This window comes from Pseudomonas sp. A-R-19, from assembly GCF_019956575.1.
Taxonomy (GTDB): domain Bacteria; phylum Pseudomonadota; class Gammaproteobacteria; order Pseudomonadales; family Pseudomonadaceae; genus Aquipseudomonas.
This window is the reverse complement of record NZ_JAHBDR010000046.1, coordinates 1-57501: the sequence shown is the minus strand read 5'-3', so window position 1 is coordinate 57501 and position 57501 is coordinate 1. Positions and strand designations below refer to the sequence as shown.

The 57501-nt window shown below is 60.7% G+C and carries 50 protein-coding genes and 1 tRNA gene; 30 read left to right on the top strand and 21 right to left on the bottom strand.

Features of this window, described 5'->3' with window-relative positions; translation table 11 throughout:
• Nucleotides 1-98: 98 nt before the first annotated feature.
• From KGA88_RS10895 to KGA88_RS31550, 3 genes are all read left to right on the top strand, one after another.
• Nucleotides 99-1424 (top strand): alginate export family protein, encoded by a 1326-nt coding sequence (locus KGA88_RS10895; RefSeq protein WP_223590854.1) that lies wholly within the window; start codon nucleotides 99-101, stop codon nucleotides 1422-1424.
• A gap of 146 nt (nucleotides 1425-1570) precedes the next feature.
• The gene (locus KGA88_RS10890; protein WP_223590851.1) at nucleotides 1571-2905 is read left to right on the top strand and encodes an APC family permease; all 1335 of its coding nucleotides are present in this window, start codon (nucleotides 1571-1573) and stop codon (nucleotides 2903-2905) included.
• Nucleotides 2906-3137: 232 nt separating this feature from the next.
• Complete coding sequence (locus KGA88_RS31550; RefSeq protein ID WP_317851665.1) at nucleotides 3138-6950, top strand: M10 family metallopeptidase C-terminal domain-containing protein; 3813 nt, start codon at nucleotides 3138-3140, stop codon at nucleotides 6948-6950.
• A 270-nt stretch (nucleotides 6951-7220) separates the two neighbouring features.
• Here KGA88_RS31550 and KGA88_RS10870 read toward each other — a convergent pair.
• A tRNA-Ser gene (locus KGA88_RS10870) sits at nucleotides 7221-7308 on the bottom strand.
• 123 nt (nucleotides 7309-7431) lie between these two features.
• On the opposite strand from KGA88_RS10870, the gene KGA88_RS10865 reads away from it, so the two are divergent.
• Nucleotides 7432-8103 (top strand): Bax inhibitor-1/YccA family protein, encoded by a 672-nt coding sequence (locus tag KGA88_RS10865; RefSeq protein ID WP_103393095.1) that lies wholly within the window; start codon nucleotides 7432-7434, stop codon nucleotides 8101-8103.
• Between the two features lie 59 nt (nucleotides 8104-8162).
• Here KGA88_RS10865 and KGA88_RS10860 read toward each other — a convergent pair whose 3' ends face one another.
• Both KGA88_RS10860 and KGA88_RS10855 read right to left on the bottom strand, forming a co-directional pair.
• Complete coding sequence (locus KGA88_RS10860) at nucleotides 8163-8492, bottom strand: YceK/YidQ family lipoprotein (RefSeq protein WP_110657088.1); 330 nt, start codon at nucleotides 8490-8492, stop codon at nucleotides 8163-8165.
• A gap of 56 nt (nucleotides 8493-8548) precedes the next feature.
• Entirely contained in the window at nucleotides 8549-8986 is a 438-nt protein-coding gene (locus KGA88_RS10855; protein ID WP_015094848.1) for an Lrp/AsnC family transcriptional regulator, read from the bottom strand.
• Between the two features lie 136 nt (nucleotides 8987-9122).
• On the opposite strand from KGA88_RS10855, the gene KGA88_RS10850 reads away from it, so the two are divergent.
• Nucleotides 9123-10016 carry a DMT family transporter gene (locus tag KGA88_RS10850; protein WP_110657089.1) on the top strand — a complete coding sequence of 298 codons (894 nt, stop codon included), beginning with the start codon at nucleotides 9123-9125 and terminating at the stop codon, nucleotides 10014-10016.
• Between the two features lie 15 nt (nucleotides 10017-10031).
• Here the strand turns inward: KGA88_RS10850 and KGA88_RS10845 are convergent, their stop codons facing one another.
• Both KGA88_RS10845 and KGA88_RS10840 read right to left on the bottom strand, forming a co-directional pair.
• Nucleotides 10032-11081: an FUSC family protein gene (locus KGA88_RS10845; protein WP_223590935.1), complete on the bottom strand. Its 1050-nt coding sequence runs from the start codon at nucleotides 11079-11081 to the stop codon at nucleotides 10032-10034.
• A gap of 35 nt (nucleotides 11082-11116) precedes the next feature.
• Nucleotides 11117-12742 carry an NADP-dependent glyceraldehyde-3-phosphate dehydrogenase gene (locus KGA88_RS10840; protein ID WP_110657093.1) on the bottom strand — a complete coding sequence of 542 codons (1626 nt, stop codon included), beginning with the start codon at nucleotides 12740-12742 and terminating at the stop codon, nucleotides 11117-11119.
• Nucleotides 12743-13007: 265 nt separating this feature from the next.
• Here KGA88_RS10840 and KGA88_RS10835 point away from each other — a divergent pair, with 265 nt between their 5' ends.
• The 3 genes from KGA88_RS10835 (at nucleotide 13008) to KGA88_RS10825 (ending at nucleotide 16093) form a co-directional block, all read left to right on the top strand.
• Nucleotides 13008-13394 (top strand): c-type cytochrome, encoded by a 387-nt coding sequence (locus tag KGA88_RS10835; protein WP_110657095.1) that lies wholly within the window; start codon nucleotides 13008-13010, stop codon nucleotides 13392-13394.
• Nucleotides 13395-13511: 117 nt separating this feature from the next.
• Nucleotides 13512-14810 carry a D-arabinono-1,4-lactone oxidase gene (locus KGA88_RS10830; protein ID WP_411740843.1) on the top strand — a complete coding sequence of 433 codons (1299 nt, stop codon included), beginning with the start codon at nucleotides 13512-13514 and terminating at the stop codon, nucleotides 14808-14810.
• A gap of 74 nt (nucleotides 14811-14884) precedes the next feature.
• The gene (locus KGA88_RS10825; RefSeq protein WP_181431982.1) at nucleotides 14885-16093 is read left to right on the top strand and encodes a DSD1 family PLP-dependent enzyme; all 1209 of its coding nucleotides are present in this window, start codon (nucleotides 14885-14887) and stop codon (nucleotides 16091-16093) included.
• Nucleotides 16094-16198: 105 nt separating this feature from the next.
• Here KGA88_RS10825 and KGA88_RS10820 read toward each other — a convergent pair whose 3' ends face one another.
• Complete coding sequence (locus tag KGA88_RS10820; RefSeq protein ID WP_110657101.1) at nucleotides 16199-17146, bottom strand: transporter; 948 nt, start codon at nucleotides 17144-17146, stop codon at nucleotides 16199-16201.
• 208 nt (nucleotides 17147-17354) lie between these two features.
• Between KGA88_RS10820 and KGA88_RS10815 the strand changes: the two genes are divergently transcribed.
• From KGA88_RS10815 to KGA88_RS10765, 11 genes are all read left to right on the top strand, one after another.
• Complete coding sequence (locus tag KGA88_RS10815) at nucleotides 17355-18395, top strand: AraC family transcriptional regulator (RefSeq protein WP_110663158.1); 1041 nt, start codon at nucleotides 17355-17357, stop codon at nucleotides 18393-18395.
• 248 nt (nucleotides 18396-18643) lie between these two features.
• Nucleotides 18644-19531: a Dyp-type peroxidase gene (locus KGA88_RS10810; protein ID WP_110659647.1), complete on the top strand. Its 888-nt coding sequence runs from the start codon at nucleotides 18644-18646 to the stop codon at nucleotides 19529-19531.
• 16 nt (nucleotides 19532-19547) lie between these two features.
• A complete protein-coding gene (locus KGA88_RS10805; RefSeq protein WP_223590848.1) occupies nucleotides 19548-20516 on the top strand; it encodes a Gfo/Idh/MocA family protein in 969 nt (322 codons plus the stop codon).
• Between the two features lie 231 nt (nucleotides 20517-20747).
• Complete coding sequence (locus KGA88_RS10800; protein WP_223590844.1) at nucleotides 20748-21500, top strand: GntR family transcriptional regulator; 753 nt, start codon at nucleotides 20748-20750, stop codon at nucleotides 21498-21500.
• Nucleotides 21497-23227 (top strand): fumarate reductase/succinate dehydrogenase flavoprotein subunit, encoded by a 1731-nt coding sequence (locus KGA88_RS10795; protein WP_223590839.1) that lies wholly within the window; start codon nucleotides 21497-21499, stop codon nucleotides 23225-23227. The genes KGA88_RS10800 and KGA88_RS10795 overlap by 4 nt, the downstream gene beginning before the upstream one ends.
• Before the next feature lie 26 nt (nucleotides 23228-23253).
• Nucleotides 23254-23499: a ferredoxin family protein gene (locus tag KGA88_RS10790; protein ID WP_007946457.1), complete on the top strand. Its 246-nt coding sequence runs from the start codon at nucleotides 23254-23256 to the stop codon at nucleotides 23497-23499.
• 280 nt (nucleotides 23500-23779) lie between these two features.
• Nucleotides 23780-25204 (top strand): ABC transporter substrate-binding protein, encoded by a 1425-nt coding sequence (locus KGA88_RS10785; protein WP_223590836.1) that lies wholly within the window; start codon nucleotides 23780-23782, stop codon nucleotides 25202-25204.
• 116 nt (nucleotides 25205-25320) lie between these two features.
• Nucleotides 25321-26103, top strand: a complete 783-nt coding sequence (locus tag KGA88_RS10780) for an ABC transporter permease (RefSeq protein WP_110659652.1) — start codon at nucleotides 25321-25323, stop codon at nucleotides 26101-26103.
• Entirely contained in the window at nucleotides 26103-26951 is an 849-nt protein-coding gene (locus tag KGA88_RS10775) for an ABC transporter ATP-binding protein (RefSeq protein ID WP_223590834.1), read from the top strand. Before KGA88_RS10780 ends, KGA88_RS10775 begins: the two co-directional genes overlap by 1 nt.
• Nucleotides 26948-27910 (top strand): HEAT repeat domain-containing protein, encoded by a 963-nt coding sequence (locus KGA88_RS10770; protein WP_223590831.1) that lies wholly within the window; start codon nucleotides 26948-26950, stop codon nucleotides 27908-27910. The genes KGA88_RS10775 and KGA88_RS10770 overlap by 4 nt, the downstream gene beginning before the upstream one ends.
• Nucleotides 27907-28182 carry a DUF971 domain-containing protein gene (locus KGA88_RS10765; RefSeq protein WP_223590828.1) on the top strand — a complete coding sequence of 92 codons (276 nt, stop codon included), beginning with the start codon at nucleotides 27907-27909 and terminating at the stop codon, nucleotides 28180-28182. Before KGA88_RS10770 ends, KGA88_RS10765 begins: the two co-directional genes overlap by 4 nt.
• 102 nt (nucleotides 28183-28284) lie before the next feature.
• On the opposite strand, the gene KGA88_RS10760 is transcribed toward KGA88_RS10765, so the two are convergent.
• A complete protein-coding gene (locus tag KGA88_RS10760) occupies nucleotides 28285-29004 on the bottom strand; it encodes an AAA family ATPase (protein ID WP_223590810.1) in 720 nt (239 codons plus the stop codon).
• Between the two features lie 1478 nt (nucleotides 29005-30482).
• On the opposite strand from KGA88_RS10760, the gene KGA88_RS10750 reads away from it, so the two are divergent.
• The 6 genes from KGA88_RS10750 to KGA88_RS10730 are packed head-to-tail and all read left to right on the top strand — an operon-like array spanning nucleotide 30483 to nucleotide 37600.
• Nucleotides 30483-31724 carry an MFS transporter gene (locus KGA88_RS10750; RefSeq protein WP_223590807.1) on the top strand — a complete coding sequence of 414 codons (1242 nt, stop codon included), beginning with the start codon at nucleotides 30483-30485 and terminating at the stop codon, nucleotides 31722-31724.
• Nucleotides 31708-31830, top strand: coding sequence for a hypothetical protein (locus KGA88_RS31405; protein ID WP_263296078.1), 123 nt, complete (start codon nucleotides 31708-31710; stop codon nucleotides 31828-31830). Before KGA88_RS10750 ends, KGA88_RS31405 begins: the two co-directional genes overlap by 17 nt.
• Before the next feature lie 38 nt (nucleotides 31831-31868).
• Nucleotides 31869-32486, top strand: coding sequence for a transcriptional repressor LexA (lexA, locus tag KGA88_RS10745; RefSeq protein WP_007987463.1), 618 nt, complete (start codon nucleotides 31869-31871; stop codon nucleotides 32484-32486).
• Entirely contained in the window at nucleotides 32486-33103 is a 618-nt protein-coding gene (gene imuA, locus KGA88_RS10740; protein ID WP_223590804.1) for a translesion DNA synthesis-associated protein ImuA, read from the top strand. Before lexA ends, imuA begins: the two co-directional genes overlap by 1 nt.
• A 7-nt stretch (nucleotides 33104-33110) precedes the next feature.
• Nucleotides 33111-34526, top strand: coding sequence for a Y-family DNA polymerase (locus KGA88_RS10735; RefSeq protein WP_223590801.1), 1416 nt, complete (start codon nucleotides 33111-33113; stop codon nucleotides 34524-34526).
• Nucleotides 34502-37600 (top strand): error-prone DNA polymerase, encoded by a 3099-nt coding sequence (locus KGA88_RS10730; RefSeq protein WP_223590798.1) that lies wholly within the window; start codon nucleotides 34502-34504, stop codon nucleotides 37598-37600. Before KGA88_RS10735 ends, KGA88_RS10730 begins: the two co-directional genes overlap by 25 nt.
• A 1-nt stretch (nucleotide 37601) precedes the next feature.
• Here the strand turns inward: KGA88_RS10730 and KGA88_RS10725 are convergent, their stop codons facing one another.
• From KGA88_RS10725 to KGA88_RS10690, 8 genes are all read right to left on the bottom strand, one after another.
• Nucleotides 37602-38588 (bottom strand): alpha/beta fold hydrolase, encoded by a 987-nt coding sequence (locus KGA88_RS10725; RefSeq protein WP_223590795.1) that lies wholly within the window; start codon nucleotides 38586-38588, stop codon nucleotides 37602-37604.
• A gap of 316 nt (nucleotides 38589-38904) precedes the next feature.
• Nucleotides 38905-39567, bottom strand: coding sequence for a flavin reductase family protein (locus tag KGA88_RS10720; RefSeq protein WP_110659207.1), 663 nt, complete (start codon nucleotides 39565-39567; stop codon nucleotides 38905-38907).
• Nucleotides 39568-39579: 12 nt separating this feature from the next.
• Nucleotides 39580-41067, bottom strand: a complete 1488-nt coding sequence (locus KGA88_RS10715) for an amidohydrolase family protein (RefSeq protein ID WP_223590779.1) — start codon at nucleotides 41065-41067, stop codon at nucleotides 39580-39582.
• Nucleotides 41064-42260 carry an amidohydrolase family protein gene (locus KGA88_RS10710; protein WP_110659205.1) on the bottom strand — a complete coding sequence of 399 codons (1197 nt, stop codon included), beginning with the start codon at nucleotides 42258-42260 and terminating at the stop codon, nucleotides 41064-41066. Before KGA88_RS10710 ends, KGA88_RS10715 begins: the two co-directional genes overlap by 4 nt.
• A 125-nt stretch (nucleotides 42261-42385) precedes the next feature.
• Nucleotides 42386-43447, bottom strand: a complete 1062-nt coding sequence (locus tag KGA88_RS10705; protein WP_110659204.1) for an extracellular solute-binding protein — start codon at nucleotides 43445-43447, stop codon at nucleotides 42386-42388.
• A 14-nt stretch (nucleotides 43448-43461) separates the two neighbouring features.
• Nucleotides 43462-44250: an ABC transporter permease gene (locus KGA88_RS10700; protein WP_110659203.1), complete on the bottom strand. Its 789-nt coding sequence runs from the start codon at nucleotides 44248-44250 to the stop codon at nucleotides 43462-43464.
• The gene (locus KGA88_RS10695; protein WP_103393125.1) at nucleotides 44247-45164 is read right to left on the bottom strand and encodes an ABC transporter permease; all 918 of its coding nucleotides are present in this window, start codon (nucleotides 45162-45164) and stop codon (nucleotides 44247-44249) included. The genes KGA88_RS10700 and KGA88_RS10695 overlap by 4 nt, the downstream gene beginning before the upstream one ends.
• A gap of 1 nt (nucleotide 45165) precedes the next feature.
• A complete protein-coding gene (locus KGA88_RS10690) occupies nucleotides 45166-46251 on the bottom strand; it encodes an ABC transporter ATP-binding protein (RefSeq protein WP_110659202.1) in 1086 nt (361 codons plus the stop codon).
• A gap of 140 nt (nucleotides 46252-46391) precedes the next feature.
• On the opposite strand from KGA88_RS10690, the gene KGA88_RS10685 reads away from it, so the two are divergent.
• A complete protein-coding gene (locus KGA88_RS10685; RefSeq protein ID WP_007973313.1) occupies nucleotides 46392-47081 on the top strand; it encodes a GntR family transcriptional regulator in 690 nt (229 codons plus the stop codon).
• 213 nt (nucleotides 47082-47294) lie between these two features.
• Complete coding sequence (locus tag KGA88_RS10680; protein ID WP_223590776.1) at nucleotides 47295-49406, top strand: PAS domain-containing sensor histidine kinase; 2112 nt, start codon at nucleotides 47295-47297, stop codon at nucleotides 49404-49406.
• A gap of 36 nt (nucleotides 49407-49442) precedes the next feature.
• Here the strand turns inward: KGA88_RS10680 and KGA88_RS10675 are convergent, their stop codons facing one another.
• On the bottom strand, nucleotides 49443-49964 hold the full coding sequence (locus KGA88_RS10675) for a DUF4142 domain-containing protein (protein ID WP_223590772.1): 522 nt from the start codon (nucleotides 49962-49964) through the stop codon (nucleotides 49443-49445).
• Nucleotides 49965-50182: 218 nt separating this feature from the next.
• On the opposite strand from KGA88_RS10675, the gene KGA88_RS10670 reads away from it, so the two are divergent.
• Nucleotides 50183-50410 (top strand): hypothetical protein, encoded by a 228-nt coding sequence (locus KGA88_RS10670; protein ID WP_110662011.1) that lies wholly within the window; start codon nucleotides 50183-50185, stop codon nucleotides 50408-50410.
• A 115-nt stretch (nucleotides 50411-50525) separates the two neighbouring features.
• Entirely contained in the window at nucleotides 50526-50687 is a 162-nt protein-coding gene (locus KGA88_RS10665) for a hypothetical protein (RefSeq protein WP_181432128.1), read from the top strand.
• A gap of 135 nt (nucleotides 50688-50822) precedes the next feature.
• Here KGA88_RS10665 and KGA88_RS10660 read toward each other — a convergent pair whose 3' ends face one another.
• From KGA88_RS10660 to KGA88_RS10640, 5 genes are all read right to left on the bottom strand, one after another.
• Nucleotides 50823-51902, bottom strand: coding sequence for an SMP-30/gluconolactonase/LRE family protein (locus KGA88_RS10660; RefSeq protein WP_223590769.1), 1080 nt, complete (start codon nucleotides 51900-51902; stop codon nucleotides 50823-50825).
• Nucleotides 51899-53044, bottom strand: coding sequence for a sterol desaturase/SRPBCC family protein (locus KGA88_RS10655; RefSeq protein ID WP_223590766.1), 1146 nt, complete (start codon nucleotides 53042-53044; stop codon nucleotides 51899-51901). The genes KGA88_RS10660 and KGA88_RS10655 overlap by 4 nt, the downstream gene beginning before the upstream one ends.
• Before the next feature lie 106 nt (nucleotides 53045-53150).
• On the bottom strand, nucleotides 53151-54014 hold the full coding sequence (locus tag KGA88_RS10650) for a LysR family transcriptional regulator (RefSeq protein ID WP_223590749.1): 864 nt from the start codon (nucleotides 54012-54014) through the stop codon (nucleotides 53151-53153).
• Between the two features lie 266 nt (nucleotides 54015-54280).
• Nucleotides 54281-54595: an SCP2 sterol-binding domain-containing protein gene (locus KGA88_RS10645; protein ID WP_007976511.1), complete on the bottom strand. Its 315-nt coding sequence runs from the start codon at nucleotides 54593-54595 to the stop codon at nucleotides 54281-54283.
• 64 nt (nucleotides 54596-54659) lie between these two features.
• Nucleotides 54660-55370: a histidine phosphatase family protein gene (locus tag KGA88_RS10640; protein ID WP_110662637.1), complete on the bottom strand. Its 711-nt coding sequence runs from the start codon at nucleotides 55368-55370 to the stop codon at nucleotides 54660-54662.
• Between the two features lie 201 nt (nucleotides 55371-55571).
• Here KGA88_RS10640 and sohB point away from each other — a divergent pair, with 201 nt between their 5' ends.
• Complete coding sequence (sohB, locus tag KGA88_RS10635) at nucleotides 55572-56594, top strand: protease SohB (RefSeq protein ID WP_110662636.1); 1023 nt, start codon at nucleotides 55572-55574, stop codon at nucleotides 56592-56594.
• Nucleotides 56595-57501 lie beyond the last annotated feature (907 nt).

Genomic DNA, 57501 nt, shown 5'->3' with positions numbered 1-57501 from the left:
GCGCGTGAATCGCGGCAGGGGGGCTGCGGTCGCAGCCGTGGACGCATTCGCAGGCAGCAGATTTGCCATTACAACAAGAACAATCGGGAGAAATCAGTATGTCCTTCATCACCCAGGTGCGGGCGCTTTCGGCGCTCGGCGCGTTGATCAGCCAGTGTGCCTTTGCGGGGTATGCATTCGAGGCGGGCGACGTCAAAGGGGAGGCTACACTGGCCGCCGGCGCGGCCAGCATCAACGCCGCTAACGTCAATTTCGGAGCCGGGCGCGTAGACCTGCGCAACGGCCGTAACACCGGTGAGCGTGCCGATTGGCAGGAGATGTATCTGAAACCCGGCGCGACCCTCGGCTACGAACTCGACTCGGGCCTTGAAGTATTCGCCGGTGCGTCGGCCGTAGGGGCCACCACGTTTGGCGACGGCGATGCCGGTGGCTACACCCGCAGTTCAGACCATGACCTTTCTGTTGAGGCGTTCTATGCCGGCGTGCGCAAAGGCGACTGGACGCTCAGCGCCGGACGACAGGACTTCAAGGTCGGCACAGGGTTCATCGTCATGGATGGCAACCTGGATTTCTTCGACGATGGCGCCTACTGGATTGGCCCGCGTACGGCGTTTCGCGACTCCGCCATCGTGCGTTACGGCCATGATCGCCTCAGCGCCCAGGCATTCAGCTTGCGCACAGACGACGATCTCGGTGACTTTCGCATGAACGGCCTGAACGTCGACTACGACCTGGCCGGCGCGGCGACACTGGGGGCCATGGCCATGAAGGTGAACTCCCTGGACCGACAAGCCAATAGCCAGAACCCACGCGAGGGGATGCAGGTCTATAACCTGCGTGCGTTGCAAGGCAAGGTGCCTGGCCTGGATGACCTGACGCTACATGGCGAATACGCTGTCGAGCGCGGCAGTGGCGCCGGTGTCGACTACGATGCCCGCGCCTGGTACGCCCAGGCCGACTATGCGTTCCCCGCAATTGCGTTACAGCCACAGTTGAGTTACCGCTATGCCTACTTCTCCGGTGACGAAGACCCCTCCGATGCAAAGAAGAAAGCCTGGGATCCGCTCAGCAAGGGCTACGTCGACTGGGGCACCTGGCTGATTGGCGACGTCGTCGGCAATTACCTGCTGTTCAACAGCAACGAGCGCGTCAGTCAGTGGACGCTGCGCACTCATCTGACACCTACCGTCAGTTTGGGCGGCATTCATTACCAGTTCAGCCTGGACGAAAAGGTGCTCAACGGTGTGCCGGTCAGCGACCGTCGCTTCGCCGACGAGAATGTCGTGTTCCTTGAATGGACCCCGACACCCAGCGTCTACACCAGCGTGTCGTACAACTGGGTCAAGCCACTGGCGGCCGCCCGCGAAACCTACGGCAACGACGACTTCAGCGCGCTCGAGATGTTCATCTCCTACCGCTATTGAACCAACCCGAAGATGGACTCGGCCCTGGCCGGCTGCGTCCGTTTTCGTCAACAACAGGAATTGCGCCGTGATCAATACAGTTGCAGGGCTCTTCAAAGCCCCACCCATCCATCTCTCAACGCTGACCCTCGGCATGGAGGTTTGAGATGCCTCACAAACCCGTCAACTTGACCGCCAGCCTTAGCCTGACTTCGGTGGTGCTGTTTGGCCTGGCGTACATGGCACCCAGCCTGGTGCTGGTGATTTTCGGTGTCATCGCCCAAGTCAGTTCCGGCACGGCGCCCAGCGCCTTCCTGCTGGCCACCGGCGCCATGCTGTTATCCGCATTGAGCTACGCCAAGATGGCCAGGCTCTTTCCCGTTTCCGGCTCGGCCTATTTTTATGCCCGGCAGATGCTGGGCAGCCAGTTCGGATTTCTGGTCGGCTGGTTGATCTTGCTCGACTACCTGTTCATGCCCATGGTCGCCTGGCTGGTTCAGTCGGTTTTCCTCAACGTGCAGTTCCCGGCAATACCTGTGTGGGGCTGGATGCTCGTCAACATACTCCTGACAACCCTGGTCAACGTCATGGGGCTGAGCCTGGCCGACCGGACGAACAAATTGCTGACCGGACTGGGCATTCTCCTGGTGTTGTTGTTCGTGGTTTTCTGTCTGATTTTCCTGATGCGTCAGTCACCCGTCTCCTTGACTGAACCGTTATGGAACGCCAGCAGTACGCTCGCCGGTGTGTCTGCGGCTGCCGCTGTGGCGGCCTATTCCTACCTCGGTTTCGACGCGGTCACCACGATGGCCGAGGACACGCGAGACGCAAAACGCAACATTCCTCGGGCCGTGGTGTTGGTGATGGCAACGGCGGGGCTGCTGTTTGCGCTGGTGGCGTACATCATGCAACTGGTGCATCCCGGGGGCGTGTTCGAAGACGCGCAGATTGCTTCCTACCTGATGTCCGTTGAGGTCGGCGGGCAAGCCTTTGCGGATTGGCTCAACCTCGGATTCATCGTCTCCGGATTCGCCTCGGGTCTCATCGTACAGCTGAGCACCAGCCGTCTGCTGTACTTCATGGGACGGGCAGATGTGCTGCCCAGGCCGCTGTTCGGTACATTGCACCCCAAGACAAGAACTCCGGTTTTCAACCTGCTGTTCACGAGTGTCATCGGGTTGATCGGCTTGAACATCACGGTCGAAATGGCAACCTCATTCATCAACTTCGGCGCCTTCCTCGGTTTTACCGCGGTGAACCTGTGTGTCATCTGCTACTTCTACCGAACCCGCCGAACCCGCCCACTCGGACTGTTCGGGTATCTGCTGTTTCCGCTGCTGGGTATGTGCGTGAACCTTTACCTGGTGAGCCAGCTGAGTTCGACTGCGATCACCATCGGGCTCTGCTGGCTGGCAATTGGCGTGATCTACCTCATTTGGCTGACACGCGGCTTCCGCCGATCCGCACCGGAGCTGAACATGACCGAGCGAGCAGGGGGGTAGTGTCAGCGGTTGTTTTCGAGGGCTTCTGTAGGCCTGCCTGCAGTTGTGCGCACAGCTTGCCCAAGTGATGGGAGGCGACGACCGGACAAGCGGGGTGGCAAATGGCTATATACAATGAGTGCCACGAAAATGAGTGCTGACCTGCGGCTTCACCTCGCCTGTTACTGGTGACAAATAACAACACCGCCGCGTGGGTTGCCACTTGCGGCCCTGAATGAAGGAACAATCGCACATGGCCGTGATAACAGGCACTACGAGCAACGATGATCGTTTGGGGACAAGTGAGGCCGACAGCATTACCGGCCTGGCCGGAGATGACATTCTCGACGGCGGTGCGGGCCAGGATAAGGCTATCTATATGGGCAACGCCGGCGACTACCGCTTTGGCTGGAGCAACGGCCAGCTGACGGTCACCGACCTGAATGTCGCTGATGGCGATGAGGGTACCGATTACCTGCGCAATATCGAAAGCCTGCAATTCGCCGACAGGATTCTGAGCGTCAAGGCGGGCGGCGAAAGCCGAGTCAGTACGCTGACGCCGATGACTGTGGACAGTATCTCCATTACCGGACTGGCCGACGGTGGGTGGCTGGTGTCCATGCAGTCCTCTGATTCAGTCAATGGGAAGGATATTTTAATCCAACGCTACAGTGCAGCAGGCGAGCGGTTGGGCGATGAGATTGTTGTCGCCCCTTCGCAATACAATCAGGAATATTCCGATGTCGCCGGGCTGGCTGACGGTGGCTGGGTGGTTACCTGGTACACCTACCAGCTGGTCGACACTGGCGACATCTATGCCCGGCGTTTCAACGCGGCGGGTGATGCAGTGGGTGAACCATGGCGCGTCAATACCCACACGGCTGAAAGCCAGAACAGCCCGGCTGTTACAGCACTGGGTGATGGCGGTTGGCTGGTGGTATGGATGTCGCGGGACGTCGCTGGCAATAACTTCACGATCGAGGCCCAACGCTATGACGCAGCGGGCATGGCTGTGGGGGGTGAAACCCAGGTCAACACGACGACAGGGGATAATCAGATCGTACACTACAGCACTGACGTGACGGCCCTGAAGGACGGTGGCTGGCTGGTGACCTGGCATGCGAATCACCCAGACGAAAGCCGCTTCGATATCTATGCCCAGCGTTACGATGCAACCGGTAACCGGGTAGGCAGCGAAACTCAGATAAACACCAACACGCTGGATGTCCAGTACATTCCTGCGGTCACGGCCCTGAAGGACGGTGGCTGGCTAGTGAGCTGGTCATCAACCAGCGTTGCTACCAATAGTAGCGATATCTACTTCCAGCGCTATAACGTCAATGGCCAGGCGGTCGGCGGTGAAACCCTGGTCATAAACAACCCTGACTATGCCACTCAGTCTCAGAGTTACTCCGATGTAACGGCATTGGCTGATGGCGGCTGGGTGGTGACCTGGGAATCGGGCGGCGAACAGGATGGCAGTGGGCTGGCTATCTATGCCCAGCGCTACAACGCAGCGGGCCAAACCGTCGGTGGCGAAACCCTGGTCAACACCACCACTGACGGCTCACAGGTTTCCGCCAAGGTCACGTCTCTGGAAGACGGCGGCTGGGCAGTGACCTGGATGTCCATAGGACAGTCCAGTCATGCCAATGACGGCGTCCATGTCCAGCGCTTCAGTGCGGATGGAACCGCGGTACGGCTGGAGGTCACTGGCGGGAGCGGTGATGACACGCTGAACGGTCAGGGCAACGTGCTGCTGGCCGGGGGTGCTGGCAATGATACTTATGCAGTGGGCGACAGCCTGATTCAACTTCGTGAAGAGCTGGGTGCCGGCACTGACACGGTCAAGTCGGCGGTGAGCTGGGTGCTGGGTGCCAACCTGGAGAACCTGACGCTTACAGGTACTTCGGCGATCAATGGCACCGGTAACGGCCTCGCCAACACGCTGACCGGTAACGACGCCGCCAATACGCTCAATGGCGGTGCCGGCGCCGATGTGATGATCGGCGGCCTGGGCAATGACGTCTATTACGTCGACCATGCCAGCGACGTAGTCAGCGAGACCTCCGCCATCGGCGGCGTCGACACCGTCGTTTCCAGCGTCAGCCGCACTCTCGGCAACTACCAGGAGAACCTGACCCTCACTGGCAGCGCGGCGCTCACCGGCATGGGCAACAGCCTCGCCAACACGCTGACCGGTAACGCCGCCGCCAACCAACTCTACGGCGGTGCCGGCAATGACTATTTAAATGGCGGCGCAGGCGCCGACAGGATGACGGGGGATGATGGTTCCGACATCTACTACGTCGATAACGCGGCTGACGTCGTGGTTGAAACCAATGCCACGGCCAGCACCGGCGGCAGCGACACGGTCTACAGCTTTCTCAACGCTTACACCCTCGGTGCCAACGTCGAGAACGGGCGCGTCCTCGCCACCGGGATCGCCGCCCTGACGGGTAACGGCCTCGACAACACCCTCTATGCCGGGGTCGGCAACAACGTCCTCAATGGTGGTACCGGCGTCGACACCGCCTCCTACCTCTATGCCGCCAGCGCAATCACCGCCAGCCTGGCCGTGACCACAGCCCAGGCCACCGGCGGCTCGGGCGCCGACACCCTGATCGCCATCGAAAACCTCACCGGCTCCAGCTACAACGACACGCTCACGGGTAACGCCGCCGCCAACCTGCTGAGCGGTGGCGCCGGAAACGATACGCTCGCCGGTGGTGCGGGCAATGACGTGTTGAATGGCGGCACTGGCGCCGACGGCATGACGGGCGGTGATGGCTCCGACATCTACTACGTTGAGAACGCCAGCGACGTCGTGGTTGAAACCAATGCCACGGCCAGCACCGGCGGCAGCGACACGGTCTACAGCTCTCTCGGCGCCTACACCCTCGGCGACAATGTCGAGAACGGTCGTATCCTCGCCACCGGGGTCGCCGCCCTCACGGGAAACGGCCTAAACAACATCCTCTATGCCGAAGTCGGCAACAACGTCCTCAATGGCGACACCGGTGTCGACTCGGCGTCCTACCTCTATGCCGGCAGTGCCGTCACCGTCAGTCTCGCCGTGACCACGGCCCAGGCCACCGGCGGCTCAGGCGCCGATACCCTGATCGCCATCGAAAACCTCACCGGTTCCAACTACAACGACACGCTCACGGGCAACGCCTCGGCTAACTTGTTGAGCGGTGGCAGCGGTAACGATACGCTCGACGGTGGGGCGGGCAATGACGTTCTGGATGGCGGCGCAGGCGTTGACAGGATGACGGGCGGCGATGGTTCCGACCTCTACTACGTCGACAACGCCGGCGACGTGGTTATCGAAACCAATGCCACGGCCAGCACCGGCGGCAGCGACACGGTCTACAGTTTTCTCAGTGCCTACACCCTCGGCGCCAATGTCGAATACGGTCGCCTCCTCGCCACAGGGGGCGCCGACCTGACAGGCAACAGCCTCAACAACACCCTCTATGCCGGGGCCGGCAACAACGTCCTCAATGGCAGCACCGGCGTCGACACCGCCTCCTACCTCTATGCCGGCAGCGCCGTCAGCGCCAGCCTGGCCGTGACCACGGCCCAGGCCACCGGTGGCTCAGGCTCCGACACCCTGCTGGGCATGGAAAACCTCACCGGTTCCAGCTACAACGACACCCTCACGGGCAACGCCGCCGCCAACCAGCTGAACGGCGGCGCCGGCAATGACGTCCTGATCGGCGGGATGGGCAAGGATGTTCTCACCGGCGGCGCCGGCAACGACATCTTCGATTTCAACGCCCTCGCTGAAACGGGGCTGACCAGTGCCACCTGGGACATCATCAGCGACTTCGTCCAGGGAACCGACAAGATCGACCTGTCGACGCTCGATGCCAACACGGCGACGGCCACCAATGAAGCCTTCACCTCGATCATCGGCAGTACCGCAGCCTTCAGTGCGGCTGGCCAGTTGAAGGTTTCAGGGGGCGTGCTCTACGGCAATACCGATGCCGACAGCGCCGCCGAGTTCGCTATCCAGATAGTCGGACTCAACAGCGCGACCACGGCGGACTTTATTCTTTAACGGGCGGATCCAGCATCTGACAGGGTGGCGCGTAGCGGGTCACCCTTGATTTTCCAGATGCTCCAGGGCGAGTTGGTTTTCGTTGATCTTGAAAAGCCGGGAAGGGAGCCGGTCTGAGAAGCGGCTCAGGAATTTTTTTGCCGAAGGTTTTTTAGGGGATTGCGGAAATTGGCAAAAAAGATGCGCAAACGATGGGATCGCCGACGCAGCCTTGACCCAAACCCCAGAAACGACAAAGCCCTGAATAATCAGGGCTTTGTCGTATAAAGATGGCGGAGGCGATGGGATTCGAACTCATGGACCTGTTACAGTCGACGGTTTTCAAGACCGTTGCCTTAAACCACTCGGCCACACCTCCGTTTGCGTTGCGGGCGCCATAATACCTGAATGAAACACACTGTCAAACTCTCTGCATAGCTTGTTACAGGGCGTCTGTTATGATCTTTGCGACTGAACGTTTCAAACCAACAGGAGTGTCGCCATGCGCGAACAGGATTACGCAGTTAATAACAGCGTGCAGGCTGAGCAGCTAGAGGTTAGCCGCGTCCTGCGCAACACATACGGCTTGCTCGCCCTGACCCTGGCTTTCAGCGGTGTGATGGCCTTCGTTGCCCAGCAGATGCGTGTTGGCTACCCGAATATTTTCGTGGTGCTGATCGGCTTCTACGGTCTTTTCTTCCTCACCAACAAACTCCGTGATTCGGCCTGGGGCCTGGTGTCGGCATTTGCCCTGACCGGTTTCATGGGTTTCCTGCTCGGCCCGATCCTCAACCGTTACCTGGGTATGCAGGGCGGCGCTGAAGTGGTCAGCTCGGCATTTGCAATGACGGCGCTGGTGTTCGGCGGTCTGTCGGCGTATGTGCTGATCACCCGCAAGGACATGAGCTTCCTCGGCGGTTTCATCACGGCAGGCTTCTTCGTGCTGCTGGGTGCGACGCTGGCGGGCATGTTCTTCCAGATCAGCGGCCTGCAACTGGCGATCAGCGCAGGTTTCGTGCTGTTTTCCTCGGTCTGCATCCTGTTCCAGACCAGCGCCATCATCCATGGCGGCGAACGTAACTACATCATGGCCACCATCAGCCTGTATGTATCGATCTACAACCTGTTCATCAGCCTGTTGCAGCTGTTCGGCATCATGGGCCGCGATGATTGATCGTCAGCATTAAGTAAAAAACCCGCCTAGGCGGGTTTTTTATTACCTGGAATTCAGGGTCACTCGACAATGACAATGCTGCCGTCGGCTTGCTGACGGTAGATGGTGTAGGGCAGCAGCAGTGTATCCATCGCTCCGGACACGACCACGTCGAGTAGCACAATAGCCGGGGCGAAACTATGTACCTGCGCATCCCGACCCTCTTCGAGGGGCGCATTCAGGTAGCAGAAATCGTAGGTCACGCCGCTATAGATTCGCGGTACCGCGCCGCAATAACTCTTTTGTTCCTTGAGGCTTTTTGCGGCCGCTTCGTCACTGCGTACAACCGTCTGAATCGTGCCACAACCCGCCAGCATCATTGCCACGAGTAGCATTGCCTGAGTTTTCATGCCGTCAATCCTTCGCCGGAAACCGTCAATCTACTTCAGTCGCAAACAAATATCACTCACGCCATGGGCGGCAACCGGCGCTTGACCGGGGTTTTCTTGACGATCGCCGTATTGGTTTCGGCGTGGGTGTTGAGGCGGTCGAGCAGGGTGTCCAGTTGTTCCATGGAGCGCACATGCAGGCGTGCGATGAAGCAGTCGTCGCCGGTGACCTTGTCGCACTCGGTGAACTCGGGAATGGCCATGATTTGCCGTTCCACTTCCTGCAGTTGCCCCGGCAACGGGCGAATGCGCACGATGGCCTGGAGTTGATAGCCAAAGCTTTTCGGGTCGATTTCTACGGTGTAGCCCTTGAGCACGCCACGCTCTTCCAGGCGGCGTAGTCGCTCGGCGACGCTGGGGGAGGACAGGCCGCTGATTTGCGCCAAAGCCTTGAGCGAACGTCGCGAGTCTTGCATCAGGGCCGTGATCAGCACCTGGTCGATGTCATCGGTCATGGCGAAATCCTCTGTTAGGCGTTTTTTCATAATCGCCTTTATAAAAAAGGCAGATTCAGAGTTTATCCTGCTTTTTGCTATGGAGTGACGCCTGGGTGCATTGGCATACTTTGCCCACAAACACAGGAGTCTGATGATGGACAAATCCCTACGCCGCGGTTCGTTCGAGATGACGGCCGCCATGCTGATCTCCGGCACCATCGGCTGGTTCGTGCTGGTGTCCGGGCAACCGGTGCTGGATGTGGTGTTCTGGCGCTGCCTGTTTGGTGCCGGTACCTTACTGCTGATTTGCGCGGCTTTCGGCTTTCTGCGCCCTGGCATCCTGACCCGCACCACGTTCTTGCTCGCCGTGCTCAGCGGTGTGGCGATTGTCGGTAACTGGGTGCTGTTGTTCGCGTCCTATTCCCGGGCGTCGATTGCCATCGGCACCGCTGTCTACAACGTCCAGCCGTTCATGCTGGTCGGGCTGGCGGCACTGTTTCTTAATGAAAAGATCACCACGCAGAAGTTGACCTGGCTGGGCGTGTCGTTTCTCGGGATGCTGGCGATCGTCAGCGCCCATGGCAGCCAGGGCGAGAGCGGCAGCGATTACCTGACGGGCATTGCCCTGGCGTTGGGCGCGGCGTTTCTCTACGCGATTGCCGCGCTGATCATCAAGCGCCTGACCGGAACCCCGCCGCATTTGATTGCGCTGGTCCAGGTCAGCACTGGCGTGCTCTTGCTCGCGCCATTCGCGAATCTCTCCGTATTGCCGCAGGCGCCGAGCGCGTGGGCCAGCCTGGTGACGCTGGGCATGGTGCACACCGGTGTGATGTACGTGTTGTTGTACGGCGCGATTCAAAAACTGCCGACTGCACTGACGGGGGCGCTGTCCTTCATCTACCCGATTGCAGCGATCTTCGTCGACTGGTTTGCCTTTGGCCATCGCCTGGAGCCGCTGCAATGGATCGGGGTCGCGGCGATTCTGCTGGCCGCTGCCGGCATGCAACAAGGTTGGTCATTGAAGTTTCGGCGCACGGTGACGCCGTAACCCGCGACCCAGGCGTCAGATGTTCCAGCGCGGCGCGCTCTTGGCCAGCCGCTGGCGCATCTCGCCGATGTTGGCGGCCAGTTGTTGGGTCAACAAGCGGTACCCGTCCAGGGTGTTGTAGACCGGCGCATCAAGGCTGACCAGTGGCAAATCCATGGACCGGTTGAGCCGCTGGGCGGCGCCTGATTTCAGCGCCCGGGCCATGCCGATCAACTGCACGCGAATCTGTCGATGCTCGGCTTTGAGTGCCGTTTGCAGCAGTCTCATTGCCTCGGGGTCATTGGCATCCGGTCGGGTATTACCGAGGATTTCCAGGGTGCTGACGCACATGCGCAGGTTGCGCTGGAGGGCATCGAGTTCGGTCATGGAGATCTTCACTTCCTTGGACACCGACGGCATCAATGAGCGAAGTTGCACCATCGCCGCGTTCAGGCGAGTCATGAGCTTGAGGTGTTCGTCAGCGGTGATGGCCTGGCCGTCAATGATGCGTCCGTAGATTTTCGCGCAATCTCGCAGCGCATCGGCCAGGTTGTAGCGCCAGGAGTAAACGGCGTACAGCGGCAGGGCGAAGGAAAACGCCAGGGCCAGGGCAATGCCGATCAGGATGTCCACCCCGCGCCACAAGCCATCGGTGACCGGGTTGTCGCCGTGCCCCGCGACGATAAACACGGTAATCGCCGACAGCAGCGCGGTGTAGCCGCCCTTGCCGATGGCGTGGTACGAGAAAAACCCGCAGACCACCGACATCGCGAAATAGGTCAGCCACGGCATCCCGAGCCAGGCCTGTTGCGCCACCAACACCAGGCCGACCCCGGCGCCGATCAAGGTGCCGATGGCACGCTCGGCGGCTTTCTTGCCGATGTTGCCATGGTGCTGCAAGCCGCCGATCACCACCAGCATCGTCACCGATGCCCACTCACCGTGGGGTAGCTTGATCCCGGTGGTGAGCAGGATCGTCGCCAGCAATCCGAGCGACACCCGCACCGCGTGGATCAACCGGGCGTGGCGATAGCGCTGGTACGGGTCCAGCAACGGACGCAGCAATCGGCGCAGTAGCGGTGGCAGTCGTTGGGCTATGGATGTACTCAGGCTGGATCTCCTCAGAAGATGTAGTCGGTGGTCAGGAAGCTCGAACTGCGGCCGCTGATGATCTCGCTGATCAGGTCCTTGTTGGTTTCCTGGAACTTGGTGGCCACCAGGGTGCGGATCGAAAACACCCGCAGTGCGTCATGGACCGACAAGGTGCCTTCGGCGGAGTTCTTGCGACCATTGAAAGGATAGGTGTCCGGGCCGCGCTGGCATTGGGCATTGAGGTTGATGCGCCCGACCTGATTGGCGAAAGTATCCACCAGCCGGCCGACCGCCACCGGGTTGGTGCCGAAGATGCTCAACTGCTGGCCAAAGTCCGACTCCAGTACGTAGTCGATCACGGTATCCAGATGACGGTACGGCACGATGGGGATGACCGGGCCGAACTGTTCTTCCTGATAAACGCGCATCTGCGGCGTGACCGGGTACAGCACCGCCGGGTAGAAGAACGACGCCCGGGCCTCACCGCCGTTGGGGTTGACCACCTTGGCGCCTTTGCTCTCGGCATCCGCCACCAGTGCATGCAGGTAGTCGACCTTGCCCGATTCCGGCAGGGGTGTCAGGGAGACGCCGCTTTCCCAGGGCATGCCGGGTTTGAGGTTGGCCAGCCGGGCATTGAATTTTTCGATGAAGGACTCGACCACGTCCTCGTGGACAAACAGGATCTTCAGCGCGGTGCAGCGCTGGCCATTGAACGATAGCGAACCGGTCAGCGCCTCACTGACCGCATTATCCAGATCCACTTCCGGCAGGACGATGCCCGGGTTTTTCGCATCCAGGCCCAGCGCCGCGCGCAAGCGGTGAGGTCTGGGGTGGAGTTTTTTCAGGTCGCTGGCGGCCTTGTTGGTGCCGATGAAGGCAAAGATGTCGATCTTGCCGCTGGCCATCAGCGCGCTGACCGTCTCGCGACCGCTGCCATAGATGACGTTGATCACCCCGGTCGGGAAGCTGTCGCGGAAGGCTTCCAGCAGCGGGCGAATCAGCAGCACACCGAGTTTGGCCGGCTTGAACACCACGGTGTTGCCCATGATCAGTGCCGGGATCAGCGTGGTGAAGGTTTCGTTCAACGGATAGTTGTAAGGCCCCATGCACAGGGCGACGCCCATTGGTACGCGACGGATCTGGCCGAGGGTGTCCTGTTCCAGTTCGAATCGGCTGGAGCGGCGGTCGAGTTCCTTCAGCGCGTTGATGGTGTCGACGATGTAGTCGCAGGTGCGATCGAACTCCTTTTCCGAGTCCTTGAGGTTCTTGCCGATCTCCCACATCAGTAACTTGACCACGGCGTCGCGCTGCTCGCGCATGCGCCCGAGGAAGGTTTCGACGTGCTGGATACGTTCGGCCACGCGCATGGTCGGCCACAGGCCCTGACCACGGTCGTAGGCGCGGACCGCGGCGTCGAGGGCGGTCAATGCGGTGTCGGCATCCAGCAGCGGCGTGCTGCCGAGGATCACTTGCTCGTCGCCATTCGGGCCGCTCAGGTACACCGGGCTGCGGACCTGGGCCAGTGGCCCGTTCCAGGTTCTCAGTTGGCCATCGACCAGGTACTCACGCTGCTCGGTCTGGCCGTCCAGGCGGTACTTTTCCGGGATGTCGGCGGGGCTCGGGAACAGGTTCTGGAGAATATTGGCTGTGGTCATGTCGCTACCCCTCTGGATTGGGTGATGCACTGATGAATCGTTTTAGCAGACCTCGGCAACGCTTGTCATGACTCATCTCAGGGTTTTGCCGCACGGCGTGATCGATCGCGAATTTACCGGCGCCGCCGTCATGGCCTCAGAAGCGCCCCTTGTTGGCCCCCAATGCCCTCAACCCGTCCACGCGGGGTGCCTTAGTGTTGACTCTCCTTGATCACAACAAAAAAAGCTGTACCCGGCTGGCCGGGCAGCCAATGAGAGGACAGCCATGCGGGCAAGCCGATTAACTGAAAAGCCTAGCCTTTGTTTGGCCCTGGTGGGGTGCGTCTTTGCGGTGTTGCTGGCGGGGTGCGGGGAAGAGCCGAAAACCGCGCCGAGCCGTAGCGAAGCGGGCGCCGCGAGGCCCGCCGATGCCGAGCTGGCGCAGGTCTACGACAACAGCTGCAAGCTTTGCCATGCCAACCCGTCGGCCGGGGCACCGCTGACCGGCGACATCAAGGCCTGGGAGCCACGGGTATTGCAGGGCGCCGACACGCTGCTCGATCACGCGATCAACGGTTACAACGGCATGCCGCCGATGGGCATGTGCATGCAGTGTTCGCAGGAGCAGTTCCTGGCGCTGATTGCCTTTATGTCCGGCCAGCAAATCCAATAATAAGAAGGCAGGGTGCGATTCATGACGATGGACCTGACACGGCGTCAATTGTTGCAACGGGCGAGCGTCATCGGCGCCTTTACCGCGCTCGGCTCAACGCCGGCACTGGCCGAGCTGATGCGCGCGCCACGACTGATTCCCTGGCGCAACTGGTCGGGTGGCCAGAGTTGCCTGCCGGCGGCGCGGCTGGCGCCGAGGAACCTCGATGAGTTGACGCAAGTGGTGCGCCAGGCTCCCGGCAAGATTCGTCCGGTGGGCTCGGCGCATTCCTTCAGCGCGCTGGTGCCCACCGACGGCACCCTGCTGTCGCTGAGCTATTTCACCGGATTGCTCGATCACGACCCGCAAGCGCTGCAAGCCGAGTTTGCCGCCGGCACACCGATGTCACGCATGGGCACGCCGCTCAAGGACATCGGCCAGGCCCTGCAAAACATGGCCGACATCGATTACCAGACCCTGGCCGGTGCGATCTCGACCTCGACCCACGGTACCGGCAAGCACTTTCAATCCTATTCGGCGCATGTCTGTGGCTTGCAGTTGGTGACTGCCAGCGGCGAGGTGTTGGACTGCGACAGTACGCGTCATCCGCAGGTGTTCAACGCGGCGCGGGTGTCGCTGGGTGCACTCGGGGTGGCCACGAAAATTCGTCTGCAGAACCGCCCGGCCTATCGGTTAAGGGAGCGCCAGTGGATTGCCAAGACCGAAGAGTTGCTGGAAGACCTGGACAAGAACACCCGGGAAAACCAGCACTGGGAAATGCTCGTGGTGACCCATTCCGACTACGCCTTGTCGATCGCCCTGAACGAAACCACCGACCCGGCCACACCACCGGTGCCGGCGGATGAGGAGGGTGGCAACGAGTTTGTCACGCTGATCGAGAAGATCGACAAATACGCCAGCGACTTCCCGGACCTGCGCCGCACGATGCTCAACAGCCTGCGCCACCTGGCCAGTTTCGATGACCGGGTGGGCGACTCGTTCGACATCTACGCCAACGTGCGCACGGTGCGTTTCAACGAAATGGAGTATTCCGTGCCGGCCGAATACGGCCCGGCGTGTTTGCGCGAGATCCTCAAGCTGATCCAGGACAAAGACCTGCGCACCTGGTTTCCAATCGAATACCGTTACGTCAAGGCCGACGACATTCCCCTGAGCATGTTCGAAGGCCGCGACAGCTGCTCGATCTCGGTCCACCAGCACTACCAGATGGATCATCACAACTTCTTCGCCGCCATCGAGCCGATTTTCTGGAAGTACAACGGCCGGCCGCACTGGGGCAAGTTGCATACCCTTAACGCGAAAAACCTGCAGCCGCTGTACCCGCGCTGGCAGGAATTCATCCGGGTGCGGCAGGAGCTCGACCCCAGCGGCAAATTCCTCAATGCGCATTTGTCTTCGATTCTGGGGGTGAGCTGATGGCCGTCAATCGCCGCAGTTTCTTGCTCGGCACTGCGGGTGTCGGCGTCTTGTTGGTCGGTGTCGGGGCGTGGCTGCGGCCGGGTGACCGGGGTGAACCGTACAGCGATTACTTCCGTATGCTGAACCGCGAACTCAAGGACCACGGCCCGATGCGTCCGGTGATGCTGATCGACCTTGATCGGCTCGATCACAACATTGATGTGGTGATGCAATCGGTCAAGCGCGGTGGCAAACACCTGCGGTTGGTGGAAAAATCGCTGCCGGCGCCGGGGCTCTTGAGCTACATCGCCCAGCGTGCCGGCACACAACGCCTGATGTCGTTTCACCAACCGTTTCTCAATCATGACGCCGTGCAGTTTCCCGGCGCCGATATTCTGTTGGGCAAGCCGCTGCCGGTGCGTTCGGCCGAGTTGTTTTATCAGCTGCACAAGGGGCCTTTCGACCCTTCCAGGCAATTGCAATGGTTGCTCGATACACCGGAGCGCCTGCAGCAATACCTCGCCCTGGCCCAGGGGCTGGGCACGCGAGTGCGGGTGAACATCGAACTGGATGTCGGCCTGCATCGCGGTGGCGTCAGCGACCTTGGCGCACTCGGGCAGATGCTCGCGCTGATCAGCCAGCAGCCGCAGCACCTGGAGTTCGCCGGGTTCATGGGCTACGACCCGTTCGTGGGCATGGGCGTACCGGGGATTCTGGGCTCGCCTGAGGAGCTGTTCGCCAAGGTGATGCTGATCTACAACCGCTGCGTCGATTTCACCCGTCAGCAATACCCCGCTTTATGGCGCGAAGGGTTGACCCTCAATACCGCCGGCAGCCCGAGCTATGGCATGCATGAGCACGAACAGCTCAGCAGCGAAGTGTCGGTGGGGACGGCGATGCTCAAGCCCACTCACTATGATTTGCCGTCGCTGGTGGAGCATGTGCCAGCGGCATATATCGCTACGCCGGTATTGAAAAGCACCGGGGCGGTGAACATTCCGGCGCTGGATGACAAGTCCAGGCTGTTTTCCTGGTGGGACACCAATCAGCGCGAGACCTTTTTTATCTATGGCGGTAACTGGATGGCCGAGCTCGAATCGCCAGCGGGGTTGCAGAGCAATGGGGTGTATGGCCGCAGCTCGAACCAGGAAATGGTCAATGGTTCGGCGGCGGTGGGGCTGGCGGTTGAGGACCAGGTGTTCTTGCGGCCGACCCAGACGGAGTCGGTGTTGTTGCAGTTCGGGGATTTGCTGGCGGTTCGGGGTGGGAGGATTGTGGATAGCTGGCCGGTGTATTCCTGAAGTTTGTTGGGTGATTGTTCCGACGCCTTCGCGAGCAAGCCCGCTCCCACAGGGGAATGCATTCCAAATGTGGGAGCGGGCTCGCTCGCGAAGGCGTCCTTTCAGTCAAAACGCATAGGGAATACTCACCTTCGCCCAAAGCATTTCCCCTTCAGGCCGGTTTTCCACGTCGAACTCCTTGGCCCAGCGAATCTCCGCGCTGGCGTATTTGAGAAAGGTCCAGTGCAGCGCCGGACCAATCGCAAACACCTGGCCGCGCACCCCGTCGTTGACGTCCTCGCCATTGAACTGCACGGTGTGGCCGAACTGTTTGTCGTCGGTGGTTTGCTTGAGGTAGTAGCCGTTCAACCCGAGCATCAGGTCGTCGGTGATCTTGAAACTGGCGGAATAATCGAAGTGGAAAATCTGCCCTGACTTGTAGTCGGTGTCCTTGTTTTTTTCGTTGAAGCTGTAGGTGGTCTTCATCGACACCTCGGTCCTGTCCGTCGGCAGCCAGGTGAAGGAAAACAGCGGTTTGTAGGTGTAGAAGTTGTTGCTGGTATTGGCCAGGCGATCGACGCTGTATTCGCCGGTCGGCACCGTGACTTCAATGGCGGCGCCGAGGGTCAGGTTCGGGCCCATGTCCCAGAGAATGATCGGCGCAACTGTGGTGTCGCCCATGCCTTCGCGGGTGTCCTGCGGCAGACCGAACACCGAGACTTCCTGCTTGAGCCAGGGCTGCGCGATGTAGCCCGCCAGCCGGCCGCCAAACACGCGCACCGGGCTGAGGTAATCCAGGCGCGGAATGACCGCCGTGGATTCGATCTCGACGTTCGGCACCTTGCCGCCGAGCGAGCTGATGTTCAGCTTCGTGGCCTTGTAGTGGTTGTAGTAGAGGTTGAAGGCAACCATGTTGTCCGGAAGGCTGTCGGGCGACAGCGGCAACATGAAAAAGCCGTCGGTGCCGGGGCCGATATTGTCCACGCCAGCCTCGGTGGCCAGTGCCGGTTGCAGGGCGCAGACGCCGGCCAGGCTGAAGACCAGTAGGGGAAGTGTCGTGCGGGTCGGGGTCATGGGTGTACTCGTTATTATTGTTAGCGGGCTTTTCGGCATCCATACGAGGGCCGCAACATAGAAATAAGCTGTCTGCGCCCCGCAAGGCAGGGTATTGGCGGCCATTTAGGGGGACTTCTGCGGACAGCCTTTGAACCCTGTGCTAACTTCCTTCGACATAACCGGTTACAAAAATAAGAATGCAGCTTGACCCGGAATGTATAGCCCCATGCAAATGAAAGTGACTGATCCCACCTTTGAACTGGCGCTGGTGTCGCCGTTTCTCCTGCAAACCCTGGCCGAAGTCGCCGAGCAAAAAGGCATCCACCCCGAGAGCCTGTGCCGAGGGCTGGGTTTTACCTTCGAGGACCTGCAGGACCCGGCGCAGCGTATTTCCTATCGCCAGGCCGTGGCGATGATTCAGCGTGCGCTCAAGGCCTTGCCCAATCAGGGCCTTGGCTTGTGGGTCGGCGCGCAGAATGTGCTTGGGACGCTGGGGTTGCTCGGGCATGTGTTGTCGCTGTGCAAGACCCTGCGCGATGCTTTCGAACTGGGTATTCGCCATCAGCACACCTCGGGCGGCATTGTCGTGTCGAGTGTGGAGGAGGCGGGTGACCGGGTGTTTGTCGACGTTGAATGCCGCTTGCCGTTCGCCGACGTGCAGTTGTTCGCGGTCGAGGAGTTTTTCGCCAGCCTGCTGGTGTACGGCCGGGCGCTGGCCGGGGCGGATTTCAAACCGATGGCCGTGGAGTTCATGCATGCCGCGCCGGACTATCTCAACGAATATTCACGACTGCTGGGGCCGGACGTGCGTTTCGGTTGCCTGCAAAATCGCATGGTGATCGCTGCGCACTGGCTGGACGTTCAGTTGCCCAACCACCATTCCCTGGCCCTGCGTCAGGCGGTGAAACTGCTCGAACTGGAAGCCGCGCAAGTGCACCAGAAAATGGATCTGATCCAGGCGGTGGAACGGGCGATTGCCCGGGACCTGACCGAGGGCAGCCACATCGAGAAAATCGCCGGCGACCTGAACATGAGCAGCCGCACCTTGCGCCGCCGCCTAACCGAACATGCGCTGACGTTCGAAACGCTGCTGGAACAAGTGCGCCAGGCCCGCACCATGAGCCTGCTGGCCAACCCGGACATGTCCATCGAGCGCATCACCGAGGAAGTCGGCTACAGCGACGTACGCAGCTTTCGCCGGGCTTTCAAGCGCTGGACCGGCATGAGCCCGAGTGCGTATCGCAACGAAAGCCCCAGCGTGGTTTGATTTCCTGTGGCAAGCGGCTTCTGTGGAGAGCGGGCTTCTGTGGCGAGGGGGCTTGCCCCCGTTGGGTTGCGAAGCAGCCCCAAAATCTGTTGACTCGGTATGACTGAAAATAGAGGGGAGCGCTACGCACTCCAACGGGGGCAAGCCCCCTCGCCACAGAAGCCCCTTTGCCATAGGTTCCTGGGCCCGGATGGCACACAAACCCTCGTACTCCGGTTAAACTCCGTGCTCTTTTTCAAGGAGTTCATATGAGTCATTACCAGCCGGGCATTCTCGCCACCCCCGTTCCGCCTCAAGCCCGCCATATGTTCTTCGCTCTCGAATCGGTCGAGGCATTGCCGGCCGCGCTCGACAACTTGATGCAGCTGGTGGACGGGAAATCGGCTGTCGTCGGCTTTGGTGAATCGCTGGTCAAGGCGCTGGATGGGCAGATCGAAGGCCTGCGAGCGTTCCCGGCATTGACCGGTGTCGGGGTCGACAACCCGTCGACCCAACACGCACTGTGGTGCTGGCTGCACGGTGAAGACCGTGGTGAATTGCTCAACCGCAGCAACGCCATCGCCGCGGCATTGGCCCCGGCGCTGCGCCTGGTGCAGATGAATGAAACCTTCCGCCATATGACCGGCCATGACCTGACCGGTTACGAAGACGGCACCGAGAACCCCCACGACGCAGCCGCTGTTGCCGCCGCCCTGGTGGCTGAGGGCGTCGACGGCACGATCGGCGGCAGCTTCGCCGCGATCCAGCAGTGGCAGCATGACCTCAAGGGCTTCCATGCGATGCCGTCCCATGAAAAGGACAACATCATGGGCCGCCGCCTGAGCGACAACGAAGAGATCGACGACGCGCCGGTCTCCGCTCACGTCAAACGTACCGCCCAGGAAAGCTTCGCGCCTGAAGCCTTCGTGGTGCGCCGCTCGATGCCGTGGATCGAAGGCGAGCGAGCCGGCCTGATGTTCCTGGCCTTTGGTTTTTCCCTTGATGCCTTCGAAGCCCAACTGCGCCGCATGAGCGGTCTGGAAGACGGCATCACCGACGGTTTGTACCGCATCAGCCGTCCAATCACCGGTGGCTACTACTGGTGCCCGCCGCTCAAGGACGGTCGACTGGACCTGCGCGCATTGCGCATCGGTTGAGAATCAAGGAGAGCCTATGAATCGGGTGCGCTGGGGCATGATCGGTTGTGGCAGTGTCGCTGAACGCAAAAGCGGCCCGGCCTTCTACAAGGCACCCGGATCGGCGTTGGTGGCGGTGATGGGCCGGCGCCTGGAAGCCGTCACCGACTACGCCGCGCGCCACGGTATCGCCCGGGTCTACACCGATGCGCAAGCCTTGATCAACGATCCCGAGGTCGACGCGGTGTACATCGCCACGCCGCCCGACAGCCATCACGCATACGCCCTGCAGGTGGCCGCCGCCGGCAAGCATTGCTGCGTCGAAAAGCCGATGGCGCTGAACGCCGGACAAAGCCGCGAGATGCAGCAGGTGTTTGCCGATGCCGGGCTGCACTTGTTCGTGTCCTATTACCGGCGTTCGTTGCCACGCTTCCGGCAAGTGCGGCAATGGCTGGAGGAGGGGCGGATCGGCGAGGTCCGGCACCTGAGCTGGACCCTCACCAAAACCCCGTCGGCGGCAGATCAGAACGGCAGCGAAAACTGGCGCACCGATCCGGCGATTGCCGGCGGTGGCTACTTCGCCGATCTGGCCAGCCATGGCCTGGACCTGTTTCAGTACCTGCTCGGCGATATCGTCGAAGTCGCCGGGCTCACCGCACGGCAAGCCGGTTTGTATGCCGCCGAAGATGCCGTCAGCGCCACCTGGCGGTTTGCCAGCGGAGCACTGGGCATGGGTTGCTGGAACTTCGTTGCCGATCGCCGCGAAGACCGGGTCGAAGTGATCGGCAGCCAAGGCCGGATCACTTTTTCCGTATTCGATGAGCACCCGATTGAGCTGCACGCCGATGAGCACCTGAGCCTGGCCATCGAGCATCACGCCCACATTCAGTGGCACCACGTATTGGGCATGAACGCGCATATTCGTGGCGAGGCGCAGCATCCGGCCGTGGCCGGCGAAGCGCTGAAAACCGATTGGGTGATGGACCAGATCCTCAAGCGCCACTGATTCTTCAGGCCACACATAACCCCCTGTAGGAGCGAGCCTGCTCGCGATGGTCGTCAACGATAACGCTGGAAGTCTGACACCCCACGGCGTTCTCGGGTTTATCGCGAGCAGGCTCGCTCCTACAGTTTCGGATTGCGTTGCGCATCTAACCTTATGCGCATTCGGTATTTCTCAAGCCTGCCATAACCTCTCTAAGATCACGTCATAACTCGTTATAACAAGTGATCTGCCATGACCGATAACGTTCTATCCCTGAGCAGCGTCCCGTTGCACACCCAACTGCGAGACGTGCTGCGTACCCGTATCCTTGACGGCGAATACCCGCAAGACAGCCAGATGCCTTCCGAAAGCGAGCTTGGCGCGTTGTTCAAAGTCAGCCGCATCACCGTGCGCCAGGCCTTGGGTGATCTGCAAAAGGAAGGGCTGATCTTCAAGATCCACGGCAAAGGCACCTTCGTCGCCAAACCGAAAACCTTCCAGAACGTCAGCACCCTGCAAGGCCTGGCCGAGTCCATGACCGGCCGCGGCTACGAGGTGATCAACCGTCTGCGCAGCTTCAAATTCATTGCCGCCGACAAGCACGTCGCCGAGCGTTTGCAGGTGGCCGAAGGCGAGATCGTGGCGCAGGTCAAACGGGTGCGTCTGATCAACCGCGAGCCGATTTCCCTGGAAATCACTTACCTGCCCAAGGCCATTGGCGAGCGCCTGGAAAAAGCCGACCTGATCACCCGCGACATTTTCCAGATCCTGGAAAACGACTGTGGCCTGGCCCTGGGGCACGCCGACCTGGCCATCGATGCGGTACTGGCCGACAGCGACCTGACCCAGGCGCTGAATGTCGAACCTGGCTCGCCGATCATGCGCATCGAGCGCCTGACCCACGATGTCGACGGTCGGCCGCTGGACTTCGAACACCTTTACTACCGTGGCGATGCCTTCCAGTACCGCCTGCGGATCGACCGGCAAAAAGGGGATCAGGCATGACGCGCAGCACGTTGGAGCAGGAATACGACATCGTCGTGATCGGCGGCGGCACCGCCGGTCCCATGGCGGCGATCAAGGCCAAGGAACGCAACCGTGACCTGCGGGTGCTGTTGATCGACAAGGCCAACGTCAAGCGCAGCGGCGCGATCAGCATGGGCATGGACGGCCTGAACAACGCGATCATTCCCGGCCACTCGACGCCGGAGCAGTACACCAAGGAAATCACCATCGCCAACGACGGCATCGTCAACCAGGCCGCGGTGTACGCCTATGCCACCCACAGTTTCGAAACTATCGAGCAACTGGACCGCTGGGGCGTGAAATTCGAGAAGGACGAAACCGGCGACTACGCGGTGAAAAAGGTCCACCACATGGGCGCCTACGTGTTGCCGATGCCGGAAGGGCACGACATCAAGAAGGTCCTCTATCGCCAGTTGAAAAGGGCGCGGGTGAGCATCACCAATCGCCTGGTCTGCACCCGTTTGCTCACGGATGAAGAGGGCGCGGTCAACGGCGTGATGGGCTTCGATTGCCGAACCGCTGACTTCCATGTGATCAAGGCCAAGGCGGTGATCCTCGCCTGCGGCGCCGCCGGACGCCTCGGCTTGCCGTCCTCGGGCTACCTGATGGGCACTTACGAAAACCCGACCAATGCCGGCGACGGCTACTCGATGGCCTACCACGCCGGGGCCGAACTGGCGAACCTGGAGTGCTTCCAGATCAACCCGCTGATCAAGGATTACAACGGCCCGGCGTGTGCCTATGTCACCGGTCCCTTGGGTGGCTACACCGCCAACAACAAGGGTGAACGCTTCATCGAGTGCGACTACTGGAGCGGGCAGATGATGTGGGAATTCCATCAGGAGCTGGAAAGCGGCAATGGTCCGGTGTTCCTCAAGCTCGATCACCTGGCCGAGGAAACCATCCAGAACATCGAAGAGATCCTGCACAGCAACGAGCGTCCGAGCCGTGGCCAGTTCCACGCCAATCGCGGCACCGACTACCGCACGCAGATGGTCGAGATGCACATCTCCGAGATCGGCTTTTGCAGCGGGCATTCGGCGTCGGGGGTGTGGGTCAACGAAAAGGCCGAGACCTCGGTCAAGGGCCTGTACTCGGCGGGCGACATGGCCGCGGTGCCGCACAACTACATGCTCGGCGCGTTCACCTACGGCTGGTTCGCCGGTAACAACGCGGCGGATTTTGTCGCCGGGCGCGAGTTTTCCGCCCTGGATACGGCACAGATCGAAACCGAAAAACAACGGGTCTACGCGCCGCTGGACCGCGAACATGGCCTGCCACCGGCCCAGGTCGAGTACAAGCTGCGGCGCTTCGTCAACGACTACCTGCAACCGCCGAAAGTGACGAAGAAGATGCAGATCGGCCTGCAACGCTTCAGCGACATCCAGCGCGACCTCGACCAGATCAAGGCCCACAACGCCCACGAACTGATGCGCGCCATGGAAGTCAGCATGATCCGCGACTGCGCCGAAATGGCTGCCCGCGCTTCATTGTTCCGCGCCGAAAGCCGCTGGGGGCTGTACCACCATCGCGTCGATCACCCGCAGCGCAACGACCGCGACTGGTTCTGCCATTGCCACCTGAAGAAGGACGAAAACGGGTTGATGAGCAGTTTCAAGAAAGCCGTCGAGCCTTACATCATCCCGCTGGATGCCGACGAGATGCAGGCCTACGACCGGTTGCGGGTCGGTGCCGATGCGGCTTGATGCCGACAACAAGAGAGAGACTGAACATGGCTTACCAACCCCAGGAAATCTTCTTCCGCTCCAACGCACCGGTCACGGTCGATGAGGACCTTTGCATCGCCCACAAAGGCTGCACCGTGTGTGTCGACGTGTGCCCGATGGACCTGCTGGCGATCAACCCGGCCACGCAAAAGGCCTACATGGCCTTCGATGAATGCTGGTACTGCATGCCCTGCGAAAAGGACTGCCCGACCGGGGCGGTGAAAGTCGAGATCCCGTACCTGCTGCGCTGAAACACAGTCCATGTGGGAGCGGGCTTGCTCGCGAAGAGGCCGGCACAGCTGGCATCCCCATTGACTGACAGGACGCCTTCGCGAGCAAGCCCGCTCCCACAGGGGATCGTGGCCAGTCGCAGGTCTTGTGTACACCAGAAAAACTGTGGGAGCGGGCTTGCTCGCGAAGTGGCCAGCACAGACAACCCAAAACGCCATCCGGCAACCACCGGACGCCTGATTCACAACACCCCTCGTTTCCCACCACGCCCTGATCGTGGCGGAGACGAACATCCTATAAATGATTCGAGGGGAAACACTCATGTTGCGTGCAACTTTGGCCGGTCTGGTACTGGCTTCATTCACGTTGTCGGCCTCGGCCGAAACCATCCGCATTGCCATCGGCACCCAGGACACCACCATCAACTGCGCCGCCGGCGGTCTGTTGATTCGCGAACTCGGGCTACTGGACAAATACCTGCCCCACGACGGCCCCTACAAGGACGCCCATTACGACGTGCAGTGGAAAAACTTCACCAGCGGCGCACCGCTGACCAACGAGATGGTCGCCGGAAAACTCGACTTCGGCGCCATGGCCGACTTCCCCGGCGCGTTCAACGGCGTGGCGTTCGAAACGGCGGGCAAGCACAGTCTGTTTATCAGCGTGCTGTCGGGCAGCACCAAGGGCAGTGGCAACGGCATCGTCGTACCGAGTGCGTCGGGCGTGCAGTCGCTGGCCGAACTCAAGGGCAAGACCATCTCCGTGCCGTTCGCCTCCACCGCCCATGGCATGTTGCTGCGAGCCGTGGCGGCCCAGGGCTGGGACCCGCTCAAGGACGTCAACATCATCGCCCAGCCGCCGGAAGTCGCCGGCTCCGCGTTGCAGGCTGGAAAGATCGATGCTCACGCCGACTTCGTGCCATTCGCCGAACTGTTCCCCAGCCGTGGCTTCGCCCGCAAGATCTATGACGGCTCCCAAGCCAGTGCGCCGACCTTCCACGGCGCGCTGGTCGACCAGGCCTATGCGCAGAAGTACCCGGAAATCGTCGTCGCTTACCTGCGCGCGAGCATCGAAGCCAACCAGCTGCTGGCGGCTGAACCGGAGAAATACAGCGAGCTGATCGCCAAGGTCACCGGGGTCGATGCCGAGGTCAATTACCTGTTCCACGGCCCCCTCGGCGTGCAGACCCGCGACCTGAGCTGGAAGCCGGAATACCGTCAGGCCGTGGGCACCGCCATCGATACCCTCAAGTTGTTGAAGAAGGCCGATCGCGGTCTCGATCTCAACACCTTCATCGACGACCAGTACATCCGCGCCGCCTTCAAGGCCTCGAACCTGGACTACAGCGCGCAGCTTGCGAACTACCAGCAGACACCGCTCACAGCCGTCGATGCCTCCAGCGGCAAAGCCATCACCGACTTCAGTCACGTGGCGGAAATCTGGGTGCGCGGCGAGCCGAAAGTCCGCCAGTACGCCTCGGCGCAAGCGGCGTTTGCCGCGCTGGCAGCCTTGAAGCAGGAAGGCAAAAACATCCGCGCGGTGTACGCCCAGGCCAGTGACAGCGGGATCAAGTTGCTGGCGGATCAGGCGTGGTTTGCCACCGATGGCAAAGGGCAGCTGAATGCGTTCCTGCTCAAAGGCCAGGCCCAACAGTTCGCCACGGCCCAGGGCGGCAAGGTCTTCGACTTCACCGATGCCACAGCGCAGGCCGTGGCCACCCGCTAACCCTGTAGGAGCCGGCTTGCTGGCGATTGCTGACTGACATTCAACATTGATGTCGACTGACCCGCCGCTATCGCCAGCAAGCCGCTCCTACGGGTTTTTGGTTGAGAGGAATAATTGTGTACCGATCCTATTCTCGCTGGCTCCCCAGGGCCGCTTCACTGCTGCTCTGCCTGCTGTTCTGGCAACTCGCCGCCAGCCACCACTGGAACCTCGGCCTGGTGACCTTCGCTAACGTCCCGACACCCTTGGCGGTCATTGAAGCCGCCCTCGGCCTCGGCGACTCCGGCAAACTCGCGCAGCACCTGGGCAGCAGCCTCGCTCGGGTATTCGCCGGTTACCTCGCGGCACTGATCATCGGCGTGGCCCTGGGGCTGGCCATCGGCCGCTCGAAATGGGCCGAGGATCTGTTGCTGCCGCCCCTGGAAGTGCTGCGCCCGATCCCGGCGGTGGCGTGGATTCCCCTGGCGATCCTGATGTTTCCATCCTCGGAACTGTCGATGGTGTTCATCACCTTCACCGGCGCACTGTTCCCGATCCTGCTCAACACCGTGCACGGCGTCGAAGGCGTCGACCCACGGTTGATCGCCTCGGCGAAAAGTCTCGGTGCAGGGCGCCGGGCCATCCTGCTGGAGGTGATTCTTCCGGGCGCCGCGCCCAGCATCATCACCGGCCTGGCCATCGGCATGGGCACCTCGTGGTTCTGCCTGGTGACGGCGGAAATGATCTCCGGCCAATTCGGCATCGGCTATTACACCTGGGAGTCCTACACCATCCAGAACTACGCCGACATCGTCGTCGGCATGTTGCTGATCGGTGTGCTCGGGATGGGCAGCAGCCTGTTGATCAAGCGTCTGGGCGGGTTGTTCACGCCTTGGCATCGACCACGAGGAAAAGTCTGATGAGCGTTTTTCAACACCTGGAAGGGCGCATCGACATTCGCGGGCTGTCGATCAGCCTGGGCGAGGGGGCCGCGGCTTTCGAAGCGGTACAGGGCCTTGATTGCCAGATCGAACCGGGCCAGTTCGTGTGCATTCTCGGGCCGTCCGGTTGCGGCAAGTCCACCTTGCTCGGCGCCTTGGCCGGCCACCTGCAACCGCGCACCGGCACCTTGAACGTGGATGGCGCGCCGGTGTCGGGGCCATCGCCACAACGCGGCATGGTGTTCCAGCAGCACACCCTGTTTCCGTGGCGCACGGTGCGTGACAACGTGGCGTTCGGCTTGAAGATGCGCGGTGTCGGCAAGCTTGAACGGCACAAGGCGGCGGATGAAATTCTCGCCCTGGTGGGCCTCGAAGGTTTTGCCGGGCGCTGGCCCGATCAGCTCTCCGGCGGCATGCAGCAACGGGTGGAAATCGCCCGGGTGCTGGTTAACCGCCCGCGCCTGTTACTGATGGACGAACCCTTCGGCGCCCTCGACGCCCTGACCCGGTTGAACATGCAGGAACTGCTGCTGGACATCTGGACGCGCATCCGCACCACCGTGGTGTTCGTCACCCATGACATCGACGAAGCGCTGTTCCTCGCCGATCGCTTGCTGGTCATGAGCACGCGCCCCGGGCGAATCATCGAAGACCTGCGCCTGGAGTTCCCCCGGCCGCGCAGCACGGAACTGATGACCCGCCCTGAATTCTCGCACCTCAAGCGTCATTGCCTCGAACTCCTGCGCCACGAAGACGGCCGGCAACTGCCGCGCCTGAACCCGCTCGGACTTCCCCCTGAAAACAAACTGCCGCGATTTGCCCTATGACCTCACTATTCGATGTAACCGATAACGACGACATTCTTGCCCTGCAACCGCGCCTGACCGATGACGACCCCGGCGTCCGCCGGATCGCGCTGATCGAACTGGCCGATCTCGAGGAACCGGACGGCCTGCTGTGGTTGACCGATCGACTGGCCGCAGACCCGATTGCAGAGGTTCGCGCCGAAGCCGCGCGGTTGCTGGAAGCCTGGGAGGACGAGCCGGTGGTTGAAGCGTTGTGCCAGGCGCTGACCGATCCGTCCCCCGCGGTGCAGGCGGCAGCCGCGCAAAGCCTCAGCCTGCTCAAGAGCGAAGCGGCGGGCCGGGTCATTCTGCCGTGGACCGGGCACGCCGACAACGGCGTGCGCATCGCCGCGTTCAGGGCGTTGCGCGAGTTGCGTTGCCCCGATGCCGCCGATGCCGCCACCCGGGCATTGATTGATGAAAGCGCCAGCGTGCGCCGCGAGGCGGTGGGCGTGCTCGGCTGGCTCAAGCAACTCGATGCCTTGCCGGCACTGGCGCGGTTGGCCAGCGCTGACCCGGACACCGAGGTGCGGCGTGCCGCCACCGGCGCATTGGGTCTGGCGTCTGACGCACAAGTGCTGCCAGCCCTGCGCCAGGCCTTGCGCGACGCAGCCTGGCAAGTCCGCGAAGAAGCCGCCACCACCCTGGGCAAGGTCGGCCACCCCGACGCCGGCCCGGCCCTGATCGATGCCTTGGGCGACGACTACTGGCAGGTGCGTCTGCGCGCCACCCGCAGCCTCGGCCGCTTGCGTTTTGTACCGGCGCTCGAAGCCCTGATCGACACCCTCGGCCACCGCATCAGCAACCTGCGCAAGGAAGCCGCGCTGGCCCTCGGCGAATTGAACGACCCACGGGCCATTGCACCGTTGCAGGCCGCGCAGGACGACGGCGACCCGGAAGTGCGCAAGGCCGTGCGCATTGCCTTGAGCCAACTGCAATGAACCCGCTGGCGATTGGCAATTCCCGCAGCAAACAGCAGTTGCGCCTGAACTGGCCGGATGGCCGCGAGCAGGTGCTGGACCATGCCGAATTGCGCCGGCAGTGCCCGTGCTCGCAGTGCCGGGCGTTTCGTTTGCGGGGGATGGCGCCGATGGTGGATGCGCGGGTTCAGGTGATTGAACTGAATCCGCAAGGGTATGGCCTGCAACTGGTGTTCAGTGATGGGCATGAGCGGGGGATTTATCCGTGGGCGTATCTCTCTGCTCTGACCTGATCCCTGTAGGAGCGAGCCTGAACTCGATGGACGTGAACGATAAAGCGATGCCGTTGGAGGAATCGGTACGTCTGGACGCTTTTCGCCAACAGTCGACCGGCTTTATGCGGTGAATACAGGCTCAGTAACGGCTCGGATAAACGCATCGTCCACAGTCTTTACTCCATACCGATGCATGAACTCCCTACCATTGGCAAAGCGATTGAAGCGCTTCTGGCTAATCATGTAGAAATAATCACAATGGTTAATGACTTCATCAACATTGTGCGAGGAAACCAGAATAGCGGTGCCCTCACTGGCGGCGGCGCGTAGGCACTGCCAAATATAGCGCCGAAATTCCGGATCTACACCGGCGGTAGGTTCGTCGAGAATCACGAAGTCTGCAGAAATTGATAGAAGAGTGAGCGTAAAGAACCAGCGTGTCTCTCCGTAGCTGCATAGCGATGATTTTTTGTTCCATATGTCTTGATATCGGTCAACTATTGCAGGGCTCCACGCACTTAGTTTTTTTAAGGTCTTATCCTGTGTCATAGGCTCGCTTGATGACAGCGCAGTCACCATTTTAAAGATGTCACGCATGCGCAACGGTGGGGGAGTGCTAATGATTTGAGAAAGGTATAAAAACTGACTGAAGTCGTTTTTTATGAAGCCGGACTTCGCTTTTTTAAGGTCACAGACAATATCGAAAAAAGTTGTTTTTCCAGATCCGTTGGGCCCCAGAATGCCGACAATGTCGCCTTGAGCAACCTCAAGAGATGCCTGGGTCAAGAGGGGGTTGTCTGTATAGGAGAAGTCAATGCCCTGCGCCGTGAATTTTTTCATCAGTATCGGCTCCATACGGGATTGATTCTTAGGTGTTTGAAGGTTTTGTGCAGTACTAAGGTAAATACAATAATTATTGCTGTTGTGATGAGTTTGTTGGATTCAAGGCCCTGTTCCATTATCCGGCTTGCAAGTGTCAGTGGGTTTGCGAGGTTCAAGGCGTCGGTGATGGGGTTTGATCTGCTTGCACTCATTACGCCGAGAATCAACATGCAGAACGAAAAAATGGAAAGCAAAGTGTTCGAATTCTGAAAGTTGATCGGTAATAATGAGAATACAGCCCCGATCGCGCAAAACATGATAAAGCAGATGTAAAAGCGTGGTGTGATATTCAGTAGTTCATTGAGGTCGTAGTTTCCAAATGGTAATTTGGTCGTTAAGTAAAAGGTTGCGCAATAAGATATTGATATTAATGAGTAGGCTGTGAAGTGCGATAAAAGAAAAATCAGTTTCGATTCCTTGGAGTAAATAAATGATCGGGTGAATCCGCTTTCTCTTCTTCCGATTATGTAAAAGGCGAATCCGAATAATGCAACGCTGGAAGAGATGTAGGCATAAAACCATGCTGAAGCTGTAACGTAATTGCTGGAAAAATAGTTGGGGTCTTGTCTGGTTATTGCAAAAAAATAGAACATCGCACAAGGCGATATCATGATCCAGAAAAGGGCGATGGGTTCTTTTAGTTGTTCTTTTATGAGTATTGATGTTAGGGTCGAGGCTCTGGGTATGATATTTTTAGTCATTGAGTGGCGATTTTCCGTGCTTGTTGTTTTTATTTTTTATGGAAGGGCGAACCATTTGGTATTAAGTGGTGCTGCAAGGATTAGTTTATTTTAGTATTGGGCGCAAGTGAGGGGGTTTTGTGTTGTAGGGTTTTTCCTATGGGCTTTTAAGATGGGTCCTACATGATGTTAGGATGTCTTAATGGCTTTGTTTTGTTCTGGTGTGACTGGTTTCTAGCGTGGAGCTGTGGAATTCTTTTTTGAAACTGTATTTTGGTTTTCGGTAAACAGAAATGATCTTGCTATATTGAGTAAGGTATTTCTGTAGGAGTAAATGTGCGGTTTGTACTTTTTTATGGGTTTTTTATTTTCTTCAGATGCTATTTTTTTAGAAAGTCGACGGACGGTAGGCCTATCTTTTTTTGATCGTCCGTTTTGTTCGAATAAGGAGCACTGGGCGTTTATCGAGCGGCACGCCAGGGCTATGGCCTGCAACTGGTCTTCAGCGATGGGCATGAGCGGGGGGATTTATCCATGAGCGTATCTGGCACAACTCATCCCCGAAGCCGCCCCAATCTGATATGTGTGCCTGCTCGCGAAAGCAGCCAATGAAGTATCGACTGACATACTGCTTTTGCGGACAGCCGCTCAAGGTCTCGATTCTCGGTCGAGGAGAACTTGAAATCCGGAGAGGGGGATTGAAGCTCGCTATGCACTTAAACCAGGACGCAGCATAGGTCTCAAGGAGGATTACTTATGATTTCCATTGCTGATCGCTTATCACCTTATACCGAAGCGCTGAGCGTCTCGTCTTTTCGCAAGTTGCTGATTGGCCAAAGTCTCTCGATGGCCGGCGACGCTATTTGTCTAGCCGCACTGCCGATAGCGCTTATCCGGACCGGCTACGGAGGACAAGTATTTGGTTTTGTTATGGCGGCAGTTGGGGTAGGGAGCGTGATCGGGGCCTTGGTCGGAGGTTTGCTGGCGGATCGAAAGTCGCCGCAGCGAATACTGATTTACACCGACATGGCGAGGGGGTGTGCTCAACTGGCCGCGGTGGCGCTGATCTTCTCCGGTACACCGTGGTGGTACTTGGTCTTTGCCTATCTGATATTTGGCATCGGCATCGGAGTTTCCCGCCCGTGTGCTCAGGTACTGCTAGTCAATTTGCTGCCCAAACAAGCACTGGTGGCAGGCAATGGTGCGATGAACTTTGTCGACAACCTGGTCGCTGTGCTGTTTCCCGCGACGCTGGGTGTATTCATCATTTTCTGGGATCCGGTCTGGGGCATATTGATCGATGGTCTGACATTCTTCTGCGCCGCCATTTACACGGCGATGTTGCCTAATGTGGAGCCCCATGAGTTCGAGGAGGAGTTCTCGATTCGAGAAGCGGTCAATGGCATTGCCATCGTTACCGGCAACTCCAAGCTTTTGCTGGGCTTCGCGGCCACCCTCGTGGTGAACGTATTGTGTTTCCCGATTTTCCTGGTCGTCGCTCCCTATGCCATCAGCGATCGATTCAATGAAGAAATGTGGGGGGTGTGTCTGGCCGCCTCGGGATTCGGTGCGTGCATTGGATCAATCGTCACGGTGCTTGTTTCCGGGCATGAACGACTGATCGGGCTTGCAGTGACCTGCGGCTTGTTCCTGGCTGGCGCGATGGCACTACTCGGCATGGGAAGCTCGTCCTGGATGGCGATACTGGGGGCGACCCTGGTAGGTGTCGTCGAAGCGTCCTGGTTGACTGGTTGGGCCACAGCGATGCAGACACTGTCTCCCGAAAAGGACCTCGGTAAAGTGGTGGCAGTCGATACGTTTTTTACCAGTGGCCTGCACCCCTTTATTTATCTTGGAAGCGGAATCGTCGGCGGGCTGGTTGGTTACTCCCAGACCCTTTCCCTCACGGCAATCCTTAGTGCAGTGGGTACCCTGTTCATTGTTCTGGCGGCCTATACGCTCATGCCAAGGAGTGCTCAAAATGATCAAGTGCAATAACGTGCTAGAGCAGGCCCAAGATCTTTCGGCCCTGATTTTGAGTGGGGCGGCGATCCGGCTTACCCGCGAAAAGGTCATCACAGCCGCCGCTAATTTGCGCCACTGACTGGTGGCCCTTGCCAGAAAAAAGCCAAAAGAGTACAAATGTACTCCATGACGACTCTGACTCCCCGCCGTACCGCCATCCTGACCTTTATCCGCGATCGCATCGCCGAGCACGGTCAGCCTCCGAGCCTTGCTGAAATCAGCGAGGCGTTCGGTTTTGCCTCCCGCAGCGTGGCGCGCAAGCATGTGCTGGCGCTGACCGAAGCCGGGTTTATCGAGGTCAACCCGCATCAGGCCCGGGGCATTCGCCTGCTCGGGCAGCCGCCGCGGCCCGAGTTGCTGGACATCCCGGTGCTTGGCCGGGTGGCGGCCGGTGCGCCGATCGGGGCTGATGCCGAGGTGCACAGCCGCTTGCTGCTCGATCCGTCGATCTTCTCGCGGGTGCCGGACTACATGCTGCGGGTGCGCGGTGATTCGATGATCGAGGACGGCATTCTCGACGGCGATCTGGTGGGCGTGCACCGCAACCCCGAGGCGCTCAACGGCCAGATCGTCGTCGCGCGGCTCGACGGCGAGGTCACCATCAAGCGCTTCGAGCGGGTCGGCGATGTGGTTCGACTGTTGCCACGCAACCCGGCCTACCAGCCGATCATTGTCGAGGCCGATCGGGACCTGGCCATCGAGGGCGTGTTCTGTGGCCTGGTGAGGCAAGGCTGATGGGTGCCGTCGTTGCGCTGGATACGCTGTTCAATGGCGGCCAGGTCTGGAGGGGCCGGCCTGCGCCACCGGCCGCCAGCCCGCAACCCACCGGGCATGCCGCGCTCGACGCGGCATTGCCAAGCGGAGGCTGGCCGGAGGCGGCGCTGACGGAGATCCTGTTGGCCGGGCAGGGCGTGGGCGAGTTGCAACTGGTGTGGCCGACGCTGGCACGGCTGTCGGCGGCGGGCGAGCGCATCGTGCTGGTGGCGCCGCCTTATGTGCCGTATCCCCAGGCGTGGCAGGGCGCCGGGGTCGATCTGCGCCAGTTGTCGATCATCCGGGCCAGCGAGCGCGATGCGCTGTGGGCCGCCGAACAATGCCTGCGGTCGGGCAGTTGCGGCGCGGTGCTGTGCTGGCCGCACAAGGTCGATGACCGCGCCTTGCGCCGCTTGCAGGTGGCGGCGGAAACCGGCCAGACCCTGGCCTTCGCCTATCGCCCCCTCAGTGAAGCGATCAACCCTTCGCCGGCGGCCTTGCGCATTGCCATCGATGCCCAGCCGGCACAACTGCGCGTGCTCAAGTGCCGCGGCGGCCTGGCCCGTTCGGCGCCGATTGCCTTCGCCGTGGGGCATTGAGGTTGCCATGCGCTGGGTCTGCATTGTTTTCCCGCAATTGGCGCTGGACGCGGTACTGCGTCAGCGCGCCGATCCCGATGAGCCCCTGGCGTTGCTGACCGGCCCGGCCCAGCGCCGGGTGCTGCAGGCGGTCAACGACGCGGCGCGGGCGCTGGGCTTGCGTCCCGGCCAGTCCATGAGCGCGGCACAGGCCTTGAGCAAAGGCTTTGCCACGGCTGAATACGACGCCGCTGACATCGAACACTGGCAGCAGTTTCTCGCCGCCTGGGCCTATCGCTTCAGTTCCCAGGTCAGCGTGCATTACCCTCGGGCCGTGGTGTTCGAGATCGAATCCAGCCTCGGCCTGTTCGGCGCCTGGCCGCAGTTCGAAGCGCTTTTGCGCCGAGAGCTCGGCGAACTGGGGTTTCGGCACCGCATCGTGGCCGCGCCCAACCCGGTGGCGGCGCGGGTGCTGGCCAATGCCTATGACGGCCTGGTGGTGCCGGATGATCAAGCCTTGCAGCATCACCTGGGGCAAATGCCCGTCGACCGGGTCGGTCTCGAAGCCTCGGTCGCCACGGCCTTGTCGCGCATGGGCCTGCGCACCTTGAGCCAGGTGCAGGCGTTGCCCCGGCATAGCCTGGCCCGGCGTTTCGAAGCCCAGGTGCTCAAGCATCTGGATGCCCTGTTCGGTGTGCGACGGCTGGCGCTGGCGTTCTACCTGCCACCGGACCGCTTCGATGTGCGCATCGAGCTCAATTTCGATGTGCAGTCCCATCAGGCCTTGCTGTTCCCGTTGCGTCGATTGACCGGCGACCTGTCGGCGTTCCTCTGTGGTCGCGACAGCGGCGTACAGCGTTTCGACCTGCACCTGGAGCACGCCGGGATGCCGGACACCGTCATCAAGGTCGGCCTGCTCAGCGCCGAGCGCGACCCGGCGATGCTCTTCGAGCTGGCCCGGGGGCGACTGGAGCAAGTGCAGGTCGAGGCGCCGGTGCGCGGTTTTCTCCTGCGTGCCGAGGATTTGCCGACCTTCGTGCCCCAGCATCAGGAACTGTTCGACGATCGCCCGCAGCAGTCCTTGCCCTGGGAGCAACTGCGCGAACGCCTGCGTGCACGGCTGGGGGATGACGCAGTGCATGGCTTGCGCTTCCAGGCCGATCACCGCCCCGAGTGCGCGTGGCAGGCCAGTGCCGACAGCCAGCCTTGCGCGGTGCCGGCCGCGGTGAAGCGGCCGGGCTGGCTGCTGACCGAGCCGCTGGCCGTGCATCAGGGCTCGGCACGCATCCTCATGGGGCCGGAGCGTATCGAGTCCGGCTGGTGGGACGGCGACGACGTACGCCGTGACTACTACCTGATCGAAACCCGTGCCGGCCAACAGGGCTGGGCCTACCGGGCGGTCGGTGAGGACGGCCCGTTGTGGTTGCAGGGTTGGTTCGCATGAGCATCGACTATGCCGAGCTGCACTGCCTGTCGAACTTCAGCTTCCAGCGCGGCGCCTCCAGTGCCCTCGAACTGTTCCAACGCGCGAAAAAACAGGGCTATCAAGCCTTGGCGATCACGGATGAATGCACCCTGGCGGGTATCGTTCGTGCCTGGCAAGCGGCGAAGTCCGTGGAGTTGCCGCTGATCATCGGCAGTGAAATACGCATCGAGAACGGCCCGAAACTGGTGCTGCTGGTGGAGAGTCTCGAGGGCTATCAGGTGCTGTGCAGATTGATTACCCGTGCCCGGCGTCGCACGCAGAAAGGCCAGTATCAGGTGCTGCGTGAAGACTTCAGCGAACCTTTGCCGGGGTTATTGGCGTTGTGGGTGCCGGACGCTGTCGATGCCTTTGAACAGGGCCGCTGGCTCAAGCAGGTCTTCGCCGAGCGCCTGTGGCTGGCGGTGCAGTTGCACCGCGGTCAGGACGATGCCAGGCGCCTGGACGATCTGCTGACCCTGGCCAGGGAATTGCGCATAACGGCCGTGGCCAGTGGCGATGTGCACATGCACGCCCGGGGCCGACGCGCCTTGCAGGACACCATGACCGCGATCCGTCATCACCTGCCGGTGGCCGATGCCGGATTACGCCTGCACCCCAACGGCGAACGCCATCTGCGCAACCTCGACGTGCTGCAGGCGCTTTATCCGCCCGCCTTGCTGGCAGAAACACTGAATATCGCCCGGCGTTGTACCTTTGATCTTGGCCAGTTGCGTTATCAATATCCCCGTGAGCTGGTGCCGCAAGGGCACTCGGCCTCCTCGTGGCTGCGTCATTTGACCGAGGAAGGCATCGAGTGGCGCTGGCCAAAAGGGCCGAAAAGCGAAGTGCTGGTGCAGATCGACAAGGAGCTGCAACTGATCGAGGAACTGGGCTATGAAAGCTATTTCCTGACGGTCCACGACATCGTCCGCTTTGCCCGCCAACAACAGATTCTTTGTCAGGGTCGTGGTTCTGCCGCCAACTCGGCCGTGTGCTTCGCCCTGGGGATCACCGAAATCGATCCGGATCGCACCACGTTGCTGTTCGAGCGCTTTCTGTCCAAAGAACGTAACGAACCGCCGGACATCGACGTCGATTTCGAGCACGAGCGCCGCGAGGAAGTCTTGCAGTACGTGTTCCAGCGTTATGGCCGGGCCCGGGCCGCGTTGACGGCGGTGGTCAGCACTTACCACGCCGCCGGTGCGGTACGGGATGTGGCCAAGGCACTGGGCTTGCCGCCGGACCAGATCAATGCCCTGGCCGATTGTTGCGGTCACTGGAGCGATGAAACACCCCCCGTTGAACGCCTGCGTGAAGGTGGTTTTGACCCGCAGAGCCCGGTGCTGCACCGGGTGCTCAGCCTGACGGGGCAGTTGATCGGCTTCCCCCGGCATTTGTCCCAGCACCCCGGCGGTTTCGTGATTTCCGAGCAGCCGCTGGACAGTCTGGTGCCGGTGGAGAATGCCGCCATGGCCGAGCGCACCATCATCCAGTGGGACAAGGATGACCTCGACGCAGTGGGCCTGCTCAAGGTCGATATCCTGGCGCTGGGCATGCTCAGCGCGATTCGCCGATGTTTCGATCTGCTGCGCCGGCACCGGGGCCTGGACCTGAGCCTGGCGACCATCCCGTCCGAAGATGCGGCCACCTACGAAATGATCGGTCGGGCCGACACCATCGGCGTGTTCCAGATCGAATCCCGGGCGCAGATGTCGATGTTGCCGAGGCTCAGGCCAAAGACGTTTTACGATCTGGTGATTGAGGTCGCCATCGTTCGACCGGGACCGATCCAGGGCGGCATGGTGCATCCGTACCTGCGACGACGGAACAAGGAAGAACCGGAGGTGTATCCGTCACCGGAACTGGAGGTGGTACTCAAGCGCACCCTCGGCGTGCCGCTGTTTCAGGAGCAGGTCATGCAGATCGCCATCGTCGCCGCCGACTACAGCCCCGGCGAGGCCGACCAGCTACGCCGCTCCATGGCTGCGTGGAAACGCCACGGCGGGCTCGAACCACACAAGGAACGGTTGGCCGCCGGGATGAAGAAAAACGGCTACACCGCCGAATTCGCCGCGCAGATCTTCGAGCAGATCAAGGGTTTTGGCAGCTACGGTTTTCCTGAGTCCCACGCGGCCAGTTTTGCCTTGCTGACCTACGCCAGTTGCTGGTTGAAATGCCACGAACCGGCGGCCTTCGCCTGTGCGCTGATCAACAGTTGGCCGATGGGGTTCTACAGCCCGGACCAGATTCTGCAGGACGTGCGGCGTCATCATTTGCAGGTTCGCCCGGTGGACGTGCGCGCCAGTGACTGGGATTGCAGCCTGGAACCGATCGCCGCTGCGCAACCGGCGATTCGCTTGGGGCTGCGCATGATCAAGGGCTTTCGCGAGGACGATGCCCGACGCATCGAGGTGGCCCGTTCCAAAGGCGCGTTTGCCGACATCGCCGACCTTGGCGAACGGGCGCGACTCGATGCCCGCGCCCAGGAGCAGCTGGCCGATGCCGGTGCGCTGCGAGGCCTGGCCGGCGACCGGCACCGGGCACGCTGGGAGGTGGCCGGGGTACAAAAGCAGCTGGGTCTGTTTGCCGGCCTGCCAAGCCAGGAAGAGGACGTGGTGGCGTTGCCCAAGCCCACCGTGGGCGAGGACCTGCAAGCTGATTACGCCAGTGTCGGCACCACCCTCGGGCCGCATCCGTTGGCCCTGTTGCGCGCTGAGTTGACGGCGCGACGCTGCCGCAGTTCGAAGGCGTTGCTGGACGTCGAACATGGTCGGCCGGTCAGCGTCGCCGGCCTGGTCACCGGCCGACAACGCCCGGCCACCGCCAGCGGCGTGACGTTCGTCACCCTTGAGGACGAGTTCGGAAACGTCAACGTGGTGGTGTGGCGTGACCTTGCCGAACGGCAGCGCAAGGTGCTGGTCGGCTCGCAGTTGCTCAAGGTCGATGGGCGCTGGGAGAAGGAGGGTGAGGTCCGGCATCTGATTGCCGGACGCTTGAGTGACCTGAGTTCATTGCTCGATGGGATCAACGTACGGAGCCGGGACTTTCATTGAGTCACAGGGCTTCGGGTGGTTGAGTGCCGGCAGCAAAGTCGCTGAGTAGCTGCCCCGTTGCCACAGGACGTTCGAGCATGGGCAAGTGGTTGCAACCTTCAAGGGTGACAGCCTTTTCGACCCGGCCATCGGGCAGACCGTTTTGCATTGTCTCCAGGGCGGAGATATCGATCACCTTATCCTCGCGGCAACCGATGCCAAGTACCGGCATGGTGAGCTGCGCCAGTCGATGGTCCAGCGCGAGCCATTGGGACGGCGGGCGGATCTGCGTCAGGGTGGACTCGATAAAGCTGCGCTGGCGCCGATTGCCTGCAATGGCATTTTCTACCTCTTGATCGGACATTTCGGGAGGATCGAGATAGACAAGTCGGGCAGTGCGCTCGACGCCCACACGGTCATCGTAGATAAACGGGTTGTCACCCGCATTCAGCGCCCGGATGAAATCGTTTTCGACAAAGCTCAACCCCAGCGGGCTGATCAGCACCAGGCGAGCAATACGCTCCGGTCGCTCGGCGGCAAACACTCCGGCAATGGCACCGCCCATGGAGTGGCCCACCAGATTGATTTCACGCAGGTCGAGCGCAAGCAAAAAATCATTGAGCCGTGCCGCTTGTGCATCAATGTCATAACTTCCGCCTGCAAGGCGCGTCGAATCACCCCAGCCGGGAAGGTCGGGAATGACCACGTGAAAGCGTGCGCCGAGGTCTTCGCCCAGTGGGCGCCAGACTTCCTTGTTTGAAGAAAAGCCATGCACAAGCAACAGGACCGGACCGTTTTTTTCGCCCTCGTAATACGACCAGGTCGTGTCGCCTGCCTGGATTGACCTGGTCTGCAGGGAGGACTTTGCTGTCGGGTTGATATCCGCGGGGGTTGAGTGTGCGGTGCCCGAAAACGGGAGTGTTGCAAGGATGAGTATCACGGAGAACAGAAGGATGTACCTGCTGCTTCGAATGGTATGGAAAAGGGAAAATCGCTGACGGGTATCCATGTCATTAACGTCCTGATTACGCTGATCGGTTGTTTTGTCTTGCCAACGAATGGATCGATGAGCTGCGCAGCAAGAAAGGTCGATTTGATGTTGAAGATGGCGTGGCAACAATACTGGCAACCGGGAAATGTACGACCTCAGGTTTCAGAGTAAGCATGCCGCACCACCCCGTTCGGCGGCGAAGCCGTCGTAAAATCGGTGAATGCAGCGTGCCTGAAATTATTGCGGTGATTGGTTTGGGGGCTGCTCCGCAGCCCAACGGGGGCAAGCCCCCTCGCCACAAAAGCCGCTCCCACAGGGTTTGTGTTAATGCCTGTTATTTGCTCAGCGGCCAAAACCGCTCCCCACCCCCTGGCGCTTCCGTCCACGCTTGCAACGAGCGTGTCGGCAAATCGAAGTAATCCCGTGTGCGCGCATAACCATGCCCGCCCATGCGTCCGATCGCATCCAGGCGCAATTGATCGATGTACAGGGTTTTCGGGTCGATCAATTCGTCCCGCACATGAGCCATCAGCACTTCACCAAAGATAATCTCCCGGGATTGGCCGATGGACAGCGCCATCATCCGCCGGCACTCCAGCGCCACCGGGGCTTCGCCGATGCGCGGGCATTTGACCGTGGTGCCGGGGATGGCGGTGAGGCCGGCGGCGGTCAACTCGTCGAAGCCGGGGGCGAAGGGCACGGCGCAGACGTTCATGGCTTCCACCAGTGCATCGCTGACGATGTTCACGGTGAATTCCTGGCTGAGTTGAATGTTGCGGGTGGTGTCCTTGGGGCTTTGGTCGCCGTAGTTTTCCACGCCCAGGGCGAGGATGGGCGGGTCGGCCGACAGTGCATTGAAAAAGCTGAATGGCGCCGCGTTGATCCGGCCTTCGCCGTCGACGGTGGTGACCAGGGCAATCGGCCGTGGCACGACGCTGCCGATCAGAATCTTGTATTTGTCCCGTGGGCTCAGTGTGCTGAAGTCGAAGCTTTGCATAGGCAGAATTCCCTAAAGGAGAGGGTCAATCGCACTCAGTGGTGTGTCTGCGCTGTAGCCGTCGGCAAACGGGATGGCCGGTTGGAACAGGCTTTTCCAGTCCGGCTGGCCGAAGGCCCGGTCGCTGTGGCTGCGCATCAGTTTTTCGAATTGGCGTTGGGCCTGGCGTTGCAGGGCGGGGTAGTCGACGTTTTCGACCTGACCGTCCTGCATCACGCAACGGCCGTCGATGTAGCTGGCGATGCAGTCATCACCGCGCCCGGCCAGCACCAGGTTTTTCAGCGGATCGAACAGCGGTCCCAGGTGCATCCCGCGCAGGTTGAACACCGTGATGTCGGCCTTGCAGCCAGGCGCGAGGCGACCGATATCGTCGCGGCCCAATGCCTTGGCACCGCCCAGGGTCGCAGCGTTGTACATATCCAGTGTGCTGATCAGGTCGTTACCGCCCTCCATGAGGCGAGCGATGTTCAGGCCCTGGCGCATGTTGTCCAGCAAGTCCGCCGGCCAGGTGTCGGTGCCCAGGGCGAAGTTGATGCCCTTGGCCCGATAGCGTCCGAACGAGTTCAGCGCCTCGCCATCCCGGGCAAACACCACGGGGCAATGCACCAGGCTGGCGCCGCCATCGACCACGCGTTGCAGGTCGTCATCGCCGCGGGTGTAAATGCCATGGGGCAACAGGCTGCGCGGGGTCAAAAGCTCAAGCTGCTGCAACCAGCCCAGTGGCGAGGTGCCGCGCAGTTGCTCGACCATCGCCACTTCACCCTGGCCCTGACAGCAATGCAGACGCACCGGCGCATTCAGTTCCCGACTCAGGGCAGCGGTGCGTTGCAGCAGCGCCGGGGTGCAGGTCTGGATGCGATCGGGCAGCAGCGCAGCGCGAATCAGGCCGTTGCTCGCACCGTCGAAATCGTGGAAAAACCGTTCGGCGGCATCGAGTCCGGCCATGCCCCGGGTTTCGTCCCAGTGGTGCGCCAGGGTGCCATCGGCGCGCCAGTAACTCATGCCGCTCATGTAGCAGGGACCGAGGTAAGTGCGCAGCCCGAGTTCGGCTGCCACACCGGCTACTGCCGCAAATTCGTCGTAGGTCTCGGCCCACTCGCGGTAGTACACCGAGGTGATCGGCATGGCCGTGGTGATGCCGTTGCGGATCAGTTGCGTGAAGGCGTAGCGGTATTTGAAGATTTCTTCTTCGGGGGTGTAGGTTTCCCGCGATCCACGCGCCAGATATTGCGCCGACCACATCCGGCCCATGTCGCGCTCGTCGCCGTTGTCCAGGGTCAGCACCGTGGAGTCGAGATCGCCGAGGGCATCCAGATCGATGAAGCCGGGGCCGATCAGCGCATTGCCGTAATCGATCCATTGATCCACTGGCCCCGGATAACCGCGCCCGACAAACTCAATGCGCGAGCCTGCGAACACCACTTCGCCGTCGCGCCACAGCACATGCCGGGTGCCGTCGAAGCCGACCACGCAACTGGCTCGCAAGCCAATGCGCTTCACAGGCGGCTGTCCAGCAGACGACCACCCGCGGCGATCAATTGGCCCGCGCGATAGACCTGGCGCTGTGGCCGCGAGACGACTGCCTCACCCAGGGTTTGCACTGGCATCAGCAGGAAGTCCGCCGGCTGGCCGATTTCCACGCGATTGGCTTGGCAACCCAGCGCCTGGGCGCCGTTGACGGTCGCCGCCGCGAACGCCGCCGCCAGTTCTTCGTCCTTGTTCAGGTCGAAGCGGAACGCCAGCAGCATCGCCCGTTCGAGCATGTCGCCGTTGCCCATGGGCGACCAGGCATCACGTATGCCGTCCGAACCCAGGCACACATTCACGCCGGTTTCGCGCAGGGCCAGGAACGGCGGCACCGCGCAATCGGCCGGGGCCGAACTCATCAGCGAAATGCCCAGCGCTGCCAGGCGCTCGGCCACCGGTTTGACCTGGCTCCATGGCAGCATCCCCAGGCAGTAGGCATGGCTGATCATCACCCGGCCTTGGCGGCCGAAACGCTCGGTGTAGTCCGCGATCAGGGCGATCTGCCACAGGCCCAGTTCACCCTTGTCGTGCAGGTGGATGTCGACGCCACGGTCGAATTCGCTGGCCAGTTTGAACACGAAATCCAGTTGCGCAATCGGGTCGTTGTCGATGCCGCACGGGTCCAGGCCGCCGACGTTCTCCACGCCCAGGGCCATGGCTTCGCGCATCAGTTCGGCGGTGCCGGGGCGACTGATCAGGCCGGTCTGCGGGAACACCACCAGTTGCAGGTCGATCAGGTCGCGGTAGTGTTCGCGCAGTTGCTGCATGGCCTCGACATGGCGCAGGCCGAACTCCGGGTCGATGTCGACGTGGCAACGCATGGTCAGCGAGCCACGGGCGATGCAGTTTTCCAGCAGGGCGCCGGCGCGTTGCGCAATCGGGGTGGTGACTTCACGCAGGATGCGCCGTTCGTTGGCGATGTAGTCCTTGAGGGTCGGGCCGGCGCTGTTGGGGCGCCAGGGCTGGCCCCAGAGGGTTTTGTCCAGGTGCACGTGGCTTTCCACCAGTGGCGGGGTGAGCAGATGGTTCTGGCCGTCGATGTCGGTGGGGAGCAGCTCGGTGGTCGAGGCGGGGCGGCGTTGGGTGAAGCGACCGTTTTCGATCAGCAGGTCTTCGGCGGTAGAGCCGTAGGGGCGCACGTTGCGCAGCCAGCGGGGTTGGGTCATGAGTAACCTCAATGAATTCTCTGGTGTCTGTGTTGGCCTCTTCGCGAGCAAGCCCGCTCCCACAATGGAATGCATTTCAAATGTGGGAGCGGGCTTGCTCGCGAAGGCCGCGACTCGGTCTCGGATCAGCCCTTGAGCTTCGCCCAGATCCGGTCCTGGAGTTCGCGTGCCTTGTTGCTGCACTCCTTCTCAGGGCGCAGGCGCGAGGCGAATTCGTCGGGCATGTTGATGGCGTCCATCACTCGCCACTTGGCGTCGATCAGCTTGTCGCTCTGGATGCCGTTGTCGTAGGCGATGGCGTTGGAGACGGCAGCGGCGTTTTCCGGTTTCATCATCCAGTCGATGAAGATCTTCGCGTTGCCGGGGTGTGGCGCGCTTTTCGGCACGGCGAAGTTGTCCTGGAACATCGCCAGGCCTTCCTTCGGATACACGTACTTGATGGTGCTCTTCTGCAAGGTGGCCCGGGCAGTGGAGCCGTTCCAGTTCTGCATCATGATCACCTCGCCGGAGGCCATGCGGTCGACGGTGTTGTCCGAGCTGTACATCTTCAGGAAGGGTTTCTGTTTTTGCAGCAGTTCGAGGATGCGCTTGGCGTCCTGCGGGTTTTCGCTGCACTCGTCGACATTCAGGTAATGGCTGGCGGCGTTGATCACGCTGCTGGAGGTGTCGAGGGCGGCGAGTTGGCCTTGCAGTTCCTTGCGTGGTTCGAAGAACTCTTTCCACGAGTCGTCGAGCTTGCCGCCGGGCACTCGCGCGCTGTCATAGGAGAAGCCGGTAGTGCCCCACAGGTACGGCGCCGAGAATTTGCGACCCGGGTCGAAGCTCGGGTCGCGGAACGCCGGTTTCACGTACTGAAAGTTGGGCAGGGCCGAGGCGTCGATTTCCAGCAGCAGGTCCTGGTTGATCAGCGTGCGCATGATCGATTGCGACGGCACGATCACGTCATACGCCGCACCGCCGGCCTGCAGCTTGGCCAGCAGGGTTTCGTTGCTGTCGTAGCCGTCCATGGTGACCTTGATCCCGGTCTCCTTTTCGAACTTGGCCAGCAGCTCGACCGGGTAGTAGTCGGTCCAGTTGTAGAAGAACAGCTCCTTGGGCTCGGCGGCCTGAGCGCCGAACGCAGTGATTGCGGTGAAGCAACTCAGGGCCAGACCGGCTACAGCGAAACACATGCTTTTTGTTTTCATGCTTTGCTCCAGGATCATTGGTTTTTGCCGCGCTGCCCCAGCCAGAAGGCCAGTACTACCAGCACGATGGAAATCACCAGCATCAGGGTCGAGATCGCGTTGATCTCCGGCGTCACGCCGGCCTTGATCGCCGAGAAGATGTACACCGGCAGGGTGGTCGAACCCGGCCCGGCGACGAAGAAGGTCATGATGAAATCGTCGAGGCTGACCACGAATGCCAGCACCGAACCGGACAGCACCGCCGGCCACAGCAACGGCAAGGTCACCCGGCGAAACACCTGCCATGGGTTGGCGTACAGATCGTTCGCCGCTTCCAGCAGGCTCTTGTCCAGGTCGTTGAGTCGCGCACGAATCGGCAGGTAGGCAAAGGGAATGCAGAAACCGATGTGGGCGACGATCACCGTCAGCAGGCCGAGCTTGATCCCCAGCGCCATGAACAGCAGCAGGGTGGCCACGGCCGTGACGATCTCCGGCAGGATCAGCGGCAGGTTGATCCCGCCCTCGACCATTTTCTGTCCGTAGAACGGCCGGTACGTTGCCAGCGCCGCGAGCAGGGCAATCGCCGTGGCGCAGACCGTGGCGATGCTGGCAACGATGATCGAGTTCAGCGCGGCGGTCTGGATCGACGGGTTGGCCAGGATGCGTCCGTACCAGGCGAACGAGAACTCGGTCCACACCGTCGCCGAGCGGTTGGCGTTGAAGCTGTAGGCAATGAGCACGAAAATCGGCAGGTACAGATAGGCCAGGATCAGCAGGCTGACTTCACGGGTCAGCGGCAGTTTCTTCAGGTGCAGGGCAATCATGCTTGGGCTCCTGGGCGTTGGGTCTTGGCGGCTTTGCGGCTATAGAGGGCGTACAGCACCAGGGACAGCAACATGATCCCCAGCAACAGGAACGACAGCGAACTGCCCAGCGGCCAGTTGCGCGCGGTGCCGAATTGCTGCTGGATCAGGTTGCCGATCATCAGCGTCTTGCCGCCGCCGAGGATCGCCGGGGTAATGAAGGCACCCAGGCTCGGCACGAACACCAGCAATGCACCGGCAATCACCCCTGGCATCGACAGCGGCAGGATGATCCGGCGCAACGCGTGCCAGCGATTGGCGCCCAGGTCGTAGGCCGCCTCTACCAGGCGCCAGTCGAGTTTTTCCAGGGTCGAGTAGATCGGCAGGATCATGAACGGCAGGAAGCTGTAGACCAGGCCGACGCTGACCGCGAAGTCGTTGTAGAGCAGGGTGATGCCACCGGCCTGCGGGAACAGCGCGTTGAGGCTCTGGGCCACCCAGCCGTGTTCGCGCAGGATGATCAGCCAGGCGTAGTTGCGGATCAGCAGGTTGGTCCAGAACGGGATGGTGATCAGCAATACCATGAGGTTGCGTCGGCGCGGTGTCAGGCTCGACATCCACAACGCCACCGGGAAACCGAACAGGAAACACAGGACCGTGGTGCCACCGGCCTGGAACACCGAGCGCAACAACGCTTGGGCGTAGACCCAGTTCAACTCCAGTTCACCGTCGAAGCCTTCCTGGAAAAACAGCTGCACGTAGCTTTGCAATTGCCAGTTGGCCTGCCAGTCGACGCCGCCATAGACGTTGCGCGGCAACAGGCTGATGTAGCCCATGATGCCCAACGGAATGGCGATCAGGGCCAGCAGGGTCAAAACCACCGGGCTGAGCAACAGCGCACGGTTGAGGGCCGGGGAAGTGCTGCTGACGCTCATCTCAGGCCTCCATCAGCAGGCAGGCATGGGGCGGCAGGTGGACCGCGACGCGATCACCCACCACCCGGCCGTGGTTCAGGCCTTCGTTGTTCTCGCGCAGCATGACCTTGATGTCGTTGTTCAGGCGGCATTGGTAGAGCGTGGCCGTGCCGACATACAGCACGGCCTCGATCACACCGCGCAGATGATGTGGCTGCGTCGGCTCGACCAGTTGCGAACGCTCGGGGCGGAACGCCAGTTGCACCTTGCTGCCGTCAAAGCCCTGGGCCGGGCAGGGGATCTCCACTGGCATGCCGTTGGGCACGAAAAGCTTTTCGTTCTGCTGGCCACGCTTGAGGTGGCCGGGAAGGAAATTGATGTCGCCGATGAACTGCGCGACGAACTGGTGTTGCGGCCGCTCGTAGATATCGTTGGGCGTGCCGATTTGCAGGATCTTGCCGGCGGACATCACGGCGATGCGATCAGACAGGGTCAGCGCTTCTTCCTGGTCGTGGGTGACGAAAATGAAGGTGATCCCGGCTTCTTTCTGCACGCGCTTGAGTTCGACCTGCATTTCCTTGCGCAGCTTGAGGTCCAGCGCCGACAGCGGTTCGTCCAGCAACAACACTTTTGGCTTCGGCGCCAGGGCCCGGGCCAGAGCCACCCGCTGCTGTTGGCCGCCGGACAGTTCGGCCGGTTTGCGCTTGGCCAGGTGCTGCATTTGCACCAGTGCGAGCATTTCATTGACGCGCTGGGGGATCAGTTTGCGATCAAGGCCCTGCATCTCGAGGCCGAAGGCGATATTCTGCGCGACACTCATGTGCGGAAACAGCGCGTAACTCTGGAACACCGTGTTGACCCGACGCTTGAACGGCGGTAAATCGTTGACCGGCTCGCCCGCAAGGCGGATCTCACCTTCGCTGACGTGCTCGAAGCCGGCGATGGTGCGCAACAGGGTGGTCTTGCCGCAGCCTGAGGGGCCGAGCAGGGTGAAGAATTCGTTGTCGGCAATGTCGACCGAGACGTTGTCCAGGGCGGGTGCCAAGCCTGGATCGTCGGAATATCGTTTTGAGACGTTTCGCACTTCAATTGCAACTGGATGACCCATAATGGTGCATTCCTCTAATTATTGTATGCAAAATCTGGATGCAATTTAGAAATACCCGGATTAATCTGCCCGTGCAAGCCCCTTTTTCATAGGCTGTTCATTCGCCAGGGTTGGTTGCACAGGGCGCCAGGAGTTGATGAATGACGGAAAAGAAACTGGAAACCACGGTCGACCGCGTCTACCAAGGGGTTTACGAGGCGATCAGCAAGCGCTCGTTGCGTCCGGGAATGAAGCTTGGCGAAGCTTCTTTGGCCGAGCTGTTCAATGTCAGCCGCACGTCTGTGCGAGCTGCGCTCAAGCAATTGGAAGCCGACGGACTGGTCACCACCGAGCCCAATAAAGGTGCATCGGTATCGCTGCCCAGTGACGAGGAGATCCGCTCGCTGTTCGAAACCCGGCGTCTGGTCGAGATCGGTATCGTCAGTGAACTGTGCCGTCGTCGCGATACGGCGGTGACCCAGGACCTGCGCGATCATTTGCTGCTCGAAGATGAAGCGCATCAAAGCGGCGACCACGAACGGCTGATTCACCTGCTCGGCGAGTTCCACATCAAACTGGCCCGCAGCCTGAACAACCCGGTGCTGCTCGACTGGTTCCAGAAGCTGATTTCCCGGGCGTCGCTGTATGCCGCCGCGCTGGATGACGACAGCCATGAGGCCTGTCGCGACGATGAACACCTGCGGCTGATCGAATACATCGAAGCGGGCAACCAGAGCGCAGCCATCGAGCTGACCTGCATGCACTTGAATGGTATCGAGAAGGCCATCCTGGATGTCGCGGCGACCCTGAAAAGCAGTTACAACCCGCTCAAGCATTTGATTGAGGTCTAGACCCCGCTGAAGACCAAACTGTAGGAGCGGGCTTGCCCGCGATAGCGGTGTTCCTGTCGCCATATTCTTTTGGTGTGCCGACGCCTTCGCGGGCAAGCCCGCTCCTACAGGGGATCTCCGGTGGCCCGCGAGAATCAGCTATACCTCTATGAAACGAATCGCGTCCGAAATGCTCGAAACAAACGGGTGCAATTTCCGGGATAGAGCCAGCCGATGCAGTTTCTAGCGGATAGCCACGGGTGTGCCGGGTGGAATGGCGAAATGGCCGGGCGCATTCGTGCGTTCGACTGGAGCCTGACCGAACTCGGCCCGCTCGACTCATGGTCCAAGAGCCTGAACAGTGCGGTGCGGTTGATGCTCGCCTCGCCGTTGCCGATGGTCATGCTCTGGGGCCAGTCCGGGTACATGATCTACAACGACGCCTACTCGAAGTTTGCCGGTGGACGTCATCCGTATCTGCTCGGCTCCGCTGTGGAGTTGGGCTGGCCGGAAGTCGCCGAATTCAATCGTAACGTGGTGGATACCTGCCTGGCGGGTGGCACCCTGTCCTATCGCAATAAAGTCCTGGTATTGCTGCGCGATGGCGTTCCCGAGGATGTCTGGCTCGACCTCTATTACAGTCCGGTGGCCGACGATGACGGGCGCCCGGGCGGGGTCATGGCCATGGTGGTGGAAACGACGGAGCGGGTGATATCCGAACGCCGGCGACAGGCGGCCGAAGACGCCTACCGCGCCGACAACGAACGGGTGCGCCTGGCGCTGAACGCCGGTGCCTTGCTCGGTTCCTTTGTCTGGAACATAAAAACCAACGTACTGTCGGGTGATGAGCGCTTCGTCCGCACGTTTTCCTATCCACCCGGGCAGGATCTGCAAGACCTGTCCCAGGAAATCGCTGAAAGTCGGATCCATCCGGATGACCGTGGCTGGGTCCAGGAGCGGGTCACACTGTCGGTCGAGACAGGTGAACCGTACAACGTCGAGTACCGGATCCAGCGTCCCGACGGCAGTTACCTCTGGGTGCTCGCCAGCGGTTGTTGCGAGTTCGATGAGCAGGGCGAGGCGTTTCGTTTTCCCGGTGTGCTGATAGATATCCACGAGCGCAAGACCGCCGAAGAATCCCTGCTCAAGTTCACCCGCAACCTCGAACAACGGGTGGCCGAAGAGGTCGAGGCGCGGCTGGCGGCGGAGGAGCAACTGCGCCAGTCACAGAAACTCGAAGCCATCGGCGGCCTCACCGGTGGTGTGGCCCATGACTTCAACAACCTGTTGCAAGTGATCGCCGGCAACCTGCACCTGCTCGCGCGCCATGAGCCGGATAACCCCAATGTGCAGCGTCGGGTATCGGCGTCCATTGCTGCGGTCGAGCGCGGTGCCAAGCTGTCCTCGCAATTGCTTGCCTTCGCCCGACGCCAACCGTTGTCGCCTGCGGTCTTTACGTTGCGGCAGATTTTCGATGGCCTGGCGGAGCTGTTGCTGCGTGCCTTGGGTGAAACCCTTCAAGTTCAAATGACGGCACCCGAAGACTCCTGGAATGTGTTTGTCGATCGCAACCAACTGGAAAACGCCATTCTCAATCTGGCGATCAATGCCCGTGACGCCCTTCAAGGCGAGGGCCGGATTGATCTTTGTGCGGAAAACATCGTCCTGGGTCACCAATTTTGCGCCGGCAAGGGCATCTCCGCCGGGGACTATGTACGGGTGTCCGTGACGGATACTGGCGTCGGCATGCCGCCGCAGGTGCTGGCCCAGGCGTTCGAGCCATTCTTCACCACCAAGGCCGACGGTCAGGGCACCGGATTAGGCTTGAGCATGGTGTTTGGTTTCGTCAAACAGAGTGGCGGTCATATCGAAATTGCCAGCGACGTCGGGCAGGGCACCCGGGTGCAGCTGTATTTTCCGCGCACCTTGCGCGCGGCCTCCACTGAAACGCCGGGCCCCGGTGTGTCACAGCGGGGCGGGCACGAACGCATCCTGGTAGTCGAAGACAATGAGGCCGTGCGGGTGTCGGTGGTGGAACTGTTGCGTGAAGAGGGTTATCAGATCCTCACGGCCACCAACGGTGACGTCGCCATGCAGATGTTGCTGGAAGGCCTGGCGGTGGACCTGATATTCACCGACGTGGTCATGCCAGGCCTGATCAAGAGCTCGGACCTGGCGGCCTGGGCGAAAGTGCAGGAGCCACCGGTGGCCGTGCTGTTTACCTCGGGGCATACCCGCGACATCATCTCGCGCAATCACCAGCTCAGCCCCGACACCCACTTGCTGAGCAAACCCTACAATCCCGATGCGCTCAGGCAGATGGTGCGCACGGTGCTTAGCGGCTAAGCAACCTTTGCCACATCGGTCGCATTGTTGGCCCTGCTATTTGCCTGGATGGGCGGCCTGAAGTGTCTTCGCCATCCCGAGGTGTTTTTCCAGCGCCGGCAGCATTTTTTGCGCAAAGCCCTTGAGCTCGGTGGCACCTTTGACCCGGTCGTCCGTCACTGTATTGGCCTCCTTCTTGAACAGCTCGATGGCTTCTTCATGAGCCTTGACCTGATTGTCGGCATAGGCTGCGTCGAAGGACTCGTCACGCATATCGAGGATTTTTTCCTTGGCTTGTTTGGTCAGTGTCGTGCTGTCCGGCACTTCGATGTCGTATTTTTTCGCCAGGGCGGCCAGTTCATCGTTGGCCTTGGAATGATCGGTAATCATCATGTTGGCGAACTCCTTGACGTCGGCTGATGCACTTTTTTCCAGGGCCATCCGGCTGGCCTCGACTTCGGCGATGCCGCCAGCCGCGGCTTTGTCGACAAAATCATTGGAAGTGGCAGCCAGGGCGCTGCCGATGCAACTGCCAAGGGCAACAGCGAGGACCAGGTGACGCACGTTGAATCCGTCCATAGGTGATTCTCCACGCAGGTTTCAAAAGGTGATCGAATGATCGTTAACCGGTGGAGGCGCTGGCGCAGGCAAAGGTTTTATCGCATTTGCGACAGGACGACGAACGGACACCGCTGGTCTGACAGGTGGTCGACAGAACCGCCTAACCAAGGCCATTCTGATAGTTGGTGAACGCAATAGATCGCGTTTCGCTGCCGATCAACAAACGGAGGTGTTCCATGCCGGTGCCCCATGACCTTTATCAGGATCTGAAACGCTCAAAGGAAGAAATCCAGCAGAAACGCACCAAGGATCCGTTACTGGATTCACTGCTTAACAAGTATTCCCAGGCGGATGCCGAAGTGGTGAAGGCAGAGGAGGCCAAATCCAACGATGACATGGTAAGGAAGCTCAAGGAGGTGCGTTTGCAGGTCAAGGACAAGATCGTCAAGCAACTGGGCTCGTAGCCCTGCCTCACCGAACCTGCCACCGACGATCGGTGGCTGAAAAGTTGGAACGGCAAACCGAACCGGCACCTCGAATGCTCAGAGACCGATGCTACGGCTCTCAACGAGGTGCCTCATGACCCAGCCCAAATACCCAAGCGAACAACAGGGTGGCTACGACCCGATACCCACTCACCCCGAACCGCTGAGCCCCGAACACACCACGGCCAATCCCGAGGAAGAGCCGGGCATTGATGAGTTTCCGGAGGATGAGGGTGTCGACGTCGATTCAGAATGAACACCGTCCCTTGTGGGAGCGGGCTTGCTCGCGAATGCGGTTGGTCATTCAAAAGTGATGTCGACTGACACTACGCCTTCGCGAGCAAGCCCGCTCCCACATGGGGGCTTCGGTGAATTCAGGAAGGGGGACTGCTCATTGCAATGCCTTGCTCAAAGGCAACCGCGCCATGTTCTGCGCTTTCAGTGAGCCGAAATACAACCAGTCCCCGTACTCGCGCACCGTGGTGATCGGTGAGTAGTTGTCGCTGCTGTCGTCCTGCAGATTGGCGATCACTTTGCCTTCAAGGTCCAGGCCCAGGACAAACCCGCGCTTTTCCACGGGTTTGGGCAAGACGGTCATGGCCCGCACGATCATCTTGCGCACGAACGGATGCGCCGCCGTGCCATCGAGCAAGGCGTTGCGGGGAGCATACAATGCTACCCAGAACCGGTCGTGGCCATTGAACGACAGGTTGTCCGGGAGCCCCGGCAGGTTATCGATGAACAGGTCGTGGGTACCGGCCTTGGGGCCGCTGAGCCAATAGCGATTGATGCGGTAGGCGCCGGTTTCATTGACCAGGACATAGGCATCGTCCGGTCCCAGCGCCACGCCGTTGGCAAACTCCAGCTTGTCCAGCACAACCGATGTCTTGCCGGTCTGGAAGTCGTAGCGCAGCAGGCGACCGTCACCGCCGTGTTCGAGCACGGCCTCACCGTCGTGACCATAGCCGTAGCGGCGCGACGCATCGCTGAAATAGGCGTAATGACCCGGTTTGTCGATAGCCACATCGTCGGTAAAGCCGAAGGGAACGCCGTCAGACTCTGTGGTCAGGGCCACCAGGCGCCCCTGGGCGTCGAGTGACAACAAGCCTTTGACTGCATCGGCGATCACCAGCAGGCCATTCGGATGCCGGGCCAGGCCCAGTGGCCGGCCACCGGTATCGGCCAGGACTTTCCTGGTCTTGCCATCCAGGCTGGTGCTGATCAGGCGACCGTCGTGCAGGCCGGTAATGAGCATATCGTTTTCCAGCAACAAGGCTTCCGGCCCGTCGATGTCGGTGGCACCGATGCGCTCCACGCCCTTGAGCCGCTGATTCGCGGCGTAGATTCCGCTGGACAGGGATGGCGCAGGCTGTGGCGTCCAGGCCACCGGTCGTACCTTGGTCGGCATCAGCAGCAGGAAGGCGCCGATGACGACAATGATCAGCAACAGGCACTTGAAGGTTCTGCTCACGCGCTGACCCCTGTGGTCACCAGGTAATTCTGCGCCTTGTCGCGCAACGCCTGCAGCGACGCCGCCGATTCCCGGTCGATGCGCCGCTTGAGCAGCAACCGGTTGGCGATCCGCATCGCCAGACCGCTGAATTGATACTCCAGGGTGCGGACGAAATGTGTGTTGTCGCCTGTGGCATCGCATTCATAGGTGACCACCAGCGACAGGCCATGATCACCCTCGGCCCGGGCGCTCCAGCGCCGTCCGGGCAGGTACTCGGCCACCTCCCAGCTCAAGTGCCCGTCGCGGCCGCCGGCACGGATGTCCTCCTCGAAACGTGCGCCGGCATGCAACGGGCCTTTTGGCCCATCGATATGCAGCGACGAAGGGTGCCATTGTGGCCAGAGGGTCACGGTGCTGGCGTAGGCCAGTACTTCGATCGGGCGTCCGGCAATGACAATCTGATGCTGCATGCGGGTCATGGGCGTTCTCGTCGGGTTGAGCGGCGCAGGTTCCGGCTCCCAATAAAGGGTGCCGAACAGGTAGTCCATCAGCGGGAAAACGATGTTGAAATTACGCTCTTGCATCAGTTCGCGGCGGTGGTGCAACTCGTGCAGCCGGCGCATCTGGCGGATCCACGGCAACCGCGTGAGCGGGTTGCGCGGCGGCAGATGCTCGCAGGCATGAAATACTTCATAAGCCAGGTAGCCGAGGACAAGAAAGCCGCCGACCAGTCCGGCGACGTTGGTATTCGATTGCTTGAGCAGCCACCAGAGGGGCAGGGCGACGGCGAGGGTGTGCAGCACGATCAGCCAGGCCGGAAACAGAATCACCCGCCAGTCGCGCGCGCTGTCGTAGGTCATGTGGCCGGGGGTGAAAAAACTGTGGTGGTCGCCGGCGTGACGGGCATAAAACAGCCGGGCGAAGCTCTTTTTATGATGCCCCAGATGGCGATGCACCCTGTACACGCCGAGGTTGAACAACAGCAGCGTGACGGGCACCGCCAGCCATTCTGTCGGCCGCACCTGGTGCACGTTGCTCCAGAACGCGCTGATCGCCAGTGCCCCGAACACCAGGACAAAAGCGCCATGCAGCCAAGGGTTGTAGAGTGGACGAATGTCGGCGCGGTAGCGGCTGCGGAATCCTTCGGTGGTCTGCCTCACTGCAATCACCTGTCGTTTTTGTTATCTCCTTAAGATTAGCCGATCCCGATGATTTGACGGGCTGAACCTCAAGGACACAACGGCCATGATCCGGTGCAAACCGGTCTCAGGTCAGCGGGTCCCAGCGTTGCGACCAGTCTTCGTCGGAATCGATGACTTTACGCAGCAGGTCGAAGGCGCGTTGCAGTGTCGGCGAGTCACGATCGCGCGAATAGACCAGATAGGTCGGGTAGTTGAATTCGGGAGCCTTGGGCACCCGTTCCAGGGCGCCGCTGTCGAGATAACTCTGTACGACACGGGTGCGGAAGTAGCCACTGCCGCCGTTTTCGAGAAGGTACTGCAAGCCCAGCGGGCCGAGGTTGAAGCTCAGGGCAGCCTTGGCTTTTTCCGGCAGGGCGGCATCGTGCTGGCGCCGGAAATCAGCACCCCAATCGATGTACACATAAGGATCGGGCCTGTCGGCCAGGCGCACGAGGATCAGTTTTTCTTCGAGAATCTGCTCGACCTGCAGACGCGGCCAATACTCGGGCTGATACACCAGCGCGGCATCCAGAACGCCCAACTCCAGTTGGCGCAGCAGGTTTTCGCCGTCACGGATTTCCATACGCAAGGCGTGGCTGGGGATGTTCTTGCGGATTTCGCCGGCCCAGCCGAGCATCAACGGGTTACACAGGCTCACCTCGCCACCGATGTGCAGCACGTCGCGGTAGCCCTCGGGTAATGGCAGATCACGCCGCGCGGCTTCCCAGGTTTGCACCAGTTGATTGGCGTACACCACGAACGCTTCACCGTTGGGCGTCAGGCGCGCGCCGGCACGATTGCGCACGAACAGGGTGCTGCCCAGTTGGCTCTCGAGTTTCTGCACCCGCGCGGTGATCGCGGTCTGGGTGACATGCAGCTTTTGCGCGGCGGCAGCGAGGCTGCCATGGCGAACGATTTCGAGGAAGGTACGGGCGAGGTCGATGTCCATGGGGTGGCCGGTGGTGTAAGTGCTCGCATTGTAAGAGCACCACCGAACTTGTGGCGAGGGGGCTTGCCCCCGTTCGGCTGCGAAGCAGTCGTCGATCCGAAGCCCTGCTATGTTTGAGCGGGTCTAAAGGGCCGCTTCGCGCCCCAACGGGGGCAAGCCCCCTCGCCACAAGGGACAGTGACAAGCAGGCAAAAACGACAAATCCCGCCACTAAGGGCGGGATTCGTTTGCAGCAGGCACGCCCCCGAAAATCGGGAGCCCGGTGCTTACGACGGGAACAGTTCGGACAGTTTCATCGCCAGCATCATGTCGCCTTCAGCGCGCAGCTTGCCGCCCATGAACGCTTGCATGCCGTCAGTCGAACCGTCGACGATGCCTTCCAGGGTTTCGCCGTCCATCACCAGAGTCACCTGGGCGTCCGGGTTCTCGCCTTCCTGCAGCTCGCAAGTGCTGTTCTTGACGATCAGCGAGAAGTTCTTGGTGTCGTCGATGCGGAAACCGAAGACCAGGTCCAGACCGGCAGCAGCGGCTGGGTTGAACTTGGCTTTCATTGCTTGTACGGCGTCTGCTACGGAGGTCATGGTTCGATCCTTTCTTGGGTAATAAGAGCTGGGTGATTACAGCCAGGGTCACAATAGTCCGGACTCAGCGAAACGTGATGAGTTCCGGTGCCTTCAACAGTTGCAGGTGCGCATGACCGTTGAAGGAAGCCAGGGCCACCTCGCGACCACGAAACTTAAGCTGGTTGAGCGAGGTGTTGACGATTTGCCAGTTCAATTCAAAGGCCTGCCGGGCAGGCATTTGCGTAATCAGGTGGAGCAGGGCAGTGATGGTGCCGCCGGAGGTGAACACGGCGATTTTCTGGGTGTTGTCGGCCTGGTCGAGAATACGATGCAAGCCGGCCCGCACCCGCTCGACAAAGCCCAGCCAGCTTTCCAGCCCCGGTGTGTCATAGGTGCCGGCAAGCCAGCGCTCGATGATCAGGGCGAAGATACGCTGGAACTCACCACGGTTTTGCGCGGCGTTGCGCAAGATGTTCAGCGCTTCGGGCTCGTCCGGCAGCATGGCCGGCAACAACGCGCGGATCACTGCATCGGCGTCGAATTCGTTGAAGGCGGAGTCGGTTTCCAGGATCGGCACCGGCAGGCCCACCGCAGCGAATTGTTCCAGCGCGCTGTTGGCCGTGTGCTGCTGGCGGCGCAGGTCGCCCGCCAGGCAGCGGTCGAAGCTGATCCCCAGTTCGGCCAGGTGACGGCCAAGGATTTCAGCCTGACGAATGCCGGTCGGCGACAGGACGTCATAGTCGTCTGCACCAAAGGAGGCCTGGCCATGTCGAATCAGATAGATACTGCCCACGTCCGCGTCTTCCCGGTACGTTGAAGGTTTGGCGAGGTTATGAGGATGGCGGTGAGCTGTCAATGAAAAAACATACGCTTGTTTGAAATGCCCGTTACACGCCTGTTGCCTGAGGTTTCACGGCTGGTCGCAAGGTCGGCGCATGGGTATGCTGGAGGTATCCCGCGCGCGTTCAAGCCGCGCATCGTTTGAGGAGTCCCCGTGGAGTTTTTTTCCGAGTACGCCATTTTTCTGGCCAAGACCGTGACCCTGGTGATCGCCATCCTGGTGGTCCTGGCCAGCTTTGCGGCCCTGCGCAGCAAAGGGCGGCGCAAGTCGGCCGGCCAGTTGCAGGTCAGCAAGCTCAATGATTTCTACAAAGGACTGCGCGAGCGCCTGGAGCAGACCTTGCTCGACAAGGACCAGCTCAAGGCCCTGCGCAAGACCCAGGCTAAAACCGACAAGAAACAGAAGAAAAAGCCCGAAGCCAAACCCCGGGTGTTCGTGCTGGATTTCAACGGCGATATCAAGGCTTCGGCCACCGAAAGCCTGCGCCACGAAATCACGGCATTGCTGACCCTCGCCACTCCGAAGGACGAAGTGGTGCTGCGCCTGGAAAGCGGCGGCGGCATGGTCCACAGCTACGGCCTGGCCTCCTCGCAACTGGCGCGTATCCGCGAAGCCGGCGTGCCCCTGACCGTGTGCATCGACAAGGTCGCGGCCAGCGGCGGCTACATGATGGCGTGCATCGGCCAGAAGATCATCAGCGCGCCGTTCGCGATCCTCGGCTCGATTGGCGTGGTCGCACAGTTGCCTAACGTCAATCGCCTGCTGAAAAAGCACGACATCGACTTTGAAGTGCTGACCGCCGGTGAATACAAACGCACCCTGACGGTGTTTGGCGAAAACACCGAGAAGGGCCGGGAGAAGTTCCAGCAAGACCTGGACATCACTCATCAACTGTTCAAGAACTTCGTGTCGCGGTATCGCCCGCAACTGGCGATCGATGAAGTGGCCACCGGCGAAATCTGGCTCGGTGTCGCGGCGCTGGACAAGCACCTGGTCGACGAACTCAAGACCAGCGATGAATACCTCGCTGAACGTGCCAGCAAGTCCGAGCTCTATCACTTGCACTACGCCGAACGCAAAAGCCTGCCAGAGCGCATCGGCATGGCCGCCAGCGGCTCGGTCGATCGCGTGCTGCTGAGTTGGTGGAGCCGTTTGACCCAGCAACGCTTCTGGTAGCAGGGCAGGAGATCGTGCAAAACATCCAGCCGGGGCATTAGCCCCGGTTTTTTTGGAGGCTTTCACTGATTTGTAGGGCACGGCCCTTTGTAGGAGCCGGCTTGCTGGCGATGGTCGTTAACGATAACGCGTGTGGGCTGGATAAACGCGGCGCACTTGAGTCCATCGCCAGCAAGCCGGCTCCTACAGTTTGGTGTTCACATCTTTTCGACCAGGACGCAGTCCCTTGTAGGAGCTGGCTTGTCAGCGATGGTCGTCAACGATAACGCGTGTGACCTGGATAAACGCGGCGCACTGGAGGCCATCGCCAGCAAGCTGGCTCCTACAGTTTGGCGTTCACATCATTTCGACCAGGACGCGATCTCCTGTAGGAGCTGGCTTGCCAGCGATGGTCGCTAACGATAACGCGTGTAAACCGGATAAACGCGGCGCACTGGAGGCCATCGCCAGCAAGCCGGCTCCTACAGTTTGGCGTTCACATCATTTCGACCAGGACGCGGTCCCTTGTAGGAGCTGGCTTGCCAGCGATGGTCGTTAACGATAACGCGTGTGACCTGGATAACCGCGGCGCACTGGAGTCCATCGCCAGCAAGCCGGCTCCTACAGTTTGGTGTTCACATCATTTCGACCGGGACGCGGTCTCCTGTAGGAGCTGGCTTGCCAGCGATGGTCGCTAACGATAACGCGTGTAAACCGGATAAACGCGGCGCACTGGAGTCCATCGCCGGCAAGCCGGCTCCTACAGTTTGGCGTTCACATCATTTCGACTCGGACGCGGTCCCTTGTAATTGGATGGACTCGCCCAAGCCGAGGCGTCAATGCGCCACGGTGGCAGTCTAAACAGCCAACGACAGCGAGGGCGAGTCCATGAAAAATCATAGTTCGTTTGATCAATCCGTGTCTTCTT

Bases quoted from the DNA above. Each gene is read 5' to 3' on its own strand.
- KGA88_RS10895 (WP_223590854.1), top strand. From the start codon at position 99: ATGTCCTTCATCACCCAGGTGCGGGCGCTTTCGGCGCTCGGCGCGTTG.
- KGA88_RS10860 (WP_110657088.1), bottom strand. From the start codon at position 8,492: ATGAAAACTCAGGCAATGCTACTCGTGGCAATGATGCTGGCGGGTTGT.
- KGA88_RS10650 (WP_223590749.1), bottom strand. From the start codon at position 54,014: ATGGACATCGACCTCGCCCGTACCTTCCTCGAAATCGTTCGCCATGGC.
- KGA88_RS10830 (WP_411740843.1), top strand. From the start codon at position 13,512: ATGCGCGCGCCACGACTGATTCCCTGGCGCAACTGGTCGGGTGGCCAG.
- KGA88_RS10670 (WP_110662011.1), top strand. From the start codon at position 50,183: ATGCCGGTGCCCCATGACCTTTATCAGGATCTGAAACGCTCAAAGGAA.
- KGA88_RS10800 (WP_223590844.1), top strand. From the start codon at position 20,748: ATGACCGATAACGTTCTATCCCTGAGCAGCGTCCCGTTGCACACCCAA.
- KGA88_RS10720 (WP_110659207.1), bottom strand. From the start codon at position 39,567: ATGCAAAGCTTCGACTTCAGCACACTGAGCCCACGGGACAAATACAAG.
- KGA88_RS10785 (WP_223590836.1), top strand. From the start codon at position 23,780: ATGATTCGAGGGGAAACACTCATGTTGCGTGCAACTTTGGCCGGTCTG.
- KGA88_RS10795 (WP_223590839.1), top strand. From the start codon at position 21,497: ATGACGCGCAGCACGTTGGAGCAGGAATACGACATCGTCGTGATCGGC.
- KGA88_RS10865 (WP_103393095.1), top strand. From the start codon at position 7,432: ATGCGCGAACAGGATTACGCAGTTAATAACAGCGTGCAGGCTGAGCAG.
- KGA88_RS10805 (WP_223590848.1), top strand. From the start codon at position 19,548: ATGAATCGGGTGCGCTGGGGCATGATCGGTTGTGGCAGTGTCGCTGAA.
- KGA88_RS31550 (WP_317851665.1), top strand. From the start codon at position 3,138: ATGGCCGTGATAACAGGCACTACGAGCAACGATGATCGTTTGGGGACA.
- KGA88_RS10700 (WP_110659203.1), bottom strand. From the start codon at position 44,250: ATGATTGCCCTGCACCTGAAGAAACTGCCGCTGACCCGTGAAGTCAGC.
- KGA88_RS10675 (WP_223590772.1), bottom strand. From the start codon at position 49,964: ATGGACGGATTCAACGTGCGTCACCTGGTCCTCGCTGTTGCCCTTGGC.
- KGA88_RS10760 (WP_223590810.1), bottom strand. From the start codon at position 29,004: ATGAAAAAATTCACGGCGCAGGGCATTGACTTCTCCTATACAGACAAC.
- KGA88_RS10815 (WP_110663158.1), top strand. From the start codon at position 17,355: ATGCAAATGAAAGTGACTGATCCCACCTTTGAACTGGCGCTGGTGTCG.
- lexA (WP_007987463.1), top strand. From the start codon at position 31,869: ATGTACTCCATGACGACTCTGACTCCCCGCCGTACCGCCATCCTGACC.
- imuA (WP_223590804.1), top strand. From the start codon at position 32,486: ATGGGTGCCGTCGTTGCGCTGGATACGCTGTTCAATGGCGGCCAGGTC.
- KGA88_RS10890 (WP_223590851.1), top strand. From the start codon at position 1,571: ATGCCTCACAAACCCGTCAACTTGACCGCCAGCCTTAGCCTGACTTCG.
- KGA88_RS10725 (WP_223590795.1), bottom strand. From the start codon at position 38,588: ATGGATACCCGTCAGCGATTTTCCCTTTTCCATACCATTCGAAGCAGC.
- KGA88_RS10710 (WP_110659205.1), bottom strand. From the start codon at position 42,260: ATGACCCAACCCCGCTGGCTGCGCAACGTGCGCCCCTACGGCTCTACC.
- KGA88_RS10685 (WP_007973313.1), top strand. From the start codon at position 46,392: ATGACGGAAAAGAAACTGGAAACCACGGTCGACCGCGTCTACCAAGGG.
- KGA88_RS10705 (WP_110659204.1), bottom strand. From the start codon at position 43,447: ATGAAAACAAAAAGCATGTGTTTCGCTGTAGCCGGTCTGGCCCTGAGT.
- KGA88_RS10750 (WP_223590807.1), top strand. From the start codon at position 30,483: ATGATTTCCATTGCTGATCGCTTATCACCTTATACCGAAGCGCTGAGC.
- KGA88_RS10840 (WP_110657093.1), bottom strand. From the start codon at position 12,742: ATGACCACAGCCAATATTCTCCAGAACCTGTTCCCGAGCCCCGCCGAC.
- KGA88_RS10765 (WP_223590828.1), top strand. From the start codon at position 27,907: ATGAACCCGCTGGCGATTGGCAATTCCCGCAGCAAACAGCAGTTGCGC.
- KGA88_RS10770 (WP_223590831.1), top strand. From the start codon at position 26,948: ATGACCTCACTATTCGATGTAACCGATAACGACGACATTCTTGCCCTG.
- KGA88_RS10810 (WP_110659647.1), top strand. From the start codon at position 18,644: ATGAGTCATTACCAGCCGGGCATTCTCGCCACCCCCGTTCCGCCTCAA.
- KGA88_RS10835 (WP_110657095.1), top strand. From the start codon at position 13,008: ATGCGGGCAAGCCGATTAACTGAAAAGCCTAGCCTTTGTTTGGCCCTG.
- KGA88_RS10690 (WP_110659202.1), bottom strand. From the start codon at position 46,251: ATGGGTCATCCAGTTGCAATTGAAGTGCGAAACGTCTCAAAACGATAT.
- KGA88_RS10775 (WP_223590834.1), top strand. From the start codon at position 26,103: ATGAGCGTTTTTCAACACCTGGAAGGGCGCATCGACATTCGCGGGCTG.
- KGA88_RS10820 (WP_110657101.1), bottom strand. From the start codon at position 17,146: ATGACCCCGACCCGCACGACACTTCCCCTACTGGTCTTCAGCCTGGCC.
- KGA88_RS31405 (WP_263296078.1), top strand. From the start codon at position 31,708: ATGATCAAGTGCAATAACGTGCTAGAGCAGGCCCAAGATCTTTCGGCC.
- KGA88_RS10645 (WP_007976511.1), bottom strand. From the start codon at position 54,595: ATGACCTCCGTAGCAGACGCCGTACAAGCAATGAAAGCCAAGTTCAAC.
- KGA88_RS10735 (WP_223590801.1), top strand. From the start codon at position 33,111: ATGCGCTGGGTCTGCATTGTTTTCCCGCAATTGGCGCTGGACGCGGTA.
- KGA88_RS10855 (WP_015094848.1), bottom strand. From the start codon at position 8,986: ATGACCGATGACATCGACCAGGTGCTGATCACGGCCCTGATGCAAGAC.
- KGA88_RS10665 (WP_181432128.1), top strand. From the start codon at position 50,526: ATGACCCAGCCCAAATACCCAAGCGAACAACAGGGTGGCTACGACCCG.
- KGA88_RS10790 (WP_007946457.1), top strand. From the start codon at position 23,254: ATGGCTTACCAACCCCAGGAAATCTTCTTCCGCTCCAACGCACCGGTC.
- KGA88_RS10680 (WP_223590776.1), top strand. From the start codon at position 47,295: ATGCAGTTTCTAGCGGATAGCCACGGGTGTGCCGGGTGGAATGGCGAA.
- KGA88_RS10850 (WP_110657089.1), top strand. From the start codon at position 9,123: ATGGACAAATCCCTACGCCGCGGTTCGTTCGAGATGACGGCCGCCATG.
- KGA88_RS10695 (WP_103393125.1), bottom strand. From the start codon at position 45,164: ATGAGCGTCAGCAGCACTTCCCCGGCCCTCAACCGTGCGCTGTTGCTC.